At 44.5% G+C, this 57,671-nt stretch carries 61 protein-coding genes and 1 riboswitch (2 of these 62 only partly in view); of the genes, 8 read left to right on the top strand and 53 right to left on the bottom strand.

Annotated elements, in window-relative coordinates:
- From GT589_RS09405 to lepA, 8 genes are all read right to left on the bottom strand, one after another.
- Positions 1 to 676 carry the 5' portion of an RsmE family RNA methyltransferase gene (locus GT589_RS09405; protein ID WP_293398424.1) on the bottom strand. It extends 80 nt beyond the left edge of the window, so 676 of the gene's 756 nt are visible here — the first part of the coding sequence; the start codon lies at positions 674 to 676; the stop codon falls past the left edge of the window.
- Positions 677 to 678: 2 nt separating this feature from the next.
- Positions 679 to 1,620: a 50S ribosomal protein L11 methyltransferase gene (gene prmA, locus GT589_RS09400; protein ID WP_293398423.1), complete on the bottom strand. Its 942-nt coding sequence runs from the start codon at positions 1,618 to 1,620 to the stop codon at positions 679 to 681.
- A 133-nt stretch (positions 1,621 to 1,753) separates the two neighbouring features.
- On the bottom strand, positions 1,754 to 2,902 hold the full coding sequence (dnaJ, locus tag GT589_RS09395; protein WP_330582900.1) for a molecular chaperone DnaJ: 1,149 nt from the start codon (positions 2,900 to 2,902) through the stop codon (positions 1,754 to 1,756).
- Positions 2,903 to 2,958: 56 nt separating this feature from the next.
- A complete protein-coding gene (gene dnaK, locus GT589_RS09390; protein WP_293398421.1) occupies positions 2,959 to 4,812 on the bottom strand; it encodes a molecular chaperone DnaK in 1,854 nt (617 codons plus the stop codon).
- A 79-nt stretch (positions 4,813 to 4,891) separates the two neighbouring features.
- Positions 4,892 to 5,470: a nucleotide exchange factor GrpE gene (grpE, locus tag GT589_RS09385; RefSeq protein ID WP_442952082.1), complete on the bottom strand. Its 579-nt coding sequence runs from the start codon at positions 5,468 to 5,470 to the stop codon at positions 4,892 to 4,894.
- A 3-nt stretch (positions 5,471 to 5,473) separates the two neighbouring features.
- Positions 5,474 to 6,508: a heat-inducible transcriptional repressor HrcA gene (gene hrcA, locus GT589_RS09380; protein WP_293398419.1), complete on the bottom strand. Its 1,035-nt coding sequence runs from the start codon at positions 6,506 to 6,508 to the stop codon at positions 5,474 to 5,476.
- Between the two features lie 118 nt (positions 6,509 to 6,626).
- Complete coding sequence (gene hemW / locus GT589_RS09375; RefSeq protein ID WP_293398418.1) at positions 6,627 to 7,793, bottom strand: radical SAM family heme chaperone HemW; 1,167 nt, start codon at positions 7,791 to 7,793, stop codon at positions 6,627 to 6,629.
- A gap of 75 nt (positions 7,794 to 7,868) precedes the next feature.
- Positions 7,869 to 9,671: a translation elongation factor 4 gene (lepA, locus tag GT589_RS09370; protein ID WP_293398417.1), complete on the bottom strand. Its 1,803-nt coding sequence runs from the start codon at positions 9,669 to 9,671 to the stop codon at positions 7,869 to 7,871.
- A 190-nt stretch (positions 9,672 to 9,861) separates the two neighbouring features.
- Between lepA and rpsT the strand changes: the two genes are divergently transcribed.
- Positions 9,862 to 10,134, top strand: coding sequence for a 30S ribosomal protein S20 (gene rpsT, locus GT589_RS09365; RefSeq protein ID WP_293398416.1), 273 nt, complete (start codon positions 9,862 to 9,864; stop codon positions 10,132 to 10,134).
- A gap of 82 nt (positions 10,135 to 10,216) precedes the next feature.
- On the opposite strand, the gene holA is transcribed toward rpsT, so the two are convergent.
- The 3 genes from holA to GT589_RS09350 are packed head-to-tail and all read right to left on the bottom strand — an operon-like array spanning position 10,217 to position 13,141.
- Complete coding sequence (gene holA, locus GT589_RS09360; RefSeq protein WP_293398415.1) at positions 10,217 to 11,254, bottom strand: DNA polymerase III subunit delta; 1,038 nt, start codon at positions 11,252 to 11,254, stop codon at positions 10,217 to 10,219.
- Positions 11,232 to 12,506: a ComEC/Rec2 family competence protein gene (locus GT589_RS09355; RefSeq protein ID WP_293398414.1), complete on the bottom strand. Its 1,275-nt coding sequence runs from the start codon at positions 12,504 to 12,506 to the stop codon at positions 11,232 to 11,234. The genes holA and GT589_RS09355 overlap by 23 nt, the downstream gene beginning before the upstream one ends.
- Positions 12,507 to 12,526: 20 nt before the next feature.
- Positions 12,527 to 13,141: a hypothetical protein gene (locus tag GT589_RS09350; protein ID WP_293398413.1), complete on the bottom strand. Its 615-nt coding sequence runs from the start codon at positions 13,139 to 13,141 to the stop codon at positions 12,527 to 12,529.
- A gap of 138 nt (positions 13,142 to 13,279) precedes the next feature.
- On the opposite strand from GT589_RS09350, the gene GT589_RS09345 reads away from it, so the two are divergent.
- The gene (locus GT589_RS09345; RefSeq protein WP_293398412.1) at positions 13,280 to 13,990 is read left to right on the top strand and encodes a tRNA threonylcarbamoyladenosine dehydratase; all 711 of its coding nucleotides are present in this window, start codon (positions 13,280 to 13,282) and stop codon (positions 13,988 to 13,990) included.
- 44 nt (positions 13,991 to 14,034) lie between these two features.
- Here the strand turns inward: GT589_RS09345 and GT589_RS09340 are convergent, their stop codons facing one another.
- On the bottom strand, positions 14,035 to 14,250 hold the full coding sequence (locus GT589_RS09340; RefSeq protein WP_293398411.1) for a DUF3006 domain-containing protein: 216 nt from the start codon (positions 14,248 to 14,250) through the stop codon (positions 14,035 to 14,037).
- A complete protein-coding gene (locus tag GT589_RS09335) occupies positions 14,251 to 15,036 on the bottom strand; it encodes a ComEC/Rec2 family competence protein (RefSeq protein ID WP_293398410.1) in 786 nt (261 codons plus the stop codon).
- 353 nt (positions 15,037 to 15,389) lie between these two features.
- Here GT589_RS09335 and GT589_RS09330 point away from each other — a divergent pair, with 353 nt between their 5' ends.
- Complete coding sequence (locus tag GT589_RS09330) at positions 15,390 to 15,905, top strand: ECF transporter S component (protein ID WP_293398409.1); 516 nt, start codon at positions 15,390 to 15,392, stop codon at positions 15,903 to 15,905.
- Between the two features lie 151 nt (positions 15,906 to 16,056).
- Positions 16,057 to 17,343, top strand: coding sequence for a nucleotidyltransferase (locus GT589_RS09325; protein WP_293398408.1), 1,287 nt, complete (start codon positions 16,057 to 16,059; stop codon positions 17,341 to 17,343).
- Between the two features lie 60 nt (positions 17,344 to 17,403).
- Here the strand turns inward: GT589_RS09325 and GT589_RS09320 are convergent, their stop codons facing one another.
- The 8 genes from GT589_RS09320 to GT589_RS09285 form a co-directional block, all read right to left on the bottom strand.
- Positions 17,404 to 17,856, bottom strand: a complete 453-nt coding sequence (locus GT589_RS09320; protein ID WP_293398407.1) for an ATPase — start codon at positions 17,854 to 17,856, stop codon at positions 17,404 to 17,406.
- A gap of 3 nt (positions 17,857 to 17,859) precedes the next feature.
- Positions 17,860 to 18,348 (bottom strand): pantetheine-phosphate adenylyltransferase, encoded by a 489-nt coding sequence (gene coaD, locus GT589_RS09315; protein ID WP_293398406.1) that lies wholly within the window; start codon positions 18,346 to 18,348, stop codon positions 17,860 to 17,862.
- 1 nt (position 18,349) lies between these two features.
- Positions 18,350 to 18,904, bottom strand: a complete 555-nt coding sequence (gene rsmD, locus GT589_RS09310; RefSeq protein WP_293398405.1) for a 16S rRNA (guanine(966)-N(2))-methyltransferase RsmD — start codon at positions 18,902 to 18,904, stop codon at positions 18,350 to 18,352.
- Positions 18,905 to 19,040: 136 nt separating this feature from the next.
- Positions 19,041 to 21,098 carry an ATP-dependent DNA helicase RecG gene (gene recG / locus GT589_RS09305; protein WP_293398404.1) on the bottom strand — a complete coding sequence of 686 codons (2,058 nt, stop codon included), beginning with the start codon at positions 21,096 to 21,098 and terminating at the stop codon, positions 19,041 to 19,043.
- Between the two features lie 98 nt (positions 21,099 to 21,196).
- Positions 21,197 to 21,646, bottom strand: coding sequence for a HEAT repeat domain-containing protein (locus tag GT589_RS09300; protein WP_293398403.1), 450 nt, complete (start codon positions 21,644 to 21,646; stop codon positions 21,197 to 21,199).
- A 63-nt stretch (positions 21,647 to 21,709) separates the two neighbouring features.
- Positions 21,710 to 22,621, bottom strand: coding sequence for a nucleoside hydrolase (locus tag GT589_RS09295; protein WP_293398436.1), 912 nt, complete (start codon positions 22,619 to 22,621; stop codon positions 21,710 to 21,712).
- Positions 22,622 to 22,713: 92 nt separating this feature from the next.
- A complete protein-coding gene (locus GT589_RS09290; protein ID WP_330582899.1) occupies positions 22,714 to 24,327 on the bottom strand; it encodes a DAK2 domain-containing protein in 1,614 nt (537 codons plus the stop codon).
- Between the two features lie 16 nt (positions 24,328 to 24,343).
- Positions 24,344 to 24,700, bottom strand: a complete 357-nt coding sequence (locus GT589_RS09285; protein WP_293398402.1) for an Asp23/Gls24 family envelope stress response protein — start codon at positions 24,698 to 24,700, stop codon at positions 24,344 to 24,346.
- 157 nt (positions 24,701 to 24,857) lie between these two features.
- Here GT589_RS09285 and rpmB point away from each other — a divergent pair, with 157 nt between their 5' ends.
- Complete coding sequence (gene rpmB / locus GT589_RS09280) at positions 24,858 to 25,049, top strand: 50S ribosomal protein L28 (RefSeq protein ID WP_293398401.1); 192 nt, start codon at positions 24,858 to 24,860, stop codon at positions 25,047 to 25,049.
- Positions 25,050 to 25,104: 55 nt separating this feature from the next.
- Here rpmB and GT589_RS09275 read toward each other — a convergent pair whose 3' ends face one another.
- The 18 genes from GT589_RS09275 to dapF are packed head-to-tail and all read right to left on the bottom strand — an operon-like array spanning position 25,105 to position 41,903.
- Positions 25,105 to 25,740, bottom strand: a complete 636-nt coding sequence (locus tag GT589_RS09275; RefSeq protein WP_293398400.1) for a thiamine diphosphokinase — start codon at positions 25,738 to 25,740, stop codon at positions 25,105 to 25,107.
- Positions 25,741 to 25,759: 19 nt separating this feature from the next.
- Positions 25,760 to 26,419 (bottom strand): ribulose-phosphate 3-epimerase, encoded by a 660-nt coding sequence (gene rpe / locus GT589_RS09270; RefSeq protein WP_293398399.1) that lies wholly within the window; start codon positions 26,417 to 26,419, stop codon positions 25,760 to 25,762.
- Complete coding sequence (rsgA, locus tag GT589_RS09265; RefSeq protein WP_293398398.1) at positions 26,419 to 27,306, bottom strand: ribosome small subunit-dependent GTPase A; 888 nt, start codon at positions 27,304 to 27,306, stop codon at positions 26,419 to 26,421. The genes rpe and rsgA overlap by 1 nt, the downstream gene beginning before the upstream one ends.
- Before the next feature lie 12 nt (positions 27,307 to 27,318).
- On the bottom strand, positions 27,319 to 29,271 hold the full coding sequence (gene pknB, locus GT589_RS09260) for a Stk1 family PASTA domain-containing Ser/Thr kinase (protein WP_293398397.1): 1,953 nt from the start codon (positions 29,269 to 29,271) through the stop codon (positions 27,319 to 27,321).
- A 14-nt stretch (positions 29,272 to 29,285) separates the two neighbouring features.
- Positions 29,286 to 30,035: a Stp1/IreP family PP2C-type Ser/Thr phosphatase gene (locus tag GT589_RS09255; protein WP_293398396.1), complete on the bottom strand. Its 750-nt coding sequence runs from the start codon at positions 30,033 to 30,035 to the stop codon at positions 29,286 to 29,288.
- Positions 30,036 to 30,039: 4 nt separating this feature from the next.
- Positions 30,040 to 31,071, bottom strand: a complete 1,032-nt coding sequence (rlmN, locus tag GT589_RS09250; protein WP_293398395.1) for a 23S rRNA (adenine(2503)-C(2))-methyltransferase RlmN — start codon at positions 31,069 to 31,071, stop codon at positions 30,040 to 30,042.
- A 1-nt stretch (position 31,072) separates the two neighbouring features.
- Positions 31,073 to 32,404 (bottom strand): 16S rRNA (cytosine(967)-C(5))-methyltransferase RsmB, encoded by a 1,332-nt coding sequence (gene rsmB, locus GT589_RS09245; protein WP_293398394.1) that lies wholly within the window; start codon positions 32,402 to 32,404, stop codon positions 31,073 to 31,075.
- 45 nt (positions 32,405 to 32,449) lie between these two features.
- The gene (locus tag GT589_RS09240) at positions 32,450 to 33,130 is read right to left on the bottom strand and encodes a zinc metallopeptidase (protein ID WP_293398393.1); all 681 of its coding nucleotides are present in this window, start codon (positions 33,128 to 33,130) and stop codon (positions 32,450 to 32,452) included.
- 2 nt (positions 33,131 to 33,132) lie between these two features.
- On the bottom strand, positions 33,133 to 33,882 hold the full coding sequence (locus GT589_RS09235; protein ID WP_293398392.1) for a DUF116 domain-containing protein: 750 nt from the start codon (positions 33,880 to 33,882) through the stop codon (positions 33,133 to 33,135).
- Position 33,883: 1 nt separating this feature from the next.
- Positions 33,884 to 34,819 carry a methionyl-tRNA formyltransferase gene (fmt, locus tag GT589_RS09230; protein ID WP_293398391.1) on the bottom strand — a complete coding sequence of 312 codons (936 nt, stop codon included), beginning with the start codon at positions 34,817 to 34,819 and terminating at the stop codon, positions 33,884 to 33,886.
- 30 nt (positions 34,820 to 34,849) lie between these two features.
- Positions 34,850 to 35,302 carry a peptide deformylase gene (gene def, locus GT589_RS09225; RefSeq protein ID WP_293398390.1) on the bottom strand — a complete coding sequence of 151 codons (453 nt, stop codon included), beginning with the start codon at positions 35,300 to 35,302 and terminating at the stop codon, positions 34,850 to 34,852.
- A 21-nt stretch (positions 35,303 to 35,323) separates the two neighbouring features.
- A complete protein-coding gene (gene priA, locus GT589_RS09220; RefSeq protein WP_293398389.1) occupies positions 35,324 to 37,789 on the bottom strand; it encodes a primosomal protein N' in 2,466 nt (821 codons plus the stop codon).
- A 48-nt stretch (positions 37,790 to 37,837) separates the two neighbouring features.
- Positions 37,838 to 39,037, bottom strand: coding sequence for a bifunctional phosphopantothenoylcysteine decarboxylase/phosphopantothenate--cysteine ligase CoaBC (coaBC, locus tag GT589_RS09215; RefSeq protein ID WP_293398388.1), 1,200 nt, complete (start codon positions 39,035 to 39,037; stop codon positions 37,838 to 37,840).
- A gap of 18 nt (positions 39,038 to 39,055) precedes the next feature.
- Complete coding sequence (gene rpoZ, locus GT589_RS09210; RefSeq protein WP_293398387.1) at positions 39,056 to 39,274, bottom strand: DNA-directed RNA polymerase subunit omega; 219 nt, start codon at positions 39,272 to 39,274, stop codon at positions 39,056 to 39,058.
- The gene (gene gmk / locus GT589_RS09205) at positions 39,275 to 39,889 is read right to left on the bottom strand and encodes a guanylate kinase (protein ID WP_293398386.1); all 615 of its coding nucleotides are present in this window, start codon (positions 39,887 to 39,889) and stop codon (positions 39,275 to 39,277) included.
- On the bottom strand, positions 39,882 to 40,178 hold the full coding sequence (remA, locus tag GT589_RS09200; RefSeq protein WP_293398385.1) for an extracellular matrix/biofilm regulator RemA: 297 nt from the start codon (positions 40,176 to 40,178) through the stop codon (positions 39,882 to 39,884). Before remA ends, gmk begins: the two co-directional genes overlap by 8 nt.
- A gap of 10 nt (positions 40,179 to 40,188) precedes the next feature.
- The gene (locus tag GT589_RS09195) at positions 40,189 to 41,070 is read right to left on the bottom strand and encodes a YicC/YloC family endoribonuclease (protein ID WP_293398384.1); all 882 of its coding nucleotides are present in this window, start codon (positions 41,068 to 41,070) and stop codon (positions 40,189 to 40,191) included.
- A 2-nt stretch (positions 41,071 to 41,072) separates the two neighbouring features.
- Entirely contained in the window at positions 41,073 to 41,903 is an 831-nt protein-coding gene (gene dapF / locus GT589_RS09190; protein ID WP_330582898.1) for a diaminopimelate epimerase, read from the bottom strand.
- A gap of 200 nt (positions 41,904 to 42,103) precedes the next feature.
- On the opposite strand from dapF, the gene GT589_RS09185 reads away from it, so the two are divergent.
- Positions 42,104 to 43,915, top strand: coding sequence for an Rqc2 family fibronectin-binding protein (locus GT589_RS09185; protein WP_293398383.1), 1,812 nt, complete (start codon positions 42,104 to 42,106; stop codon positions 43,913 to 43,915).
- Between the two features lie 52 nt (positions 43,916 to 43,967).
- On the opposite strand, the gene pyrR is transcribed toward GT589_RS09185, so the two are convergent.
- The 12 genes from pyrR to der all read right to left on the bottom strand — a co-directional run bounded on the left by pyrR (position 43,968) and on the right by der (position 53,231).
- Positions 43,968 to 44,504 (bottom strand): bifunctional pyr operon transcriptional regulator/uracil phosphoribosyltransferase PyrR, encoded by a 537-nt coding sequence (gene pyrR / locus GT589_RS09180; protein WP_293398382.1) that lies wholly within the window; start codon positions 44,502 to 44,504, stop codon positions 43,968 to 43,970.
- A gap of 58 nt (positions 44,505 to 44,562) precedes the next feature.
- Positions 44,563 to 45,468: an RluA family pseudouridine synthase gene (locus GT589_RS09175; protein WP_293398381.1), complete on the bottom strand. Its 906-nt coding sequence runs from the start codon at positions 45,466 to 45,468 to the stop codon at positions 44,563 to 44,565.
- Between the two features lie 3 nt (positions 45,469 to 45,471).
- Positions 45,472 to 45,930, bottom strand: coding sequence for a signal peptidase II (gene lspA / locus GT589_RS09170; protein ID WP_293398380.1), 459 nt, complete (start codon positions 45,928 to 45,930; stop codon positions 45,472 to 45,474).
- A 17-nt stretch (positions 45,931 to 45,947) separates the two neighbouring features.
- Complete coding sequence (locus GT589_RS09165; protein ID WP_293398379.1) at positions 45,948 to 46,652, bottom strand: 5'-methylthioadenosine/adenosylhomocysteine nucleosidase; 705 nt, start codon at positions 46,650 to 46,652, stop codon at positions 45,948 to 45,950.
- Between the two features lie 57 nt (positions 46,653 to 46,709).
- Complete coding sequence (locus GT589_RS09160; RefSeq protein ID WP_293398378.1) at positions 46,710 to 47,177, bottom strand: DivIVA domain-containing protein; 468 nt, start codon at positions 47,175 to 47,177, stop codon at positions 46,710 to 46,712.
- A gap of 33 nt (positions 47,178 to 47,210) precedes the next feature.
- Positions 47,211 to 48,005, bottom strand: coding sequence for a YlmH family RNA-binding protein (locus GT589_RS09155; protein WP_293398377.1), 795 nt, complete (start codon positions 48,003 to 48,005; stop codon positions 47,211 to 47,213).
- A gap of 2 nt (positions 48,006 to 48,007) precedes the next feature.
- Complete coding sequence (locus tag GT589_RS09150) at positions 48,008 to 48,283, bottom strand: YggT family protein (RefSeq protein WP_293398376.1); 276 nt, start codon at positions 48,281 to 48,283, stop codon at positions 48,008 to 48,010.
- Between the two features lie 25 nt (positions 48,284 to 48,308).
- The gene (locus tag GT589_RS09145; RefSeq protein ID WP_293398375.1) at positions 48,309 to 48,746 is read right to left on the bottom strand and encodes a cell division protein SepF; all 438 of its coding nucleotides are present in this window, start codon (positions 48,744 to 48,746) and stop codon (positions 48,309 to 48,311) included.
- A 15-nt stretch (positions 48,747 to 48,761) separates the two neighbouring features.
- Complete coding sequence (locus GT589_RS09140) at positions 48,762 to 49,466, bottom strand: YggS family pyridoxal phosphate-dependent enzyme (protein ID WP_293398374.1); 705 nt, start codon at positions 49,464 to 49,466, stop codon at positions 48,762 to 48,764.
- An 11-nt stretch (positions 49,467 to 49,477) separates the two neighbouring features.
- Positions 49,478 to 50,752, bottom strand: a complete 1,275-nt coding sequence (locus tag GT589_RS09135) for an HlyD family efflux transporter periplasmic adaptor subunit (protein WP_293398433.1) — start codon at positions 50,750 to 50,752, stop codon at positions 49,478 to 49,480.
- 126 nt (positions 50,753 to 50,878) lie between these two features.
- On the bottom strand, positions 50,879 to 51,886 hold the full coding sequence (locus GT589_RS09130) for an NAD(P)H-dependent glycerol-3-phosphate dehydrogenase (RefSeq protein ID WP_293398373.1): 1,008 nt from the start codon (positions 51,884 to 51,886) through the stop codon (positions 50,879 to 50,881).
- 22 nt (positions 51,887 to 51,908) lie between these two features.
- A complete protein-coding gene (der, locus tag GT589_RS09125; RefSeq protein WP_293398372.1) occupies positions 51,909 to 53,231 on the bottom strand; it encodes a ribosome biogenesis GTPase Der in 1,323 nt (440 codons plus the stop codon).
- A gap of 424 nt (positions 53,232 to 53,655) precedes the next feature.
- Positions 53,656 to 53,756, top strand: a riboswitch (glycine riboswitch).
- A gap of 130 nt (positions 53,757 to 53,886) precedes the next feature.
- On the opposite strand from der, the gene GT589_RS09120 reads away from it, so the two are divergent.
- Positions 53,887 to 54,786, top strand: a complete 900-nt coding sequence (locus GT589_RS09120) for a selenium metabolism-associated LysR family transcriptional regulator (RefSeq protein ID WP_293398371.1) — start codon at positions 53,887 to 53,889, stop codon at positions 54,784 to 54,786.
- Positions 54,787 to 54,928: 142 nt separating this feature from the next.
- Here GT589_RS09120 and GT589_RS09115 read toward each other — a convergent pair whose 3' ends face one another.
- Together GT589_RS09115 and GT589_RS09110 are read right to left on the bottom strand one after the other, a co-directional pair.
- Positions 54,929 to 56,311 (bottom strand): aminopeptidase, encoded by a 1,383-nt coding sequence (locus GT589_RS09115; RefSeq protein WP_293398370.1) that lies wholly within the window; start codon positions 56,309 to 56,311, stop codon positions 54,929 to 54,931.
- Positions 56,312 to 56,403: 92 nt separating this feature from the next.
- Positions 56,404 to 57,360, bottom strand: a complete 957-nt coding sequence (locus GT589_RS09110) for a 3'-5' exoribonuclease YhaM family protein (protein ID WP_293398369.1) — start codon at positions 57,358 to 57,360, stop codon at positions 56,404 to 56,406.
- A gap of 246 nt (positions 57,361 to 57,606) precedes the next feature.
- On the opposite strand from GT589_RS09110, the gene GT589_RS09105 reads away from it, so the two are divergent.
- Positions 57,607 to 57,671: the 5' portion of a YceG family protein gene (locus GT589_RS09105; RefSeq protein WP_293398368.1), read on the top strand. The gene runs 898 nt beyond the window's last position; only the first 65 of its 963 coding nucleotides appear in the window; its start codon is at positions 57,607 to 57,609; the stop codon falls past the right edge of the window.

Here is a 57,671-nt window from a genome sequence, read left to right as displayed (position 1 = left end):
TCCTCTTCCCTAGCGTAACAGGAATGACGCCTTTTTCTGATAGCATTTCTATTTCAAACTCTTCAAAGCCGCCTTCGGGGCCTATGAATATCCCTATGCTCCCCGGCTTTTCGACAAGACTTCTTAGAACCTTCCCGATTGGATTTGACTGCTCGTTCTCGTATGGGACTATATTCACATCGTTCCTTTCAGTATCGCATATTGCCTGCGATAGACTCATCGGCTGCTCAAGCCTTGGCAGCATGCCTCTTTTGCTCTGCTTGGCGGCGCCCAGGATTATCTTCTCCCATCTGTCCGCCTTTTTGAGCTCGCTCTTTGAGTCAAGCTTTACAATGCTTCTGGCAGTCTCAAGCGGTACAATCCTCGACACTCCAACCTCAGTTAGTTTTTGGACTATAAGCTCGAATTTTTGCGCCTTGGGCAGCCCCTGATATACGGTAACCTGCAGCTTCGGCTCCCGCTGCACGTTCACTTCTTCAAGCAATTCAAGCAGCACCTCTTTTTTGGATATGCTGCTTATTTTGCATATGAACTCCCTTTGCCTGCCGTCGCAAATCTCGAGTTTTTCCCCTTCTGTGAGCCTTAGCACCCTGGAAATGTGTTTTACCTCTTCTTCATCGCTTATGCTGCAAATTCCCTTTTCGTAATCTATGTTATCAGCAAAGAATCTGTCCAAATCTATTCACCCTTCTTGGAAACTACGGCTGCCCATTCACCCATCTTTTCAACCTTAATTATCTCAAAACCGTTTGACACTAGAGCGTCCTGCACTGAATCCAGCTTTTCGTGTATTATGCCCGAGGATATAAATATTCCACCAGGCTTTATAATCTTAGGCACATCCTTTGAAAGCATAATTATGACGTCTGCTATTATGTTTGCAACTACTATATCTGCACTCCCCTCGACAACCTCAAGTAGGTTTCCAAGCCTTATGTCAACAGTGGCTCCTACTCCATTGAGTGCTACATTTTCGTTTGCCACCTTTACTGCCACCTCGTCGAAGTCCCCGCCTATTACCCTGTGGGCTCCAAGCTTTGCAGCCACTATCGAAAGTATACCGCTGCCGCAGCCTATGTCGAACACAGTCTTATCCGGAGTCACATATTCTTCGAGTGCCCTTATGCACATGCTTGTAGTCTCATGGGTCCCTGTTCCAAATGCCATGCCGGGGTCAAGCTCTATTACAAGCTCTCCTTCTGTCTTTGAATATTCTTCCCATGTGGGCTTTATTACAATTCTGTCTCCTATCTTTGTAGGCTTGTAGTATTTTTTCCAGGAATCCGCCCAGTCGCTATCGTCTACTTCGCTTATTTCAACGCTGCCTTCGCCTATTTCAAGGCCGTATTCAGGAAGCCTCTTTATTTTTTCCCTAATCATCTCCAGCTCGGCTACTATGTTTTTCTCTTCAGCAAGATACGCCTTGATTACAACGCCTTCATAGCCTGTGTCGAATATGGTTTCATCTACATAGTCCCAAGCCTTTTCGTCCTTTTCCTGAAACAAGAAATCATTTGGATCTTCTATAACTATTCCACCTACTTCCGCCTCGTATAATATGCTCGTGACAGCCTCTACCGCTTCTGTTGTAGTTTTGATTGTAATTTCGGTCCATTTCATAGAGATCCCTTCCTTAAAAAAGTATTTTCAGGTATGAATTACTTTAAATATTATATATCATACAGTTTTTTTTTGCCATATCTTATGCCTGCTTAAAACAGACAAAAAATAGAACTTTCTTAAAAAGAAAGCTCTATTTCAGTTTATCTTTCACCTTTTCAAAAAAGCCCTTCTTCTGCTCGTGAACTTCCTCGCCGGTTTCCTTTGCAAAATCCCTGAGTATTTCCTTTTGCTTTTCTGAAAGGCTTCTAGGAACCTCGACTACAACCTTGACATACTGGTCGCCTCTGGCTCCAGTTCTAAGGTGAGGCACGCCTTTGCCCTTCAGCCTGAAGACAGTTCCCGACTGAGTGCCCTCAGCCACCTTGTACTTGACCTTGCCGTCGAGTGTAGGCACCTCTATCTCGTCGCCGAGTGCCGCCTGTACAAATGTTATTGGTATGTCATAGTATATGTCGTAGCCGTCCCTTTTAAATAGCTCATGAGGCTCTACTGATATGGCTACGTAAAGGTCTCCTCTAGGGCCTCCCCGCAGTCCCGGTTCACCCTCTCCCGAAAGCTTTATTACGGAACCGTCATCCACACCAGCAGGGATTTTTATTTCAATCTTCTTTGTCTTTCTTACCCTTCCCCGACCTTGGCAATTCTCACACGGCTGTTCCACGATAGTTCCTTCGCCCCTGCAATTGTGGCATGTAGTCGCACTTACCATCCTGCCGAACATTGTATCCTTGTAAGTTTTTATTTCACCGCTTCCGCCGCAGGTTGGGCATGTCTTCCTCGAAGTTCCAGGCTTTGCGCCGCTTCCGCCGCACACCTCGCACTCTTCCTGCCTGTCTATTTTTATCTCCCGGTCTACGCCAAAAGCTGCCTCTTCAAATTTTATCCGGGCGTCATACCTTATGTCGTTTCCCTTTTGGGGTGCATTTCTCCTTCTTGCGCTTCCTCCGAACCCCCCACCAAACATGTCTCCGAACACATCGCCGAATATGTCCTCAAACCCGCCAAAGCCGCCGCCAAAGCCCTGTCCATATCCGCCCTGTCCAAAGCCGCCTCCGTCCACTCCGGCATGACCGAACTGGTCGTAAGCCCTTCGCTTTTGAGGATCCGAGAGCACTTGGTAGGCCTCGTTTATCTCCTTGAACTTTTCTTCGGACTCCTTGTCGCCAGCATTCTTGTCAGGGTGGTACTTCATGGCAAGCTTTCTGTACGCCTTCTTTATATCCTTATCGTCAGCTTCCTTTGAAACCCCGAGAGTTTCATAGTAATCCCTTTTACTCAATAACAATCACCGCCTTGCCAAAATAATGGCTTGTGGTAAACCACAAGCCATTCAAATTATTTTTCATCGTCAACTACTTCGTAATCCGCGTCTACTACATCCTCGGCCTTTCCTCCTGCATGCTCTCCGCCTGCAGCTCCTGCCTGAGATTCTCCGGCGTGCTTTGATGCTTCTTCATAAAGCTTCTGGGAGATAGGATGCATCTTGTTCATAAGCTCTTCCATCGCCTTTTGTATGTCTTCAGCGCTTGAATCCTGGTTGTCCTTGACTTTTCTTAACGCCTCTATTGCCTCTTCAACCGATTTCTTATCTGCATCAGAAACTTTGCCTTCAACTTCCTTGAGCGTCTTTTCAGTCTGATATATGGTTGACTCTGCATGATTTACAGCTTCAATCTTCTCTTTTCTTTCCTTGTCCTTTGCGGCATTCAATTCAGCCTCTTTAACCTTCTGCTGTATCTGGTCCTCTGTAAGGTTTGTAGAAGATGTTATTGTTATAGCCTGCTGCTTTCCTGTGCCAAGGTCTTTTGCCGTAACGTGAACTATGCCGTTGGCATCTATATCAAATGTAACCTCTATCTGAGGTATTCCTCTTGGAGCCGCAGGTATATCTGTTAGCTGGAATCTTCCAAGTGTCACGTTGTCAGAAGCCATCGATCTTTCACCCTGAAGCACGTGTATATCCACGGCTGTCTGGTTGTCTGCTGCTGTTGAGAACACCTGTGACTTCTTAGTAGGTATTGTAGTGTTTCTTTCAATAATCTTTGTCATTACAGAGCCGAGAGTCTCTATTCCAAGCGAAAGTGGAGTTACATCGAGCAGAAGCAGATCGTGCTTCACTTCGCCGCCAAGTATTCCTCCCTGTATTGCCGCTCCTACTGCAACGCACTCGTCCGGATTTATGCCCTTGTCAGGCTCTATCCCTATTATCTTCTTTATCGCCTCTTGAACCGCAGGAGTACGTGTCGAACCTCCCACAAGCAGCACCTTGTCAAGGTCTGAAGGCTGAAGCCCTGCATCCCTGAGTGCGTTTCTTGTAGGCTCCATGCTTTTTTCAACAAGGTCCGCAGTTAGCTCGTTAAATTTGGCTCTTGTTATATCCATGTTGAGGTGCTTAGGGCCTGTGTGAGTAGCAGTGATGAAAGGCAGGTTTACGTTAGTTGTCATAACGCTCGAGAGTTCCTTCTTTGCCTTTTCTGCAGCCTCTCTTAGTCTTTGAAGGCTCATTCTGTCAGCTCTGAGGTCAACACCTTCAGCCTTTTGGAATTCGTCAGCCATGTAGTCTAGCAGCCTCTGGTCAAAGTCGTCTCCACCAAGATGGTTGTTTCCGCTTGTAGCCAGAACCTCTATTGCGCCGTCACCTATCTCAAGTATTGAAACGTCGAACGTTCCTCCGCCAAGGTCGAAAACGAGTATCTTTTGCTCCTCATGTGCCTTGTCAAGTCCATAAGCAAGAGCTGCAGCAGTAGGCTCGTTTATTATCCTCACTACGTTAAGCCCGGCGATTCTTCCAGCATCCTTAGTCGCCTGTCTTTGTGCGTCAGTAAAGTATGCCGGCACAGTAATTACTGCGTCGTTTACAGGCTCGCCAAGGTAGCTTTCAGCATCAGCCTTAAGCTTTTGAAGTATCATTGCAGATATTTCCTGCGGCGAGAGATCCTTGCCGTCTATGTGAACCTTGTGGTCTCTTCCCATCTCTCTTTTTATTGACATTATAGTTCTTTCTGGGTTTGTAACAGCCTGCCTTTTAGCAGGTTCTCCAACTATCTTTTCTCCATCCTTGCCGAACGCCACTACTGACGGGGTAGTTCTCATGCCCTCCGCATTAGTAATTACTACAGGCTCGCCGCCTTCCACAACTGCTACGCACGAGTTAGTCGTTCCAAGGTCAATTCCTATGATTTTTCCCATGTCACCATTCCTCCTAAAATAATTGATTTCTGAGATTTATGATGTAATCTATATTTTTTTAACTGCTATATACAGTTTTTCACTTTGAAACCTTTACCATCGAAGGCCTTATTACCTTATCTGAGAGCTTGTATCCATGCTGGAACACCTCTACTACTATGCCTGCTTCCACATCTTCCCTTTCTTCATTCATCACTGCGTGGTGAATATTCGGGTCGAACTCGCAGTCTGTCGCATCTATCTTTTCAAGTCCAAATTTACCAAGGGTATCTATCATCTGCCTGAGCACAAGCTCAACACCGCTATATACAGAGCTTTCTTTTTCATGTTCGGCACACGAAATAAGCGCTCTTTCAAGATTGTCAATAACCGGCAGGAGCTCGGTCAATATCTTTTCATTTGCAAAAACTGAAATCTGATCCTTTTCTTTTTCAACTCTTCTTCTGAAGTTGACGAAATCCGCCTGAAGCCTCTGGAGGGAATTTTTCAGTTCCTGAATTTCGATGTCTCTGGGATCGCTCTCCTTAGTTTCTGTTTCTGGTTCAAGTTCTCCCTCAGTCTGCGCAAACTCCTCCTCGAGCATTTCGCATTCAGCAGATTGCTCCTGCTGCTCGTCCATCGCTTGTTCAAACTCTTTTTTGTTCTCCAATTTCCACACCCCTTAAAATTCACTTTTTATAAATCTATCCAGTCTTTGAGAAACATAATTCATTATTGAGAAAACCCTTGAATAATCCATTCTTGTAGGGCCTATGATTCCTATTTTGCCTATGGTCTTGTCGCCCAGCTTGTATGTTGCAGTCAGTATGCTGCAGTCCTTTGATATGTCACACAGATTTTCTGCCCCTATTAGTATGTTTATATTCTCCCTTTGGATTCCTGCTGAATTTAGTATTTGCAGCATAGTATCCTTCTGGCCTAGCATATCAAGAAAAGCTCTCGCTTTTGATATATTGTTGAATTCAGGAAAATCCAGTATGTTCGTCTTTCCTTCTGCGAGTATCTCTATGTCCTCAAGCGCCAGGGAATTCATGCTTATGCCCTCAAGCAGCTGGTCGAGGAATTCGCTGTATTCATAAATTTTCGTCTTCAGATAATTTATGAACCTATGGTCTATCTGCTCTATTGTCTTCCCGGAAAGCCTCTCATTCAGCATCGATGATATTATGTTAAGCTTGTCCTGGCTTATTTCATGACTAGTATTCAGAATCAGGTTCCTGATGAGGCCGCTTTCCATGACGACTATCAGCATTATGTTGCTTGAGCTCACGAAAACAAGCTGCAGATTTCTGATTCTGCTCTCATTGAACTTGGGCGTAAGTGCTACTGCCGTATAGCTTGTGAACTCCGACATCAGCCTGAGCGCGTCGTCGAGAAGCTTTTGAACCTCGCCGTGCCTCCTAAAGAGTGAGTCGTCTATCACCCTCTTCTGCTGACCGTCAAGTATCCCTTCCTGCATCATGCTCTCCACATACAGCCTGTATCCCTTTTCAGTGGGAATCCTTCCAGATGATGTGTGCGGCTGCGCAAGATAACCCAGCTCCTCAAGATCCGACATTTCATTCCTTATAGTCGCTGCGCTTATATTGAGGTCATGATTTTGAGAAACACTCTTAGAACCTATGGGCTCTGCTGAAAATATATAATCATTTATTATGGCCTCGAGTATTTTTAGCTTTCTTCCACTCAAATTCATAATCAATACACCCCTGTATTCGTCAAAAAGGCCGGCTGATCTATTTAGCACTCGGCAAGCAAGAGTGCTAACATCTTCTTTTTTAAAATATCACTATTAGTTTTCTTTGTCAAGGATATTACATAGCATCATCTTCAAGTAAAAATTCAACAAACACGGAATTGCTTAGATCAATTCCCTTGTTAGTCAATGCAATCATTTCACTCCCGTTTTTCACGACTCTTTTTAGGAGCCTTTGCCCCACAAGCTTTTCTATTTTTTTCGAATACATGCCCTTCAAATCCGCTCCAAGCTTTTTTGAAAGCACTTGCAGATCTACGCCCTCGTTCATCCTGAGGCCCATGAACATCGCTTCCTCAATCTTATCTTTGAGAATCAGCTTGTTTGAGCTTTCTATCGGCACTACATCCTTGTCAATGCTTTCGAAATATTCGCGCAGGCCTTCCAAATTGCAGAACCTCTCGCCGCCTATATATGAGTGTGCCCCAGGGCCTAGTCCTAGATAGTCCGAGCATTTCCAGTACATTATGTTGTGCCTCGATTCATATCCTACCCTTGCAAAGTTGGATATTTCGTACTGGGCATACCCTTTTTTGCGCAAAAAACTCCTGCATGCATGGTACATCCTCCTGTCGCTCCTCTCGTCGAGCTCATTGAGGATACCCTGGTCTATAAGGCTTTGCATTTTTGTACCTTCCTCCACTATCAGGGAATAGGCTGAGATATGTTCCGGCTCAAGTCCCGTCACCTTGCAAAGTGTATCCACCCACTCGCCTATAGTCTGTGTGGGAATCGAAAACATGACGTCTATGTTTATGTTTTCAAAGCCAGCTTTGCGGGCCTGCTTATAATTTTCAACAAAATCCTCATACGTGTGTACTCTTCCAAGAAGCTGAAGTATGTGGTTTTGGGCCGCCTGGAGCCCCATGCTGAGTCTGTTTATCCCAAGGCTCCTCATGTCCCTTAGCTTGGCTTCGCTTAGGGTCTTTGGATTTGCCTCCATTGTTATTTCTGCCCCTGCTTCAACTTTGAAATTCGCGTGTATGGCATCCATCAGCTGGTGCATTTCCTGTGACTGGAGCAGGCTGGGTGTTCCCCCGCCTATGAATATGCTGCTCAAGGATTTGTCTCTTAGCCTTAGTGTCTGCATTCGCAGCTCTCTAATCAGATAATCCAGAAAAACTTCTCTTTCACCTAGCATGCTTTCAACGCAAAACGAGTTGAAGTCGCAATAGCTGCATTTTTTTACGCAAAACGGAATGTGCACATATAGTCCTGCTCCCATATTAAATACCTCTTTATTATTTTTCTCTTGAAGCAAAAAGCCAAGAGAACCGTCCCCTTGGCTTTTTGTAAGAATTTATTTTTCAACCTTAAGCACAGACATGAATGCCTTCTGAGGAACCTCGACAGAACCAACCTGCCTCATCCTCTTCTTGCCCTCTTTTTGCTTTTCTAGAAGCTTTCTCTTACGCGATATGTCTCCGCCGTAGCATTTTGCAAGCACGTCTTTTCTGTAGGCGCTTATAGTCTCCCTCGCGATAATCTTGTTGCCTATTGAAGCCTGTATTGGAATTATGAACTGGTGCTTTGGTATCTCTTCCTTTAGCTTTTCACACATGGCCTTGCCCCTCTTGTAGGCTCTGCTCTCGTGCACTATGAAAGAAAGCGCATCCACCTTTTCCTTGTTTATCATTATATCCAGCTTCACAAGGTCAGATTCCCTGTATTCCTTGAACTCGTAGTCGAACGAGCCGTATCCTCTTGTTCTGGTCTTTAGTGCGTCAAAGAAATCGTATATGACCTCATTGAGAGGCAGCTCGTAATGGAGCATTACCCTCTTTGTGTCTATATACTCCATGTCTATCATGTTGCCCCTTCTCTCCTGGGAGAGTTCCATAACCGCCCCCACATAATCGGAAGGAACTATTATGTCGGCCTTAACGATAGGCTCGTCTATGTGAGACAGCTCTGTTGCCGGCGGAAGATCCGAAGGATTTTGTATCATTATTATCTCGCCGCTGTTCATGTATACCTTGTACAGAACCGACGGCGCAGTTGTTATTATGTTAAGGTCGAATTCTCTCTCGAGCCTTTCCTGCATTATCTCCATGTGCAGAAGTCCCAAAAATCCGCATCTGAAGCCAAAGCCCAGTGCAGCAGAAGTCTCAGGCTCGTATTCGAGCGCCGCATCGTTTACCTGGAGCTTTTCGAGCGCGTCCCTGAGGTTTTCATACTTTTCGCCCTCTCCAGGATAGATTCCGCAGTAAACCATCGGAATGGCCTTCTTGTAGCCTGCAAGAGGATCTGATGTAGGATTATCGGCGTCAGTTATCGTATCTCCAACGCGGCAGCTTCTTATTTCCTTTATGCTTGCAGCCACGTAGCCAACCTCTCCCGCTCTCAGCTCGTCAACGGGTGTCTGACCGGGAGCCATTACGCCCACCTCGGTGACCTCAAACATTTTGCCTGTGGCCATCATTTTTATCTTCATGCCTTTTTTGAGCTTGCCCTCGAACACTCTTATATAGCCCACTACGCCCTTGTAGCTGTCGTAGTACGAGTCGAATATGAGAGCCTTGAGCGGCTTGTCATAGTCGCCGCTTGGCGAAGGTATCTTTGTTACAATCGCTTCGAGCACATCCTTGATGTTGAGACCTTCCTTTGCTGAAATCAGAGGCGCATCCTGAGCCTCCAGGCCTATTATTTCCTCTATTTCAGTCTTTATTTCCTCCGGCCTTGCGCTTGGCAGGTCTATCTTGTTTATAACCGGTACAATCTCAAGATCCTGGTCAAGTGCAAGATATACGTTAGCCAGAGTCTGTGCCTCAACGCCCTGCGCCGCGTCTACAATTAGCAGGGCTCCTTCGCAGGCAGCAAGGCTCCTTGAAACCTCGTAGTTGAAATCCACGTGCCCCGGAGTGTCTATGAGGTTGAGCACATAGTCCTCGCCGTCATTTGCCCTGTAATTCAGCCTCACGTTCTGAAGCTTTATTGTTATTCCTCTTTCCCTTTCAAGATCCATGTTATCAAGAAGCTGGGCCTTCATCTCTCTTTGCGACAAGAGTCCGGTATATTCTATGAGCCTGTCGGCAAGAGTTGATTTTCCGTGATCTATGTGAGCAATAATACTGAAGTTGCGTATCCTGCTTTGGTTGTACATTAAATGATAATCTCCCTTCATGAGTGTTTTTCGACTAATTTTTATTATACATATAGGGCCGCGTATTATCAAGTAAACTGTTATTTAAGCACAATTTTAGATATATAATTTCCCTTGATTTTTTACCGCTTATTTGATAAAATTGTCTTTGTTGAAATTTATTAAGTAAATCAAGTAGGGGGTGAACAATTTGGCTAATATTAAATCAGCTAAGAAGAGAATAAAGGTTATAGCAAAGAAAACTCTGGCTAACAAGATAAGAAAGTCTGAGGTTAAAACTGCTATAAGAAGATTTGAAGAAGCTCTAACTGCTGGCAACATAGATGAGGCTACTTCAAGATTCAGATTCGCTGAAAAGAAACTCTATCAAACAGCTGCAAAAGGAACAATACACAAAAATGCAGCAGCAAGAAAGGTTTCTCAGCTTGCAGACAAGCTTAACGCGGCTGTATCTGGAAAGTAGTAAGTCTATTTTATCTGGATAAAGTCTCAACACCCCATTTCGATATTCCCCGAAAAAAATCCCCAGTAATCCTGGGGTTTTTCTATTTTTTGAGGCAAAGCTCGGCTATGAGAAGCTCTATTCCAAGACGCTCGCCTATAAGCCCGCTTTTTATTCTAAAGTCGGTCTGTGCGCACTCGTCTATGGCTCTTGATACCTGGTTTCCCGAAAAGGCAGCCCCCTCTGAAAGGGCCTTGCCTGCCACAAACGGATGTATCTCGAGCTTTTGAGCTATCTGCTTGGGCGAGTAGCCCGACTCCTTGAGCTCCCTTGTCTGAAGCATAAGCCTCAGCTGCCTGGCTATCATCGACAGCACCATCATGGCAGAGCTTCCCTGAACCGTCATCTCGTCAAATATCCTTATGGCTTCAGCCGCCTGTTTTCTTCCTATGCAGTCTATAAGCTTGAATATGTCATTTTCAAGCGAAACTGCCGCAAGCCTTTCAATTGCTGATTTTGTAATTTCATCAGCTGGTGAAACGTACGAACAGAGCTTTATTATCTCGTTTTCAATATCCTGCAGAGTCTTCTCTGAATTCTTGCTCTCGTAATCTGAAAGCTTCAGGAAGTAGACTATGTCTGAAAGGCTGATTTTCAAGCCCCTGCTTTCGAACTGAGACTTCACCCAGTTTATAAGCTCGTTTCCGCGAAGCTTGTCGCAGTTTAGCGATGTGCCTAGCTTCACAAATGCCTTTGCCAGCTTTCTTCTGCCGTCGATTTCGCCATGCACGGAGAACACAAGCACCGTCGTTTCAGGAACGCTGGCTAGATATTCTATGAGCTCTGCTTCCTGCTCCTCCGAAAAATTTCTGCGTTTTCCCTTAAGCAGCTCTGTTTCCTTGACAATCACAAGCCTCCTCTGGTCCATGAAAGGCAGCGTTTCGCATGCCTCCTTTATTTTGGCCAGGCCTGTTTCCGCCCCGTCAAGTATGGAGAGGTTGAACTCTGCAAAATCCTTTATTAGCATGCCTGTCAGCTTGTGCATTATCTCTTCTATTATATAGACCTCCCTGCCATGCAGCAGGTATGCCGTTTTAAGCTTGTTTTCTTCTATTTGTCTATTGATATCCTTTAGCTGCATTCCTTTGCTCCTTTACCCTGTACGATTCATAATATATGACAAATGCCACTACCGCCGCATAATACATGATTACAAGGCCCTTTGACGGCTCGCTTGCCTGCATGCTGGCAAAACTCATGTCCGAAAGCTTCATTGCCACTATAGAGCTGTAGTCTACAATTAATATTACAATTTTCGCTACAAAAAAAGAAGCCTTAATACTAACAAAAGATAAAAAAATGCTCGCAAGCGAGCCCGCCATGAGCAAAGGCACAAGCGGAACCACAAGTACATTTGTTATCGGCGATACCAACGAGACGTTCTTGAACACCGCATAAGTTATGGGCCATGTCATCAGGTTTGCACTCAGAGTCATGGAAAGCGGGGCAAATCCGACATTTTTCTGCAGCAATCCGTAAAAGGCACATATTGAAAATACTGCTGAAAACGAGAGCAAAAATCCAACATCGTATACGACATACGGATTTTTGAGCATCAGCACTATTGCAGCGGCATAAAGCGCGCACTTTAAATCATACTCACGCCCTATAAAAAAGGCAATCTCGCCTATTATGAAAAAAAGAGCGGCCCTTGTGACCGAAGGCGTGAATCCCGTCATAAAGGCGTATATTGCCAGAAAGCCTGTTACCACAATCACTCTGGATGTATTCCCCGTATTTTTGAGCAGGAGGGATATTATTGCACATATAATACCCACATGGAGCCCCGAGACGGCAAATATGTGGGTTATTCCGGTGTCTGAAAAAGCCTCCAGAAGCTCGCTATCCATTGCTGCTTTGTCGCCGAACAGAATCCCCTTTACAAAAGGTGAGTGGGAGCCGAATATGATTTCTATCTTTTTGTAGGCTGTGGCCTTTATTAGGCCCGAGTAGTAGTAAAGGCTTCTTTCTGTGCCTATGGATTCTATGTCGCTTGCATATAATACGTCTGTGTAGCCCTTGGCCCTGAGCACCCTTCCATAATCGAAGCCGTCCAGGCTTATTTCGCGGAAATTCTTGAGCCTTCCGCCCACCTCAAGCACTTGCCCCATATTATATTCACCCTGTTTGGCGTAGTCCACGACAAGATATGGGCCTATTTTATATTCGTTGCACCTCGCCTTGCGGGCGACATTTTCAACCGTGCCGCGTATAAGCACCCTTTTGGGCTCTGAGTCGACAGCTTTTCTGCTGTCTATGCCGGTATATATGAGGCAAAACAGTATGCACGCCACAAACATTGCGGCTATTGGCCTTCTTGTAAAATAGCTCATTATATCACCCGTAAAGTATGCTATAGTTTTTTGTCAAACAGCCCTCCGCTGCCGTGCATGAAGTTGATAATGTCTGCTTTCGCATTTTCGAGTATGTTGAATATTTTCTTCAAAAGTCCGGAATCCGGGTCAAACACTATATCGGCAGACATGCTGCCGCTAATCAAGGACTCCTTTAGCAGCCTTTCTTCTATTACAAATCTTGAATCCTCAAATTTTATTCCCAGGTTTCCAATGTGCCTGTAGGCTGCGGCAAGCGTGACCACTTTCTTAAAGCCGTATCCGCCTGCAAACGAGTCCATGACCTTTATGGATTTTATAGCATTGTTAATACTGGCAACGGCCTCAACTATCTTCTCGTACACATCGTCGCATTCGTTTGAACTTCTCTTAATCTGGTTTTTGAGGTTGTATTCGTTTACAGAAAACTCCGCCATGCTCTCTTTTGCCTTTTTCAGATGTTCATAGAATGAATCGCTTTCAAATATGTAGTTATGGCTCGAATAAGCCGTTTCATTCCTGATTTTCTCAACGCGTCTGATTGCATCTACATCCCTTACCCCGCTGTTTACCGTCTTCCTCTCCACATCGAATATCTTTATCCTGTCGCCGCTCACTCCTGAAATCCTGCCCATGCCGCACCCCCACTCTGAAATAGTAGCATGCTTTATATATAAGTACCATTTTTAGTGCACAATAATCCCGATTGCAATTTTTGTAATCCAAATGATAAAATATAAATAGACACATATGAATTTGACTGGAGGAATATCATGACAGATTCTGTTTTCCAGAGAACAGAAATGCTAATAGGCAGTGACAATTTGAACAAACTCAGAAATTCCAGCGTGCTTGTGCTTGGCATAGGGGGCGTAGGCGGATTTGCTGCAGAAGCTCTTGCAAGAGCTGGCGTAGGCCATCTTACACTCGTCGACAAGGATTCCGTTGACATTACAAACATAAACAGGCAGATAATTGCGCTTCAAAGCACGGTAGGAAAAAACAAGGTGGATGTTATGAAGCAAAGGATATATGACATAAATCCGTCAACCCGCGTTGATGCATTAGCAGCAAAATACGACAGCGAAACTTCAGAGACCATACTAAGTGGCAGCTATGACTATGTTGTGGATGCTATTGACATGGTTTCCTCAAAGCTGGACCTGATTGAAAAATGCTATTTCAGCGGCATCAACATAATAAGCTCCATGGGCATGGGCAACAAGCTGGACCCTACAAAGATAAGCGTATGCGACATCTACAAGACTTCTATGTGCCCACTTGCGAGGGTCATGAGAAAGGAGCTCAAGGCCAGGGGGGTCAAAAATCTTGAGGTTGTCTACTCCACCGAAAAGCCTCAGGAGGTGCCTGCCTTCATACCTGAAGGCTCCAAGAAGCCCGCTCCCGGAAGCATATCGTTTGTCCCTTCCGCAGCAGGCCTTGTAATGGCTTCTGTAGTTGTAAACAACATTATGAATAAATAGAATGGCTGCTTCGGCCATTCTATTTTTTTGCTCGAAATGTTCGTTTATTCGAAAAGTTCGTTCATTAACTTCTCAGCCTTCTCTTTTCTGTTTTTCGTATCATCCTCGTCTATAGACACAATTTCGCCGTCGATTATAAGCACGTCGCCTTCCAGTGCATGCTCGGGCAGCAGCTTCCTTTGTATTTCGACAACACTCCTGTCTTCGAGCTCCACAACTGCAACATCGCCTTCAAACCTGTCAATTACTCCTCTTGTCATCTAATTCCCCTCCTTATAATAGTTGTAGGTGCCCGGTTTTTTGTCTGTCCATATTTTTTTGCCGTCACAGTAGAACACTATGCTCCCTTGCTCATCTGTCCGATAGAGCAGAATAGACTGTTCCTTCAACAGCTCCAACGTTTCCTTGTGTGGGTGCCCATAGCTGTTGTTTTGTTTTGAAGATATTACTGCTACGTCGGGCGAAACCGACTTTATAAAGTCTTCGCTAGTGGACGTCGAGCTGCCATGATGGCCAAGCTTTATAAGGTCACTGTCTATTTTTTCCGCGGCGCCCATTATTTCAAGCTCGTTTTGAACCACGGCGTCTCCCATAAACAGGAAGCTTTTGTCTGCATATTCGAGTCTCACAACTGCTGACCAGAGATTGTTGTCATCTGAATACGAGCTTCTTGGATTTAAAAATCTGCCCTTGACATCGTTGCCTATGCTGATTAATACTCCCGCCTTGGCCTCCTTAATACTGAGGCCTTTTCGTTTGGCGGCACTAAGCACATCCATAAATGTATTTGTAGTGTGCGACTTTCTCGGCATGTAAAACTCGGCTGTTTCAAAGCTGTCTATAACGGTGTCCAGGCCGCCTATGTGGTCGGAGTCCGGATGTGTTCCTACCAGTATGTCTATGCTCTTTATTCCATGTCTTCTCAAATAGCTCACAACTGTGTCTCCCGCCGAATTGTCGCCCGCATCTATGAGCATTGTTTTCCCATCCGGAGATACTATCAGCGTCGCGTCTCCCTGCCCGACATCTATAAAATGTACCTGCATCAGACCTTCATTTTCCTGCGGGGAACACGAGGACAACATTGCCGCAGCCGCTATGACAATTAGAATAAATTTAAATCTATGTATTAATAAAAATCTCATTTTGCATCCCCTTTTATCATTTCTTATTTTTGCAATTATTTGATGGCATTCTGCCGCTAAGTCCATTATATCCAATTTCCCCCATGCTTTAACACTGTTTCTGGCTTTATCCGCACGGCTGCGCCTTAAATCATCAAAACAATATAAATTGTATGGGTACGGATTCTATTGAATGAGAGCAGCCGCATATGTATAATTATCATGTAATAGAACATAATTTATCATTCTAATTTATAAATCGAGGTGGAATCATAATGAATATGAATGTAAGACAAATTACACTACTCGGACTCATGACTGCCGCAGTCTGCATTGGAACCATGGCCATAGTAATTCCAATACCTGCTACAAACGGATATATAAACATAGGTGACAGCGTAGTCTTCCTTACTTCAATACTGTTTGGTCCTCTTGCCGGAATGGTTGCCGGAGGAGTCGGCTCTGCTCTTGCGGATCTCTTGAGCGGATATGCTCACTGGGCTCCTTTCACTCTTCTTATAAAAGGACTCGAAGGACTGCTCGTTGGACTTCTGATGAAGGGCGGCCTTTCAAAACTTAGAATGGGTGTTTCCACATTTGCAGGAGCATGTCTTATGGTCACAGGATACCTGCTTGCAGGTGCAGTTCTTGAAGGCAGCATACTAGTATCGCTAAGGTCAGTGCCTGCCAATATAGTCCAGGGTGTTGCCAGCATGCTGATAGCCGTTCCGGTTTCAATAGCAATATCCAAGACATCATATGTCAGAAAAAATAATCTTATGAAAAACTAACTCTTCAATAATACAACAATATACCCTCCGGATATCCGCCTCTCGCAGGCGGATATTCTTTTATTGTCCTTTATTCGAATGCTGATGTAAAATATCATTATTACAACATCTAATGGTTCAAGGAAATATCTGCTGCTAAGGAGGCAACAACATGAAGGTTCTAGGCCTTATAACGGAATATAATCCTTTTCACAACGGACACGCATACCATCTGGAGGCTTCAAAAAAAGAGACCGGTGCTACGCATACTGTCGCAGTCATGAGCGGTCATTTTCTTCAAAGAGGAGAGCCCGCCATATTCGACAAGTGGACAAGAGCCAAGATGGCTGTCATGGCAGGTGTTGACCTTGTGCTTGAGCTTCCTGCCGCCTACTCGTCACAGAGCGCGGAGCTTTTTGCTTTCGGCTCAGTACTCACACTTGATTCCATCAGGGTTGTCGACAGCATTTGCTTTGGGAGCGAATCAGGCGACATTACCAGGCTAAGTGCCATAGCCAAAATACTCGAAAATGAGCCCGCCAAATTCCAGGCGCTCCTTAAAGAACAGCTCGATTCCGGACTGACATTTCCAAGGGCCAGGCAAGCAGCTCTTGGCCTTTTCATTGACGGCGCCTCCAGCTCATACGGCCTTTCCTCCCGTGATGCTCTAGCCGTTCTCAAAAGTCCAAACAACATACTGTCGATAGAATATTTGAAGAACCTTTTGCGCCTTGGAAGCGATATAGCACCCGCCACAGTGCGTCGAATCGCCGCCGACTATAACAGCACTCAGATTTCCGGCAGCATATGTAGCGCCACGGCAATAAGAGAATGCCTCAGACAGGGAGCCTCTCTCGAATCAATATCCTCCGTTGTGCCGCCTGCCTCGTATGCTCTCATGTGCTCGGCGGTGGCTGCCGGGCTTACGCCGGTAACTGAAGATTCTCTTCTTGATATTCTCTCGTACGCTGTCATATCAAAATCGGACAGGCTATCCCGATTTTGGGAAGTAAGGGAGGGCATGGACAACAAGATAAGAGCCGAAATAAGGCGCGCTTCATCCTATGAGGAACTGCTCGCAAATCTCAAGTCTAAACGCTATACGATGACAGCTATCAAGAGGATGCTTATGAATATAGTTCTTGGAATCGAGAAAGAGGATGTCGAGGCATTTAGGAGCCTTGATTCGATTCCGTATATTAGAATACTCGCTTTTAACGACAATGGCGCTAAGCTCCTGAAGCAAATAAAGCAGAGCTCGGATGTTGCCATAATCAACAAAATGCCGCAGCTCGATTCAATCAGCGATGACATTATGCGCAGAATGCTCCGGTATGACATTGATTCCACGGACATATTCAACATAGTCTATTATGCAGGGTGCAAAACCATGCTCAGAGGCTCCATGGACTACATGATCTCGCCTGCGTATATTACAAAAAAAAACAGGGAATCCTAATCTTATGATTAGTGTCCCTGTTTTTTTGTATTACATTGATTTTTAGGTATGCGTATGTAATTATTCCTTTGCGATTCTTCCCAGTTCTACTCTATTTTGAGACACAGTACTGATCAGCTTTTCCAGATTGTCCTGTACGCCTTTTAGCAAATCATCTGCATATTCATTGGCGCCAAGTCTGATGTCTTTTGACAGCTTCTGGGCCTCGAGTATCATTTCATCCGCATGCTTCTTGGCCTCTTTTATTATTTCACTGGCCTCAACTTTTTCCTGAACATAAGATTTTGCATTTTCAATTATCGAATCCGCCTCATGCTGCGCCTCCAGGAGCAGCCTTTGCCTTTCCCTGTTTATCCATTCGGCTTGCTTGATTTCGTCAGGCAGCTGAATCCTGACCTCCTTTATAATCTCAAGCGCTTCCTTCTTATCCAGAAGTACCTTGCCTCCAAATGGTATAGATGAACTTTCGTCTATCAGATCTTCAAGTTCCTCCAGCAGCTTTAGAACCTCCATATCTTAAACATCCCCTTTTAGCTTTTTGTTTAATTCGGTTAAAACAATATCAGGAACAAACTCGCTTATGTCTCCATTTAGGCTTGCAACCTCTTTTACAAGACTCGAACTCAGGAATGAATATTGAGTGCTCGTCGTAAGGAATATGGTTTCAACCTCCTGGTTAAGCTGCCTATTCATCTGAGCCATCTGAAGCTCATACTCAAAATCAGATATTGCCCTCAATCCCCTTATGATTGCATTTACTTTCCTGTCCTTGCAGTAATCAACAAGCAGCCCAGAAAACATGTCCACTTCAACATTCGGTATGTCTCTTGCTATCTGCTTTAGCATGTCTACTCGTTCATCTATAGAAAACATGCTTTTTTTGCTCTGGTTTTTCAGTACAGCCACAATAAGTCTGTCAAACAGCTTTGAACCCCTCATTATTATATCTAGATGCCCCTTTGTTATAGGGTCGAAACTTCCGGGATATACTGCTATTTTGCCCATTCTACTCCTCCAGTTCAAAAAATGAAACTGCTGTGCCTCCGTATTGTCTTGTCTTGAACATTGCAAGGCTTCCATATCTATCTAGAATAGCATCATCCTTATCATGCTCTACAACTACAACAGCTTCGCTTGAAAGTATTCCGCTGCTGATAATTTCATCAATTATCCTTGGAACTATATCCTTGCTGTAAGGCGGGTCAAGAAATACAACATCGAATTTCTCTCCCCTTAACCTGGAAACTGCCGCGACTGCTTCTAGCATATATATGTCGGCTTTATCGGTAAGTCTCGTCTTTTCGAGATTCTCTTTGACAACTTTGATACTTGCAGCATTCTTGTCTACAAATACACACTTTGATGCTCCCCTTGAAAGAGCCTCTATTCCCAGTGCTCCGCTTCCTGCAAACAGGTCTAGTACACTGCTTCCGCGTATTTCAATGTCTGAATTCAGTATGTTGAAAACGGATTCCTTCACCCTGTCAAGAGTCGGTCTCGTGCTTAAGCCTTCAACCGATTTTAGTTTTGTACCTCTTGCCGTACCTGAAATAACTCTCATGCCTTTGCTCCTTATATTTTAACATATATTGCTTACAAATTAACATGATTATTGCCCAATAATAGTCCTTTGTATATTATATCCAAAATTCGATTAATTGAATTGAAACTTTATTACTATTTTTTACGCCATTCAGTTATTCAACTGCTTCGGCTTCATAATCCGCCTCAAGAGAAGCCTTCAGTTTTGCATTTTTCTCTTCACTGAGTTCAGGGTCAGACTCAAACAATTCCTTTGCACACGCTCTGGCTGATTCTAGAATTTTAACATGTTTGCTTATATCCGCAAGTCTGAATCTGAAATGGCCATGCTGCCTTAGACCCGCAATTTCGCCCGGTCCCCTCAGCTGCAGGTCTTTTTCGGCTATTTCAAAGCCCGAATCGCTGCTTACGAGCACATTCAGGCGCTCACTCCGGCTTATTTCTCCACGCTGTATGAGCATGCAGTATGAATTGTGTTCGCCTCTGCCCACTCGGCCTCTAAGCTGATGCAGCTGCGATAGGCCAAACTGCTCGGCGCCTTCTATTATTATGACGCTTGCATTCTTGACATCTATGCCCACTTCTATCACTGTTGTGGCAACGAGCACATCCACGGCTCCGCTTTCGAAATCAGTCATTATGGCCTGTTTTTGCTCCTGTGGCAGCCTTCCGTGAAGAAGGGAGACTTTCTTCCCCTTGAAAATCCCCGATTTGAGCTCTTCGAATACCTGTAGCGCCGAAATGGCACTGCCCTTTTCATCTGTAGCTTCTATGAGGGGGCATACTACATAAGCCTGCCTTCCTGCCTCTAGTTGCTCCAGTGCAAATGTATATGCCTTTTTTCTGTCAGTATTTTTGAAAACTCTGGTTTCTATTGATTTTCGCCCCTTGGGCAACTCATCGATTATGCTTATGTCCATGTCTGCATATGCAGCTAGTGCCAGGCTTCTTGGTATTGGCGTTGCAGACATGGATATGAAGTGAGGGCTTTCGCCTTTTTCGGAGAGCGTAAGCCTTTGACGCACGCCGAATCTGTGCTGCTCGTCTGCAACAGCAAGCCCAAGCTTCTTAAGCTTGACTCCAGGCTGAATTAGCGCATGTGTGCCAACTAGAATGTCAACCTTCCCGCTTTCAAGCTCCTCGTATATGTTCACCTTTTCAGCAGGGCTTGTACTGCCAGTTAGCAGCCTTATTTTCATATCTTCATGGACTAGCATCTTTTTCAAGGAGCTGTAATGCTGCCTTGCAAGTACCTCCGTTGGCGCCATCATAATACTTTGGAATCCGTTAAGCACGCAGTTTGCCATGGCCATGCCCGCCACGACTGTTTTTCCCGAACCCACGTCCCCCTGTATAAGTCTGTTCATGACATTGCACCCCTGCATGTCTTTAAATATTTCATCCAACGTCCTCTCCTGCGCATGCGTAAGTCCAAACGGCAGCCTTTCGATTATTCCGTATATCGCAGGCGACACTGCCAACTTTACGGCATTTTTGCTCATTAGCCTGCTGCCATTGTACATAGCCCTGCAGACCGTCAAAAATAGCTCTTCAAATATCAGTCTGTAGAGAGCTATCTTTAGAGCTTCTCTGCTGCTTGGAGCATGTATATTCTCGATTGCATATCCTATGCTGCAAAGCTTTTGCCTCATCATTATGTCTTTAGGGATTGAATCCTCAATGTTGTCAAGTTCACCCTGCTCTTTAATGTCGCCCAGAGCCGTGTTGGCAATTTTTCCGATTTCATTGCTGCTGAGCCCTTCGGATGATGGATATACCGGAACTATCCTGCCGAGCGCGGACTTTTTTTCATTTGAAAATTCAAGCACAGAGCCCTCGATTTCGGTGAATTTTCCCGTTTTTTTCACAGTTCCATAGGCCCGGATTTCTTGCCCTGTCTTGTAGATTTTTGTCAGGTGATCTCTGTTGAAGAAAATCAAAGCGGCTAGGGCTCCATTGTCATCTACATCAATCCTTGTTATGCTCAAATTTTTCCTGAGCCTCCTGTTTTCAACCCCAGCAATTCTGCCCTTTATGCAGGCCTTCTCTCCGGCTTTGAGCTGCGGAACATGTGTAAAGCAGCTCCTGTCTTCATACGCCCTTGGAAAATAATACAGCAAGTCGTATATTGTTGATATTCCCATACTATTCAACTTCTTTAATTTTTGAGGTCCCACACCGTTTACCGCTTGCACGCTGTCAGATAGCTTCAATCGAATACACCTCGGCTAATTCTTCTTAGGCAATAATTATAACACGAAAAATCACAAGAGCCTACATCAGCGCTCCATCAATTTGCCTGTCACTTTTTTTACCTCTTCCTGATATCGCTGCATATCTGGCTTGCCCACTCTTCTAGCTGATCACCTTTATAATAATCCATTATGTCGTAAAGTTCCGGGTCGTAGTCCCTAAGGAGTTCTACGGCCTTGGAAGGTTCAATGCCTGCATCTGCGGCGCATATCCTTTTGAAAACCTTGTTAGCCCTGTGATTGTATGCTTGCACATCCGGCACGCTTGAACCTTTGTGGCCTACAGCTTCTCCAAAGACCTCTAGAGCCCGCATCGCCTGGATTCTTACTTCGGCTATGGCGTCTGATTCTGCAAGCCTCGACAGCACATCCCGTGATCTCTTGCAATTCCATTTTCTAAGCTCGTCAACTGCGAGTATTCTCACACGCCAGCTGCTCCTGTCTCTTGCCATGTTTTCCAACTCATCAATGTTTGGAGGAGTTGCCCTAATCGTTTCATATCTGCTCACAGTGCACCTCCTGTAGTTTTTTAATAATTATTCCCTAAAAGCCAGAGGCTATTCATTTTTTCGCTATTCAAGTCTGCCCACTGCAGATATTATCATATCAATGAGCCTTTCCCGGTCCAAATCAAGCACAACTCTCGCATTCGGCTGCTTGCCGAGCCTTCCCTCCATGTCGGCCACGGTCTGACCATCAGTATGAATACCTTTAGTCTCTACGTCGACATGACATTCCAGTGATGTGAACATTTCTGGAGCTATGGCATAAGCCACTGCGCATGCGTCATGTATGGGTGCCCCGGCAATCGAGGTCTTCCCGTAGTAGAATTCCGAATACTTTTTCAGTATTTGGCAAGCTATTTTTGCGCTCCTATTCCCCATATCCCCTATGCGCCTAATATCGTCGGCGTATACTAGCGCTTTTCTGGTCACATCCAACCCGCACATAACGATAGGAATGCCTGAAGAGAATACTATTTCCGCCGCCTCAGGATCCGTTTTTATATTGAACTCCGCAACGGGTGTTACATTGCCTCCCCGGCAGGCTCCGCCCATCATTATTATGCTGTCTACAGAAGCCTTCAATTCCGGATACATGCTCACAAATAGAGCTATGTTAGTTAGAGGCCCTATAGGCACTAGCGTTACTTTTTCCCTACTGGACCTTACTATATCAGCAATTACTTCAACGGCATGACTCTCACTTGGCTTTATTGTAGTTTCTTCGAGCTCTACTCCGTCAAGCCCGCTTTCTCCGTGAACACTGCCGGCGGTGCTAAGCTCTCTCATAAGGGGCCTATTTGCGCCTCGCGCAACTATGGCCGACACCCCAATGCCGCTTAGAAGCCTCAACGCATTTCTGTGCACCTTTTCCTGTGTCTGATTGCCCGCACATGTAGTCACAGCCTCAACCTCAAGCTCGCCGCTTCCAAAAGCGAGCATCAGGGCTATGGCATCATCATAGCCGGGATCGCAGTCGATTATAACCTTTTTTCTTCATCTGGTCCTCCTAATATGTATAGCCTGAATAATGAAAAAGAGCCCAGAAGGCTCTTTTTAAATTTAGCTGAAATCTATTCAGCGGACATTATATAGTAGTAGACCGGCTGGCCTCCATAATAAATTTCCACTTCGGCATTCGGAAATCTTTTTTGAGCAGTCTGTTTAAGTTCATTTGCAGTTTCTTCACTCAGGTCTTCTCCGTAGAATATGCTCACAATCTCATCGTTCTCTGTCACTATGGATTCGAGCACCTCCATTGCCACGCTGTTTATGTCATCTCCTGCGCTCCTGAGCTCTCCTTGGGATATCCCTATGATGTCGCCTTCCTTTATCGCGCGCCCACCGATAGATGTGTCTCTGACCGAAAAAGTGACATCGCCCACCCTGACTCTTTCTATGGCGCTGTTCATATGTTCCTCGTTTTTCCGAGCTTCCTCGTCCGGATTAATGGCAATTATGGCAGCAATTGCCTGCGGAATGTTTTTAGTAGGCACCACTGTTACATTCTTCCGGCTCAGCTCCTTGGCTTGATTCGCGGCCATTATTATGTTTTTGTTGTTTGGAAATACTATTATCGATTCCGCTTCTACCTTGTCTATTGCTTCAATAAAATCGTTAGTGCTGGGATTCATTGTCTGGCCGCCCTCGATAATTAAGTCTGCTCCGATATCCTTGAAAATAGAGGCTATACCTTCACCTGCTGCCACCGCAATTATTCCATACCTTTTAGACTCCTGTTTTTCTTCTGCCTGCTCGCCCAGCAGCCTGTTTTCGTGCTGCAGCTTCATGTTCTCTATCTTTATGCTGATGAGGTCGCCGTAGTCAAGAGCCCTTTGAATCACGTATCCCGGCTCATTCGTGTGTATATGTATCTTTATGAGGTCTTCATCCCCTACGGACATTATGCTGTCTCCCTTGTCCTCTATGAGCCTTAGCATTCCCTCGCTGTCTATCTTGTCAGTTTTGAGTATGAACTCAGTGCAGTATGTGAATTTGATTTCCTCCTGCACGCCGTGGAGCTCCACCATTGCCTCTTCGCCCTCTTCTTCCTTGTGCTTCTCAATGGGAGTGCCCGACAAGGCCTTATACATCCCCTCGAATATGAGCACCAGGCCCTTTCCGCCTGCATCTACAACGTTTGCTTCCTTTAGTGTTGCCAGCAGATTCGGCGTATTATCAAGTGAACTCTGGGCCTTCTGTACAATATTACCAAAGAACTCCAGCATGGTAGTCTTTGTCTTGAGCAGCTCCAGAGACCATTCTCCCGTCTCTCTGGAAACCGTCAGCATTGTGCCTTCAACAGGCTTTATAACTGCCTTATATGCCATCTGGGTAGCCTGGTTTAGCGCCTGTGCAAAGTCGAATATGCCAAGATTCTCCTTGCCCTCAATTGAATTGGCAAACCCCCGCAGAAGCTGCGAAAGTATAACACCCGAGTTGCCTCTTGCCCCCATTAAAGAGCCTTTCGATACAGCTCTTGCAATTTCGCTTATTGTCAACGAATCCGCTGAAAGCAGTTCTTCTACAGCAGCATTCATAGTAAGCGACATGTTGGTTCCGGTATCTCCATCCGGCACCGGAAATACGTTTAGCCTGTCAACGAGCTCCTTGTGATTTTCGAGGTTGTTGGCTCCGGATATTATCATTTCAGAAAGCTGTTTTGCATCCACTAATTCTTGGCTCAACTTGACTACCTCCAGCTTATTTTCCAACCCTTATTCCCTGGACCTTCACATCTATTCTTGTGACATACAGGCCCGTCTGATTTTCAACTGAATATTTGACTCTGTCCATTATGTTGTGGGCCACCTCAGATATCTTTGTCCCGTACTGTATTATCACATAAAGCTCTATGGCAAGACTGTCCTCTGTCAATTCTACCGTGACTCCCTTGCTCATGTTTTCAAACTTCAAAAGCTCTACGATGCCGTTTTTTACAGACTTTGACGCAAGCCCTACAAGTCCGTAGCACTCCACTGCCGCCCTGCCCGCTATTTTTGCCACTACCTCCGGCTCTATGTATATACTTCCGTATTTGTTTTCGATTTTCCCAGCCATGTACAATCCCTCCCTTGGATTCCTATATATCTCATATTCTATATTATGGATGGCCTTTGTTCAATACATTTATATTTATATTGCAAAAAGTGGCCTAATGTGATAATATATTTATGTTTCAAGCGGCAATTAATGAAGTAAAAGGGGGTGTTTTTACGTGGCAAGGGTATGCGAAGTTTGCGGAAAAGGAAGAGTTTCAGGTAATCAGGTAAGTCACTCTAACCGTCATAATAAAAGAAGCTGGATGCCAAACCTTAGAAGCGTAAAGGCTGTTGTGAACGGTTCTCCAAGTAAAATAAGAGTATGTTCTAGATGTCTTCGTTCTGGAAAAGTTGAAAGACCTATGTAATTATTATATTTGGATAAAAGAAAAGAGTCTAACGACTCTTTTTTTTAATTCCAAATCAGTCTTTTGATTTTATGACAAGAAGGTAACCCTCCCTCAGGCTCACTCTGCAGCTTCTTCCCGTCATCACATTCGAAACGCCTATTGATCTTCCAAAGTCTATGTCATAGTTATCAAGAGGATATTCAAGCCCCTCAAGCGTCACTCCCTTGGCATCTCCCGCAAGCGGGATTACAGATACCAGATCGCCCTTTTCTCCTGAAAGCTCGATTTCTCTGTCTATGAGAAATACCTCGTTGCTCTCATTTACAAGTCTGGGCTTTATACCACTTTTAAATATGAGATACATAAGTCCTATATTGGCAAGCGAATGGTCTATACGGCTGCCTGTAGCTCCGTACAGCACTATCTCGGTTGCACCTTTTGACTTGGCATGCTCCACGCAAAGCTCCGTATCGGTGAAATCCTTTCGAGAAGGAAAACCTTCGAATGCAACTCCCCTGTCTTCAAAAAAAACTCTGGCGTCGCTGCTTATTGAATCCATATCGCCCATTATGACATCCGGAACTATTCCGGCAGCGTAGGCAAAGTTCGAGGCTCCGTCTGCACTTATTATGTAATCGCAGCCATACAGCTGCATTTTGTAAAATTCCCTGTCTACAAGTGTCCCGTTTACTAGTATTCCTGCCTTCATGATATCCTATGTTCCCTTCTTAAAGCTGGCTGTTTTTTCTGAACTCGGCAACAGTAGCCGCAATATCTTCGCTGTTGAATATGGCCGAGCCTGCAACTATTATGTTTGCCCCTGCTTCTACAACCATCCTTACGTTAGAAGGCTTTATGCCTCCGTCCACTTGTATGTCAAGCTCGAGTGACATCTCTCTTGCCATATCCCTGACCTGGCTTATTTTTGGCAGTACGCTTTCTATGAATGACTGTCCGCCAAAGCCGGGATTGACGCTCATAAGCAGCACCATATCGATATCCCCTATGACATGCTTTATGGTGTCCACAGGCGTCGCAGGGTTGAGCGCTATGCCAGCCTTTACCCCATGCGATTTGATATTCTGTATGGTCCTGTGAAGATGCCTGCAGGCTTCCTGGTGTACGACTATAATATCTGCCCCCGCCTTTGCAAAGTCAGCTACGTAGTTGTCAGGATTTTCAATCATCAGATGGACATCAAAAATCATGCCTATATCCTTTTTCTTAAGGCTCTCCACTATTAGCGGGCCTATCGTTATATTCGGCACAAAATGCCCATCCATTACATCTATGTGCAGATATTCACAGCCTGCCCTTTCAACTTTTCTAACGTCCTGCTCGAGATTTGCAAAGTCAGCCGACAGTATAGACGGTGCTAATTTTATCATTACTTGTACCTCCTGTTTGAGTCCCTTATTTCATTTATAAGCTGAATATAACTCTCGTATCTTATTTGTGATATTTCGCCGTTTTCAACAGCATCCTTGACCGCACAGCCAGGTTCACTTTCATGAATGCAGTCTGTGAAAAACCTGCATTCTTCTTCGTATTTTGTAAACTCTATGAAATACTCCTTAAGTTCCCTCTCCGCTATGTGGTTGACGGTAAGCGAGCTAAAGCCCGGCGTGTCAGCCACAGTCGTATGCTCATCAAGTCTTAGCAGCTCAGCGTGCCTGGTAGTGTGCTTGCCCCTGCCAAGTTTTTTGCTTATGTCTCCAGTCTTGAGCTGCAGATTTTTATCTATAGAGTTTAGTATGCTTGACTTACCAACACCAGAAGGGCCTGAAAACACTACAGTCCTGCCCTCTATTGCCTCCCTCAGCTCTCCAAGGCCCTCCCCAGTTAATGTGCTTATGGCAATTATCGGATAGCCGCATTTTTCGTATATCTCCTTCACTTGTTCAAATGCTTTGCCCTCATCCGCATCTACTTTGTTTATGCATATTATTATGTCTAGATTTTCCTTCTCGGCAAGCACTATAAATCTGTCCAGCAGGGAGAAGCTGGGGTCGGGATCCTTTGCCGCAAATACTATGACGGCCGTGTCTACATTCGCTATGCTTGGCCTTATGAGTTCGCTTTTGCGGTCGAATATCTTCTCTATGACTCCTTTTTTCGATTCCTCGTCAAGGACCTGGATTTCGACGTCATCCCCCACAAGCGGGGTTACCTTATCTTTTCTGAATATCCCCCTCGCCTTGCATTCGTAAAGTCCGTTTTCCGTATCGATGTAGTAAAAACCCCCGATCCCCTTCATTATCCTCCCTTTAAGCATATTTCCCTCCTCTTAGAATTTCACTTTCCCGTTGTAATATGATTCTCCGTCGACATAAATCTGATAGTCCTTGCTTGTTCCGCTTTTTCCCTCTATAGGCACGTTCAATACTCCGCCCAGATCCTTTGGATTAACAGTCTTGTCATATACAACTCCAGACGAATCCTTTACAGTCACTTTTATGCTGTCCCTGTCCTCCGGCAGCTTGATTGAAAGCTGCTTTTTTACAGTGGAATCTGCCTGGCTGCCATTTGAACCCTGAGACTGCGAATCGCCGGAGATCTTGTTGACTACAATACTAATCGTGCTGCCGCTCTCCACCTTTTCGCCTGCAGCAGGACTCTGTTTCATTATTATCCCGTCTTCCTTGTCTGGATCCTCAGTATAATCTATGCCGCTTATGGTTATGCCGCTAAGTTTTGCCCTTGCCTCGCTGATTGTATTTCCTATAAGGTTAGGTACGGTCACAATAACAGACTCCTTGCCCTTGCTTATGACAAAATTTATCTCGCTGCCTTCCTCGGCCTTTGCATACGGGCTTGGGCTTTGCGATATTATAGTTCCTTCAGGCTCTTCGCTGAATACAGGATCAACCATTCCTTCCTTGAAATTCTTTGACGCAAGCATACCGGCTATGGAATCTATGTTCTCCCCTGTAAAATCCGGAACTGATACAAGCTTTCCGCCCTTGCTGACTACTACAGTAACTTCATAGTTTTTCTTGACCTGCGTACCTTCTGCAGGATTCTGGCTGATAATATGATCCTTGCTGACGTCGCTGCTGTAGATCTCCTTTTCCACTACAAGCTTGAGCCCCATATCCTCCAGCGCCTTACGGGCATCCTCAACGCTCATATTCTCGATATTAATCATGCTCGTCTGCTTTGGCTTTACCAGATCCTTTATATAGAAGCCTCCTGCAGTGGCTCCAATCGATGCAATTAAAGCCAAAATAACAGCCAGCGTCGTCAGGAATTTTTTATGCTTTATTTTTGGTTTTTTGGTCATGGAGTTTTCTTCCTCTTTTACTTCTTTGATTTCAGCCGGTTTTTCAGCTTTCTTTGCTGATTGTATCTTGTCGAGCTCTGCGCCAAGATTTTCAAGCTTCTGGGTCTTGCAGGAATTGTAGTCTATGCCCGAAAAATCCGGACTGACATTCTTCTGTATGAGCTCTATGTCCTTTATAAGATCATCCGCGCGGGCATATCTTTCTGCCTGGTTCTTCTGCGTAAGCTTTAATACAAGCTTCTTGACGTCTTCCGACACCGGGCTGTCTTCAGGGAAGCAAATGTCTTCGCTTATATGCTGGAGTGCTATGTTCACAGGAGTATCGCCTTTGAAAGGCACTCTTCCAGAGAGCATTTCATAAAGCACTATTCCCAGCGAATAAAGATCAGATCTTGGGTCCACGAATCTGCCCTTGGCCTGCTCCGGCGAAAAATAATGCACAGAGCCTATTACGTTTCCTATGGCAGTAGTAGTTGAGCTGGTCACAGCCTTGGCTATGCCAAAATCGACAACCTTTACTATTCCTTCGTTGGTCACAAGTATATTGTGCGGTTTTATGTCTCTGTGTATTATGTTTTTTCTGTGTGCCATCGAGAGAGCCTTTGCTATCTGTTTTGTAATCTCAAGCGCTGACGCCTGATCAAGCGAGCCGTTTTCTTTTATTATATCCTTCAGTACTCGCCCTTCTACATACTCCATGACTATATAGTGTACGCCGCTGTCTTCCCCTACGTCGTATATGTTTACTATGTTCGGGTGCGCCAGACTTGCTGCAGACTGTGCTTCATTCTTGAACTTCTCAAGGAATTCCTCGTCATCCACAAACTCCTGCCTTAGCACTTTTACTGCAACTATTCTATTGAGCAGCCTGCATCTGGCCTTATATACATAAGCCATGCCGCCCTCTCCGACCTTTTCAAGTATTTCATATCTGTTTCCCAGAATTTTGCCTAACACAATACCACCAACTCCTAAATTAAAATGTTGATAACTGAAATATTATCGCTGCCCCCGTTAGTCTTGGCCTTTTCAACAAGTACCGTGCAATTTTTCGTTATGCTTTCCGAGCTTGTAAGCACGCTTTGTATGTCCTCGCTTGAAATCATGCTTGTAAGCCCGTCTGTTGTGAGCAGAATCTGATCGCCCTTAGCGACTTCCTTTTCATATATGTCAACCTTTAAGACCTCATCAAGTCCTACAGCCCTTGTTATCAGATTCCTTTGAGGATGCACTCTCGCCTCATCCTCAGTTATCAGCCCCTTGAATACAAGCTCCTGCACAAGAGAATTATCGTTTGTCAGCCGTTCCAGCCTGTTCCCTCTGAAAATGTAGCATCTGCTGTCCCCGACATTACCGATGTAGAGCCTGTTATGGAGTATTACCGCTGTAGTCAGAGTTGTGCCCATTCCTTTATATTCTTCATTGCTGCTTGCCATTTTTATTATTTTGCTGTTGGAATCTTCATACGATTTTATTATGGATTCAATTATAAAGGCCGGATTGTCATCACTATAGCCTTGCTTGATTTTTTCCTTGAGCAAGTTTATTGTGTTTTCAACTGCTATTTTGCTGGCCAATTCACCCTTGTTGTGGCCTCCCATGCCATCAGCGATTACAAATATCCCTGTGGGTCTGCCGCTTACATCTAGCAGCTCCGCCCCCAGAAAATCCTCGTTCACTTTCCGCACATTGCCAATATCCGATAATGCTTCATATCTCATCTAATCACCCCGATATGCTGCTCTTTCTTAGCTGCCCGCAGGCGCCGTTAATATCGCTTCCCATTTCCCTTCTGACTGTAGAGCTTATCCCAGCTCTTGTAAGAATTTTCATGAAAGCCTCAATCTCATCCTTTGAAGGCTTCTTGTAGTCCCGTTCCTCTATGCTGTTTACAGGAATCAGATTCACATGTGCCAGCATGCCCTTCAAAAGGCCAGCCAGCTCTCTGGCGTCGGCCGTTGAATCATTGAATCCCTTTATCAGCGAATATTCAAATGTAATCCTTCTGTTGGTCTGATCAACAAAATACCTGCAGGCCTTTATTATTTCATCTATTGAATAGGCATTTGCTATTGGCATTATGGTCCTTCGTTTTTCGTCATTAGCAGCATGAAGCGATATTGCAAGATTTATAGGCATTCCCATATCTGCAATTTCGTATATCTTCGGGACTATGCCGCAGGTTGATAGCGTTATGTGCCTGTACCCTATGCACAGACCGTTTTTTTCATTAGCCACATGGAGGAAGCTTATAACCTCGTCAAAATTATCAAATGGCTCGCCGCTCCCCATGAGCACTACATTGGAGACTCTTGTGCCTGCATCCTCTTGTATTTTCATTATCTGATCCAGCATCTCGCCTGCAGTCAAGTTCCTCTCCAGGCCGCCTATGGTCGATGCGCAGAAGCTGCATCCCATTCTGCAGCCCGCCTGCGTCGAAATACACACTGAGACACCGTGCTTGTAACGCATCATGACGCTTTCAATCGCATTTCCGTCATGAAGCATGAAGAGATATTTTCTTGTGCCGTCAATGGCTGACACAAGCTTCTTGTCCATCTTCAAATCACGTAATACAAACTTTTCTTCAAGCTTTTCCCTCAGTTCCGCAGGTATGTTTTTCATTTCCTTGAAGCTTCTTGCCCCTTTATATATCCATTGGAATATCTGAGTGCCTCTGAACGCCTTTTCCCCGATTGGGGCCATTTCATTCCTGAGCTGTTCTTCCGTAAGGGATTTGATATCGATTTTATTCATTCTATCTGACCTTTCTAAGTTTTGCAATAAAAAAACCGTCCATTCCGTGCACGTTGGGATAAGTCTGAATATATCCCGACTTCTGGCTTTTTTCATCCACATGTATGCCTTCTATTGGCTCGAGCCTGAACTCATCGCTTTTTTTCATGAAGGCCCTTACAATTTCAATGTTTTCTTCATCTTCTATTGTACAGGTACTATATATGAGTAGTCCACCCTTTTTTACGTACCTCGCTGCGTTCTCGAGTATGGAGCTTTGAAGCTCCGGAAGACACTCCACATCTTTTCTCTGCTTGTATTTTATCTCCGGCTTTCTCCTTATAATCCCAAAGCCAGAACACGGCACATCCGTCAGTACTATATCGAAATCTTCTATGCTCTCCTCGTCTAGAAGCAGGGCATCCTTTAGCTGCACCTTTAAGTTTGAGATGCCCAGCCTCTTGGCATTGTCTTTTATGAGCTTTAGCTTGTGCCTGTGTACGTCCCTGGCAATGACCTCTCCTGTGTTTTCCATGAGCGCGGCCATATGAGTAGCTTTTCCTCCGGGAGCGCTGCAAACATCGAGCACCTTCATGCCAATGCCAGGCGATGCCACATGCCCAATAAGCATTGAGCTTATGTCCTGTATGAAAAATTGGCCCTTCCTGAAAAGCTCATTTCGCTCTATGTTCTTTATGCCGCTTACTCTTATGGCCTCGGGTACTATATCGCAAGCTTCGCACCCTATCCCCATTTTTGCGAGCTCTGCCATGAGATTTTCCCTGCTTGTCTTTAGCGTGTTAGTCCTTATATACAGCTTCGGTTTTTGGGCGTTTGCTTCAAGCAAGTCCTCAAGAAAATCCTCTCCGTATTTTTTAAGCCATTTATCAACCAGCCAGGGCTCATACGAATATTTGACGCTGTAGTATTCCACAGCCCCATTTTCTTTTGAAGGCGGCTCTATGGAGCCCTTGCTTCTTACCACATTTCTGAGTATGGCGTTTACAAATCCGCTTGATTTTTTCGATATCCGTTTGCACAGCTCTACGCTCTCGTTGACTGCCGCAAAATCCTTAACACCTTCAAGCATTAAAATCTGGTATATGCCCATCTTGAGTAGGAGCTTGACGCTTGGCGATATTTTTGCAAGCTTTATGCTTGAAAACTGTTTTATAACATACTCCAGAAAATATCTGTTTTCAATAACTCCGTATACTATTTCAGTGGCAAGCCCCCTGTCTGAATCCGAAAGTCCGCTGTCTCTGAGGCTGTTTCCAAGAGCTATGTTTGAGTACTGTCCCCTTACTTCTATGTCATACAGCGCATTATACGCTATCATCCTGCTGTTTTCCAAATCATGGCCTCCCAACAAAAAATAAGCCCTAGCTGGGCTAGGACATTAATCTCTTTGATTCCTCAAAACTAAAAGCCTTATAAGCTGCATAACTGCCGCCGCTGCCGCCGCCACATACGTCAGTGCCGCCGCATTAAGAACCCTCTTGCTGTATCTTATCTCATCCGGATAGACTATGCTTCCGCTTTCAAGACCTGCCAGGGCTCTTGAGCTTGCATTGAATTCAACCGGAAGCGTCACAATCTGAAACAGTACGGCCCCCAGGAACAGCAATATGCCTATGTCAAGAAAAGCAGGGCTTATAATAAAGCCTGCCATTATGAATATCCATGCGAGCGACGAGCCCAGATTAGCCACAGGCACAAGCATACTTCTTATCTGCAGTGGAGCGTAGCCGTGAGCATGCTGTATGGCGTGTCCCACCTCGTGCGCCGCTACAGATACAGACGCAATAGATGTTCCGGCATATACGTCCCTTGAAAGCCTAAGCACCTTGCTCCTTGGATCGTAGTGGTCAGACAGATGCCCCTGCACCATTTCTATCCTTACATTGTCTATTCCATTGCTGTGCAGCATATATTCAGCAACCTGGGCACCAGTGTAGCCTCTCTTTGACTGTACCCTCAAATATTTTTCAAAAGTTGTCTTAACCTTCATCTGCGCATATAAAGTCAGTATAATCGCAGGTATCATCAATATGAATGTCGGATCAAATCCATAGTACATTCTTAGTTCCCTCCCATAAAAAACAGAACAGCTTCCTCTATTTTACTTATATTTACACTAGTATTGAAGCACGGGCCGCATGGCCTTTCATTATACACCCCAAGCACAGGTATGCCCGAAACTTCCTGTATGCCGCTTGTGAGATCCCTCTCGCACGCAACAGCTATTATGGCCTTTGGTCTGTTTTCTTTGATTATCTTTCTGGCTAGGGTGCCGCCCGTAGCCACAAAGACATTAATACCGTATTTATCCTTGAGTGTCAGGAATTCTGCCACCCTGCAGAGTCCACACCTTTTGCAGTTGTCTACATTCCCTGTGATTTTTATTGTACAGGAGCTGTTTTGTATGCAGTGCGGCGTGAGCAGCATTATGTCTCTGCCCTCCAGCTTGTAGCTTCCCGAGTATACATACTCGTTGTTGAGCCTGATAAGCACCCGGCGCACATCGTCTCTTCCGACCTTGAGAATTTGCGCCATGTATATTAGTACCGGAAAAAGAGCTCCCGCCAACTTTAGCGTAAGACTAAGCGAAAGCCTGCCGCACTTTCCCCCGCTGTAAAGTCTGTGGATTATCCATGCGCAGTAAAGCGCAAGCGCCAAAACGGCTGCTGCAACACTGTTGAAAGCAATTGCAAGCGCAAGTTCCGCGCTTTTACTGCCCCCAAGCATTACAAAATTTATTCCAAGCCCTGTTAGCATTACAATTGCTGCAAATATAAAAATTAAAAGAATGAATCTGTTTTCCTGCCTCATATCAAGCTCCTAGCACTGCACCCTTTTGTATGCTGTTGCCTCTTAGATATTCTTCGATGCTCATCTTCTTTTTGCCCGGCATCTGAATTTCCTCTATTGCAAGAACTCCTTCTGAGGCCTTTACCCTTATGCCCGACTTTGAAACTTCCAGTATTTCTCCGGCTCTGCCTTCATCATCTGCCTCAGCTTCGCATCTGGCTTTCATAACCTTCATGGTCATCCCGTCTAGCGTTGTGAATGCGCCAGGCCATGGTGAAGTTCCCCTCACAAGATTGAATATGTCCTTGGCGCTTTTGCCCCAGTCGATTTCTCCGAGCGTCTTCTTCATAATAGGTGCATACGAGGATTCGCTGTCATTTTGTTTTTCTCTTGTCAGTGTTCCATCCTCGAGCCTGCTCAGCGTGGTTCTAAGAACCGCAGCTCCCAGACTGCTAAGCCTGTCATGGAGCTCGTTGGCCGTTTCACTTTCTTCTATCTGTATGCTCTCTTTGATGAGCATGTCCCCGGTGTCCAGACCCTCGTCCATCAGCATGGTCGTGATGCCAGTCTGCTTTTCACCGTTGATTATAACCCAGTTTATTGGCGCTGCCCCTCTGTATTTAGGAAGCAACGATGCATGCACATTTATGCAGCCGTGTCTTGGTATATCAAGTATTTCCTTTGACAATATCTGTCCGAATGCCACAACAACTATTACATCAGGAGCAATATCCCTTAGCTTTTTTACAAACTCCGGACTCTTTACATTCTCCGGCTGTAATACCTCTATGCCGTTTTTCAAGGCCGCTTGCTTTACTGGAGGCATTGCCAATTGCTTGCCTCTGCCCTTTGGCCTGTCGGGCTGAGTCACAACCGCTTTTATATCATGTCCCTGCTCAAGCATTGCCTCAAGGCATGGAACTGCAAATTCAGGTGTTCCCATGAAAACTGCATTCATTATCATCACTCTCCAAGCTGCAAAATATGCTTACTCCTCAAGTTCGCCTTCAACCTTGTCTATAAAAAGCACGCCATCAAGATGGTCTACTTCATGGAATACTGCCCTTGCAAACAGTTCTGTGCCCTCCATTTCAACCTTGTCTCCCTGTCTGTTTAAAAAGCTAACCTTCACGCTGTTAGGCCTTCTTACCTTTCCAAATTTCCCCGGAACGCTAAGGCAGCCCTCGTCTCCAAATTGCTCTCCGTCGTATTCGAGTATCTGAGGGTTAATCATTTCAATTACGCCTTCACCCACATCTATTGTCACTACTCTTTTCAGGACTCCAACCTGTGGAGCTGCAAGCCCCACGCCGTCAGCCTTTATCATTGTCTCAGCCATATCATCAAGCAGCTGAAATATTCTTTCGTCGATTATTTCAACTTCCCTTGATTTCTTTCTTAAAACAGGATCTTCCTGCGTCTTTATGATCCTAACTGCCATTTGAAAAACTCCTCCTATTTATTAAATCAAGCTTTCAGGGTTAATGTCGATGCTTATGTTAACATCGCTGTCTAGTATGTCACTTCTTTTCCGTATGCAGACAAACTCCACTATCTTTTTTAGTATTGAGATTTCAATGCAGGTGTCCTTGAGCAGGATGTTCCACCTGTAGTTGAGGTTCACAAACTGGACCATTCCGGGATTGGGTCCCATCATGAAACTGCAGTCAGTGTAGCCCCTTTTCGCCATTATATATATAATCGAATCATATATTTTTTTTGCATTATTTGCAACTGTCTGCTCATTTTTTCCGGATACGACTATTTCAACTATATTGCTGAAAGGCTCGTAATTAAACGCTCTTCTAAGCTTTATTTCCGTCTCATAAAAACCTTCGTAATCATGCTCTCTTGCAAACGTTATGGCGTAATGCTCCGGATCGTATGCCTGAAGCACTGCAACTCCCGGGGAGGAATCTCTACCTGCCCGCCCGGCCACCTGCGTTATGAGCTGGAATGTCTTCTCGGCACTCTTGTAGTCAGGAAAATTAAGAATCATGTCGGCGCTGACAACTCCGACAAATGTGACATTCGGAAAGTCAAGCCCCTTGCTTATCATCTGTGTGCCTATCATTATATCTGACTTGCCAGTTTTGAAGTTTTCAAAAATTTCCTCGTATGAGCCTTTTGCGCCCGTTGTATCGCGATCAACCCGGACAACGTTGGCACCCGGAAAAGCCAACCTTATTTCATCCTCTATTCTTTGTGTGCCAGCCCCCACAGGTCCTATTTCAATGCCGGAGCACTCCGGACAGTTTCTTTGAATGCGTTCTTCATAGCCACAGTAATGGCATCTGCCTACATTTCCCTTTTTGTGATAAGTCAGGGAAACATCGCACCTTTTACACTTGTAGACGTAGCCGCATTCCCTGCAGGATATGCAGCTTGCATAGCCTCTTCTGTTGAGAAGTATTATTGCCTGCTTGCCGTCTTCAATCGTCTTTTCAAGCAGCTGCATGAACCTTCTGCTGAATATGCCCTTGTTGCCCGTCTGAAGCTCAGCTTTCATGTCCACGACCTCGACGCGTGGAAGTGCCGAATCGTTGGCTCTTGCCCTCAACCTTATTATATCATATTCCCCTTTTTTACATCTATAGTAGTCTTTTACCGGGGGAGTTGCCGAACCAAGGACAAGCGTTGCATTGTCAAGCTCGCATATCTTTTTTGCAACATCTATGGCGTTATACTTTGGAGTCATAGAGGATTTGTAGGAACCCTCATGGAACTCGTCTATGACTACAAGCCCCAGGTCTTCCACGGGTGCAAATATGGCCGACCGCGCACCTATTACTATGTCGGCCTCTTTGTTTTTTATCTTTCTCCACTGGTCGTATTTTTCGCCCATTGAGAGCCTGCTGTGCAATACGGCTATTCTGCCGGGAAACCTGCTGTTGAACCTGGATACCGTCTGGGGCGTGAGTGCTATTTCTGGAACTATTACAATACAGCCCTTTCCCATTTCCAGCGCCTTTTCAATGGCGCAAATATATACCTCGGTCTTTCCGCTGCCCGTCACCCCGTGCAGTACTATAGGCCTTACGAAACCTTCCTGCAGCCTGCCGCTGATAAACTCCAACGCCTCTGACTGCTCATAGTTTAGCTCAACAGTTTTGGCTTCCTCTGCCGGAGAGGCTTCAAACGGCTCCCTGTAAAACTCCCTTTTGACAAGCACCGCACGCTTGCTGTTTATGAGAGCTTTTATGGTGGCTTCCGAGGCTCCCAAAAGTTCCTTGAGATCTCCCTTTTGCACCTCTTCGTTCATGCTTAGGAACTCAAGCACCTGTGCCTGCTTATAGGCCCTTTTCCTTTTGAGCTCGTCTATTGCGGCATCTATGTCTTCGTAGTCTGCAAGGGCAATGTAGTCAATGCTCTTTTTATTTTCCGAGCTTTTATATTCCCATGATATCTCGACAAGGCCTTCCCTCTCGAGCGCTTTCAGGTGTTCCTGGACGCTGTATCCGAGTTTTTTTTCAAGCGCACTTATCTTTACAGCGCCTCTTGACCTCTCAAGCTCGCTGAGAACCTGCCCAATTCTTCCCGAAATATTTCTGTCTCCATGTTGCCCACCTGAATATTTTGCCACTTTGTAGTTTTCAAATTTTATCCCCTTGGGATACATAAGACTTATGCAGTCCATGTATGTGCAAAGGTAATTCTCCTTCATCCACTTTACAAGCTCCACACGTGAATGGCTAAACATGGGGTTTTCATCATCCATTATACCCGCGAGCTTTTTTATTTCAAATTCCGAATTGAATGTGTCCTCAATGCTGAATACAAAACCCTCCACCGGCTTGTTGGACTTGCCAAAAGGCACAAGCACCCTTTGCCCCACTTCAAGATTTGCCTTCTCGTCAAACTCATATGTGAAAAGTCTGTCTGTGTAATATGAATTGTTATCCACGACTATTTGCGCGTATTTGCCCATCCAGTAAGCACCTCTTGAGAATAAAAATAAGCATCTAATTCAAGATGCCTATTTGCCAGATAGTTCAGCTACTTTTTGAAGTATTATTTCCGACAGCTCGTCCTTGCTCATCTTTTCAAGCTCGATGACCTTGCCGTCTCTATATAGAAGCTTGGCTATGTTTGTGTCTACGCCAAAACCCGCTCCCTCTGCTGTTATATCATTTGCCACTATGAAGTCTAGATTCTTTTTCTCAATCTTCTTGGCGGCATTCTCCATAATATCGTCAGTCTCCGCCGCAAACCCCACAAGAATCCTGTCGCCTTTCATCTTGCCTATTTCAAGGAGTATATCTGGGTTTCTTTCCAATTCAAGAACAAGATCTCCTTCTGTCTTTTTGATTTTCTTGTCAGATCTGGTTTTGGGCCTGTAGTCAGCAACTGCCGCCGATTTTATTATTATATCACACCCGTCGAGATTCTCAACTACAGCGTTATACATGTCAATTGTGGATTCGACAGATACGAATTTTTCAAGTCCCAGTGGCGGCTTCACATTTGTCTTGCCCGACACCAATATAACATTTGCTCCCTTTCTCATTGCAGCCTTTGCAATGGCGTATCCCATTTTACCTGTAGAGTGGTTTGTTATATATCTTACAGGGTCTATGGCCTCTCTGGTTGGTCCAGCTGTAACAAGCACAGTCTTGCCTGATAGCTCGCCTGTATGCAGAAGCTGCTGCTGTACTATTTCTACAATATCCTCAGGCTGTGCAAGCTTGCCTTTGCCTATGTCTCCGCACGCCAGCATTCCGCTTTCCGGCTCCACAAATGCGCAGCCTAGCCCCTTTAACGTCTCGATATTCCTTTGGAGCACGGGATTCTCATACATGGCGCTGTTCATGGCAGGTGCTATTAAAATCTTGGCCTTTGTAGCCATAACTGTCGTCGACAGCATGTCGTCAGCTATGCCATTTGCCATCTTGCCGATTATATTTGCTGTTGCAGGGGCTATCAGGAAAACATCCGCTTTCTTGGCAAGCGATATATGCCTTACATCCCAGGCGCTCACCTCTTCGAACATATCCTGCACTACAGGATTCTGGCTGAGTGTCTGGAATGTAAGAGGTGTTACAAATTTTGAAGCCGAATCGGTCATTATAACATCGACATTGGCGCCCAGCTTTTTGAGCCTGCTTACAATATCACATGCCTTGTAAGCTGCAATTCCTCCGCATACCCCTAAAACCACATTTTTACCGCTGAGCATATTGCATTCTCCTTACGTTTAAGATTCCACAGCCTCTTCAGACAACTGATGCTTTGATAGCACTATTTCTCCAGCGAAAACTTCGTTAGTGGCAATATTGACCGGCTTGTCGTCCGTTGGCATTAGCCCTTCCCTCTGCTCATCTATTATCTGCCTTGCGCGCTTTGATACCGCAATTACAAGAGTGTATCTGTTTTCCATTATATCAAGCAAATCAATTATTGATGGATATAACATTTATATTTCCTCCTTAAAATTCTCAAGTATATTTTCTTTGTTTCTCAGAACTCGGCTTTTTTCAGCCATCATTATACAGTCGAGCTGTCTGACTGCTTTTTCGATATCGTCATTTACAACAAAGTAGTCAAAGTTTTCTATTTTGCAGATTTCATCGTATGCACTGCCAAAGCGCAGCTTCAAAGACTCTTCTGTCTCAGAGCCCCTTTTTACAATCCTGTCCCTCAGCTCTCCCAGCGAAGGCGGCAGTATGAATACGAAAACAGCGTCAGGATAGCTTGATTTAACCTGCATTGCACCCTGTATGTCTATCTCCAGAAGCACATCCTCGCCATTATGCAAGTTTTTTAGCACCTCTGCTTTGGGAGTTCCATAGTAATTCTCGTATACTCGTGCATACTCTATAAACTCTCCATTTTCAACCATTTTTTCAAATTGCCCGGTCTCGAGGAAATGGTAGCTCACCCCATCGACTTCCCCGATTCTCGGACTCCTTGTAGTTGCAGATACCGAGAGTTTTATATTCCTGTTTTTGCCGAGGAATTCCTTGCATACTGTTCCCTTGCCCACTCCGGACGGCCCGCATATGACTATCAGGATGCCTTCTTTATTCATTTACTTCTTCCTTTCTATAATCGCTGTGGCTCTCAACATGGTGTTCTTCCTTGTTTTCAAGCCTGTGGGCAACCGTCTCCGGCTGTACTGCCGACAATATCACATAGTCGCTGTCGGTGAATATTACAGCCCTTGTCCTCCTGCCGTATGTAGCGTCAATGAGAGTTCCCTTTTTTCTGGATTCCTGTATTATCCTCTTTATAGGAGCTGATTCTGGACTTACAATAGACACTATCCTGTTCGCCGACACTATGTTTCCGAATCCTATGTTAACTAACTTTAGAGCCATTGCAGGCCTCCTATTCTATATTTTGAACTTGTTCTCTTATTTTTTCAAGCTCGCTTTTTATGTCTACAATAAGCTGCGTTATCCTAAGGTTTGAAGATTTAGAGCCTATGGTATTGGCCTCCCTGTTCATCTCCTGTATAAGGAAGTCAATTTTCCTTCCTACAGAATCATCCTCTTTGAGTGTAGCTCCAAGCTGGATAATGTGGCTTCTGAATCTTACTATTTCTTCTGTTATGCTGCACCGGTCTGCAAACATTGCGGCCTCCTGCGCTATCCTGGCTTCGTCTATAGCCGCGCCCGCTCCGAGCAGGTCCTTTATTCTCCCAGTCAGCTTGTCCTTGTATTCCACAACCACAGTGTCAGAGAGCTTCTCAACCTCGCTGAGGTATTCCTCCATGAGAGCGCATCTCATTATTATGTCAGCCGATATCTTATCGCCCTCAACCTTTCTCATGTCTCTGACTGTTCTAAATGCCTCCTCAAGCGCCGGTGCAAGGCTTTTCCATATGAGCTCCTCGTCTTCTTCCTTCTCGAGCAGCTTTACGACCTCAGGGAATCTGGCTATTGATGAAATCGTTATATCGTTTTTGACGTCAATCTCGCCTGCTATCTTTTTGAGAACCTCGTGGTAGCCCTTTGCAAGCTTCAGATCAAGCTTAAGCTCCGATTCGCTCTCTCCAGTCAGCTCCATTCCGACAAAAATATCAACTCTTCCCCTTTTGAGGTATTGTTTAGCCTGGCTTCTTATTCTCTCTTCAAAAAAAGCAATCTTTCTTGGAACCCTTATGTTTATATCCAAATACCTGTGGTTGATGCTTTTGCACTCTACAGTAAAATGATAGTTCTCGTCTCTGTACTCTCCTCTGCCAAATCCAGTCATGCTTACCGACATAGCTATACCTCCATAACACCTTCGCAAATTTTCACAGCAGGTCCATCCATATATATAAGTCCGTCTATTATGTCTATCTTAAGCTTGCCGCCTTCCGACTCAACGTTAACGCTCTCCGACGAGAGTCCGAGAACATTCGATATATAGGCAGAAGCGCATATTCCTGTGCCGCACGCAAGTGTGTAGCCGCAGCCTCTCTCCCACGTCGCTACCTTTAGGTTGTTTTTGTCGACCACCTCTACAAAGTTGACATTCGTCCTCTCCGGGAAAATTCTATGATTTTCAATTCGTGGTCCAAGTCGCTTTACGGTTTCCATATCTATAGTATCCACATATACAACCGCATGAGGCACGCCTACAAGCACAGCCGATATGTTTATATTATCTCCGTCTACTTCAATCGACTTGTTCAGGAAGTCTCCATCTGATGAATTCACAGGAATCTTTTCAGGAGAAAGCTCAGCCCTGCCCATGTCTGCCTTTACACTTATCACATTTCCGTCTTGAACCTTGGCCTGAACCCTTATTGTTCCGGCCAGCGTCTCCACATCGAATTCCGCTTTGTCCACTAGTCCTGTGTCATGCACATATTTCACAAAACACCTAAGTCCGTTGCCGCACATTTTGGCCCTACTGCCGTCAGAATTGTAATATACCATACAGCAATCCGCAACGCTTGAATGCTTAGCTACAAGAAGGCCATCCGCGCCTATTCCAAATCTTCTGTGGCACATCTTTCTGGCAATTTCAGAATAGTCTTCGTATATGTATTTTTCTCCATCTATGGCAATGAAGTCATTTCCCGCTCCGTGAAGCTTTACAAATTCAATCACAAAATCGCCTCCCATACTGATATATTATACATAAAATAATATATTAAATCAAAACAAATTGGTAGCAGAAACCACCATTTGAATATTTTTTATGAACTGCATAAATGTTGATTTCACAAAGTATGCCGATTGTTGTGATTGTTAAAAGAGCCCGCTTGGATTATACTGTTAGTTATAACTATTTTGTTTGGAGGTAACCAATGGCATTAGACGGAATATTTGTCCATTCGCTTGTCAAGGAACTCTCCTTGGTTCTTGCAGGCGGAAGGATAGAAAAGATATATCAGCCTGAGGGCGATGAGATGATAATAACAATAAGGAGCAAAGGGGAATCCGTAAGGCTCCTTTTAAGCGCCAGCTCCTCGAATCCCAGAGCACACATTGTAAAAAGCGCGGCCAAGGAAAATCCCGAAACCCCTCCGATGTTCTGCATGCTCTCGAGGAAAAATCTTCTGGGCGGCCGCATACTTTCAGTTACGCAGCCAGATTTTGAGAGAATAATAAAGATATCCGTAGAGACTCTCGACGAGCTAAAGCAAAAAAGAAATATCGACATACTCATAGAGATAATGGGCAAGCACAGCAATATTATACTAGTTGATTCGGGCACAAACAGAATTTTGGATTCCATTAAGAGAATCCCTCTGAGCGTCAGCAGCTACAGGCAGATTCTGCCTGGCAACAGCTACATGGCTCCTCCGCCCCAGGACAAGCTGAATCCACTAGAGCTTGTGGACAAGGAGGAGTTCACAAGCAGAATTTCAAGCTCAAATTCGCCGGTATTCAGGGCCATATACGAGTCATTCAAGGGCATAAGCCCCATAGTGGCCAAGGAGATAGTCCACAGGAGCTCGCTCCCTTTCGACATACACTCCTCTCAGCTAGAAAGCAGACAGCTTGATATGCTCTTTGAGTCATTCGACCGATTCTTCAGGCAGATAAAAAACGATATTTTCTCGCCTTCGATAGTAATAGACAAGACGACTGATACTCTTGTTGACTTTTGCTTTACAAGACTCACACTTTACAGCTCGTTTTCATACATCGAAAGCGAAAGCCCCAGCGAAATACTTGAAACCTTCTACATGCAAAGGGATCTCAAGGAGCGGATGAAGCAAAAAACCATCAACCTGAGAAAAAGCATGTCAAACAAGCTTGAGAGGCTTCAAAACAAGGTCCAAAAACAGCGCGAGGAGCTGCTCGAATCAGAAAACGCAGCCGTATACAAGCTCTATGGAGATCTCATAACCTCATACATTTACATGATACAGCCCGGTATGGAAAGCATAAGCGTGTCCAACTTTTTCGATGAGGAGGCTCCCCTTGTGGAAATACCGCTCGAAAAAAACCGAACGCCGTCTCAAAACGCCCAGAAATATTTCAAGAAGTACACCAAGCTCAAAACCGCAGCCCTTGAGCTGGAAAAGCAAATAGCTATAACCCTCAAAGAAATTGACTACCTTGAAAACATAATATACAGCATAGAAAACTGCGAAAGCGCATTCGAGCTAGACGAGATAATTGAAGAGCTTGTAAAGGAAGGACTTGTGAAAAGCAGACTCAAGGGCAAACCTAAAAAGAAGGAATCCGAAAAATCCAAAGTGTCAAAACCGCTTTCCTTCTATTCATCTGACGGTCTTGAGATACTTGTTGGCAAAAACAACAAGCAAAACGACATACTCACTCTCAAGACTGCAGCTCCTTCTGATATATGGCTCCACACAAAGGACATACCCGGCTCACACGTCATAATCAGAACCGGCGGGAAAAAAGCGAGCGATACTGCAATAGCCGAAGCTGCAAAGCTGGCCGCATACCACAGCAAGGCCAGGATGTCAGCCAACGTCCCTGTGGACTACACGGAGCGCAAAAACGTCAAAAAACCAAGCGGCGCCAAGCCCGGCATGGTCATATACGAATCGAACCGCACGATATATGTTACGCCGTCGGAAGAAGACCTGGTTGCCATAAAGAAAAATTCTCCTTCCTCTGACGAGAACAGCACAAACTAAAGCTGGCGGCCAGAACGAACTTGATTCGTTCCGGCCGCCAGCTTTTTTTATTCTATATTTCTATTATTGACACATTCTCTTCCGAATCGATTTCCAGAAATTTTACGCTTATTATCTCGTTTCTCGATGTCGGCACATTTTTGCCGACATAGTCAGGCCTTATAGGCAATTCCCTGTGTCCTCTGTCTACAAGCACCGCAAGCTGTATGGCCTTGGGTCTGCCTGCATCCATGACGGCGTCCATTGCCGCCCTTACCGTCCTGCCTGTAAACAGGACATCGTCAACAAGAATTACAACCTTGTCATTTATGTCGAACTCTATTCTGGAACCGTGTATTACAGGATCCATCTCCTCTTTGCTCAGGTCGTCCCTGTAGAGAGTTATATCTACCTCCCCAGTCTGTACCTGTATGCCTTCAATCTCGTATATTTTGTTTCTTATTCTGTTGGCCAGAGGCACTCCCCTGGTCTTTATTCCTATTATAACTACGTCCTCGACGCCTTTGTTTTTTTCTATTATCTCATGGCTTATCCTGGTAATCGCCCTGGCTATGCCCTTTTCATCCATTATGCTTGCCTTTTCTCTCATGAAAATACCTCCCGAAACAAAAGATTCCTGAGATAGCCAGGAACGCGTATGATTATCCTTAAAGCACCTTCAGAAGCTTCGAAAAATAGTCAGGAAGCTCTGATGTGAACTCCATATATTCTCCATTTGCAGGATGCATAAAACCCAGGCTTCGCGCATGCAGCGTTTGTCCGATTAACTTGAAGGGACACTTTTTAGGTCCGTAAACCGGGTCGCCCAGTATCGGATGGTTCATGTGCGATATGTGCACCCTTATCTGATGCGTTCTGCCCGTTTCAAGCTTCGCTCTCATGTGGGTGTAGCCCTCGAATCTTTGTATAACCTCAAAGTGCGTTACAGCGCTTTTCCCGTCCTTGACCACGGCCATTTTAAGGCGGTTTGAAGGATTCCTGCCTATTGGCATGTCGACAGTAAAGCTGTCTTCCTTGACATTACCAATGCACACCATTTCGTATGTTCTTTCTATTGAGTGGATCTTGAACTGGGCCGCAAGCTCTTCGTGCGCTCTGTCAGTCTTTGCTGCTACAAGCAGTCCCGATGTATCCTTGTCTATCCTGTGTACTATGCCCGGCCTGGTCACGCCGTTTATGGTTGAAAGTCTGCCTTCGCAGTGGTAGAGCAAGGCATTTACAAGCGTTCCAGTGCTGTTGCCCGGCGCAGGGTGCACAACCATGCCCTGAGGCTTGTTGACTACAATTACATGTTCATCCTCGTACACTATGTCGAGCTTAATGTTCTCAGGCTCAGGCGCAGGCTCGCTTCTGTCCGGAAGGCTCATATTTATCATGTCGTTTTCACGGACAATGTATTTCGCCTTTTCCTGGCTGCCGTTCACGCTTACAAGCCCTTCCTTTATAAGCTTTTGGAGGTACGATCTGGATATATCCTCAAACTGTTCGGAGAGGAACAAATCGAGCCTTACGCCCTCCTCGTCCTCCATCACATAAAAATTTTTCTGCTCCATGAGTTAACGCTTTCCCTCCTGAATTTCAAGCATCTCGCTTTTGAAAAGCAGAATATACGCAAGCGCCATTCCGCCCACCACAACGCAGATATCGGCAATGTTGAATACAGGCCATATCCTGAAGTCTAAAAAATCCACCACAAAGCCCAGCCTCACCCTGTCAATCAGATTCCCTATTGCCCCTGCAACCACAAGATCAAGCGAAAGCTTAAGATATGTGTTCATGCCCTTGTTTTTGTACATGAAATACATAACACCCGAGACTATGACTACCGTAAGCACTATGAAAAACCATCTTTTGTTCTGAAGGACACCAAAGGCCGCTCCCCTGTTTTCCACGTATGTAAGGTGGAATATGTCCCTTATTACCGGTATGCTTCCAACTGAGGCCAGGAACCTCAGCGCCCAGAGCTTTACCGCCTGATCCAGCGCTACAAGAAGCGCTATTATTAAAATATTCACCTTTTCACCTCTATGATTTATATGGATTTGAGCATGCTCAGCACCATGTCTTTTGAATTTTCTGCTGCCGCTTCGACAAACTCACTGTAATTGATATGAGCAGATCCGTCAGCCTTGTCTGACATGGCTCTAATTATTACAAACGGAATTTTGTTCAGATTGCATACGTGGGCTACAGATGCTCCCTCCATCTCCGTACAAACTCCCGAGAATAAATCGACCAGCCTGTCTTTTAGTTCCTTGCTGCTCACAAAGACATCCCCCGTTACAACCCTTCCCATCATAACCTTGTGGCCGGAGGCATTTTCAAGGCCGGCCCTGTACGCTGCATCAGCAAGAGTTGCGTCTGCTTCAAATATCGAGGTCTCCATTCTCGGTATCTCGCCCGGCTTGTAACCAAAGCCGGTTGCGTCAAAATCATGTTCAAGCGCATCTGTAGATACTACTACATCAAGCACATCCAGCTCATCGTGGAGCGCTCCCGCAACGCCCGTATTTATTACAGCCTCGGCTCCAAAAACGCTAATTAGCATCTGAGTACACATTGCGGCATTGACCTTGCCTATCCCGCACCTTACAAGAACTATTTCTTTTTTTCCAATTTTGCCAAGGCTAAATTCAAGCCCGGCCATCAGCCTGATTTCGTCTATATCCATGTGATGCTTTAATATATCAACCTCTTCGTCCATAGCTCCAATTATTCCAATTTTCTTAACCATCATTTCCCTCCACCATGCATACATATTGTTTATATATAGTCTTGCAAAAAAAAGAGTGCTTTATTCAGCACTTGAATCTGGCATTTCTTCGAATATTTCATCAATAGTCTTTATCTGCTCTCCAAGCATCGATTTGAATCTGCTCTTGAACAGCTTGAACTCTTTTCTTACCTCTTCGTATTCCTTCATTATGTTTATCACCTGATTGTTGGCTTGCTCTATTATCTTCCTGGCCTTGAGCTCCGAATCCTCTATTATAAGCTGAGACTTTTTCGATGCGTTCATGCTCACTTCCTCTGCAGTGCTCTGGGCTACCACAAGGGTATTCTTAAGAGTTTCCTCTATGCCTTTGTATTTGGAAATCTGGTCGGAGAGCATGTTTATCTTGTCTCTGAGCTCTATATTCTCTTTATATATCTTTTCGAAGTCCTCCTTTATTTCATCAAGGAAGTCGTCAACCTCATCTTCTTTGTATCCTCTAATGCCCCTCTTAAATTCCTTATTTTCAATATCCAATGGAGTTATCATATTATGTGCCCTCCTACTATTATAAGTGTATATTTATATCAAGATATTGGCAATCATGAACATCCTGCCTTTCTTTGTCACGTCTCCAAATTCCTCAATTCTGAATCTTCCCTTGCCTCTTACAGAAACAACGCAGCCTTCGCACACAGCTTTAGACGGCGAACTCACAGGTTCAAAGTCTACCTTGACATGCTCTCCCTCTATGAGCCTTGCCGCATCGCCTCTTGATATGTTGTATACTCCGGCAAGTATGCAGTCCAGTCTATTTGATGCCACTGTGAACTTCTTCTGTCTTGATTCGAGCTGTGGGATTATTATGGAATCGATCTCAATTACCCTGCAACTCACCTTGTATTTTGCAACCTCAGTGAAGCTTGATACTACGTAGTCGCATATTTCTTTTTTTACAACTATGTGGCATTTATTTTCGTGCACCAGAATATCACCGATTTTTTCACGCTTTATACCAAGACCCATAAGAGCCCCCAGGTAATCCCTGTGTGAAATTTCGCTGAATTTGAAGCTTCCATTAACTTCTATGCATCTGATGGGCATTTCACCGATAGATTCTTGGTGTGCATACCAGGGAATTATACTTATGCAATTGCGCTCAGCGCCCTCGTAACCGCCGTATGTAATGTATGAAATCTCCCCTCTGAGGGAGTTAAGTACACCCACAGAGCTTTTTAACTCGTATGGATTAAGAAAGTCCGTAGTCTTAGTGTCGTGGGTCTTAATGACAGCTTGCGCCTTGTCTATCACATTGAAAACAACACGGCGCAGCTCATCGTCCTTTATGTGCGCTGTGAGCCTTGTCCTGTCAATCAATTCTAAAATCCTATTCTAAAAAGTATGCCCACAAGCATATTGTATATAAGCCTTATAGCAAGCAATGCTACAATAGGTGAAAAATCAATCGGGCCTGTATTTATAAGCCTGTTCATACCCTCTCTGAAAGGTCCTAATATAGGCTCTGTGACTCTGAAAACAAAAGAATAAAAAGACGAATACGGGTTGACTCTGACCCAAGACATTATAATTCTTATGAAAATCATAAACTCCAAAAATTGTACAAAATAACCTAATGCCTTAACAATAACATACATTTTTTATGCTCCCCGCTACTATTATTTATTTTTGCCAAGGAAAAAGCACCTTGTTTTCAAGTTCCTTTTTTATATTTGCATCTATGTCTATATTTGTTGGAGCGAGTATGAAAATGCCGCTTGAAACCTTTTGTATAGTGCCTTCAAGCGCATAAACAGCTCCATTTAAGAAGTCGAATATTGTCTTTGCTATATCGTTGTCCTGAATGCTTTGCAGATTAACAATTACAGCCTTCCTCGCCTTGAGGTTGTCCACTATGCCAGGCACCTCTTCATAGCTAAGCGGCTCATAGAGCATTACTTTCATCTGCGTAGTTGCATGGATGTTCACAACCTTGCTGGTTCTTGGAATCTCCTTAGCCGCAACCTCATCAAGCTCTTCCTCTTCCTCGAAGACATCGTTTTCAAAATCCTCTTCAAAACCCATTAGTCTCTTCATTTTTTCAACCATTTTTCCAGACATTATTATCTAAGCCTCCTAAACAGCATAATTTCTCTTTCCAAATATTGCAGTCCCAATTCTGACCATGTTGGAGCCCTCCTGCAAAGCGATCTCGTAATCGTTGCTCATACCCATAGACAGATAGTCCATATATACCCCTTGCATATTAAGATTCTCAATTTTCAATGAAATTTCCTTTATTTTTTTGAAATAAATCCTTGATTCCTCCGGATTTTCCACGAACGGGGCCATGCCCATAAGACCTCTTATCCTTATGTTTGGGCAGGTACTCGATACCATTCTCATGAAATTTTCGACTTCAGATTCGTCAAGGCCATGTTTGGTGTCCTCATGAGATATATTTATCTGGACAAGGCAGTCCATGACCTTTCCTGCAGCTTTCGCTCTCTTGTCTATTTCCTTGGCCAAGCCTTCTCTATCAAGCGAGTGTATTAAATCCACTTTATCAATTATATATTTTACCTTGTTTGTCTGTAAAGACCCTATAAGGTGCCATCTCACATTTCCACGTATGTGTTCAAATTTTCTTACGATTTCCTGAGGCTTGTTTTCGCCTATGTCCGTAACCCCGCATTCTATTGCTTCGTTGATTTTGTCCTCGTCCACTGTCTTTGTCACGGCTATTAGCACTATATCGCTCAATTCTCTTCCAGACCTGTTTGCATTGACCTTTATGTTTTGATTAATGTCTTTCAAGTTCTCTGCTATATATGAGCTCATCTATTCCACCCCTATCTTATCTTTTGGCCTTCCCTTACCCTCTTAGGATTCATTATTATTTCATCGTACAGCTTAGCTGTGTCTATTTTTTCCGCCTCTATTTGCCTGTAGTTGAGAATCAGATATTCTTCATTCTCCCCAATCTGGCATTGAATTTCCTTGAAATCGGCCTGCCCCGTTTCTGAAATCACGTATACTCCCTGTTTTCCATCCTGGGTTACAAGCGCAGTCTTTGGAATTTTTATGCCTGATATGTTTTTTGTAACAATGCTGCAGCTAAGAACCCTCTTTTCAAGAAAGTCCGCAGGTGCCGATGCTGTTTTGAACACCATTATGCTTTTGCCGTGGGAATCCTTGTACATGTCCTTTATTACGCAGTACACCATATCCTTACCGCTTTTTACGTACAGCCCCTGTCCTACCTTAAGCTCTTTTTTTTCTTTTTCATCCACGATAAAAAGCAGGTATATGAAGTGGTTGTTGACAATCTTGAATGCAGGATCACCCTTTTCGAAAGCAGCGTCCTTTTTGATGACATTGCTGTTGCTCAGCGACTTCAAGAATTCCGAATCAAGCTTTCCGATTTCCTCGGGCGCCATCCTGCCTTCGAAGCCGTCAGCCTGAAAGCTCAGCACCCCTGATATATTAGTGGGGATTACTCTAGAGGAGCTTTGGATTTTCGACTGTATGGCTGCGGCCTTGTTTTGAAGCGCTCCTATATCCTGGCCAGCAAGACTGCCGTAAATTATGCTCTTTTCATCTATAAGGTACAGAAGCTCCTTTTTCAGCCTCCCTACCGAATCAAAATCACCCATTACTATACTGTTTTTTATTTCCTGGCGCTTAACCTCTATGCCTCTGTCGAGTTTTTCCGGTGTAATACCTGCAAGAGCTCCTGTGCCGCCCGAAGACATGACCTCCAGCCTTCTGGCTACAGTGTCCGCCTCCTGCCTAAGCTTCTGGTCAGCCTCACTCGTTTGTATCTCACAAACGTAATCATTTATGCTTATTCTGTCACCTTCATTGTGAAGATACTTGGGAGTCCCTGCAATGCTCGTATAAAACACCGCTTCCTGCCTTACAGCATATGCGTCCTTTTTTATCTCTTCTACAATCTGGCCCTTTTTTACAGTGTGCGTTTGTATACTTGAATTTATTATGCCCATCACGAGATTGAATACTATATAACTGAATATTCCCATAAAAAGTGCATAGTTTAATATTTTCCTCTGCGCTCTGCGTTTTTTTCTGCCCAAGCCCAACACTCCAAGATGCTTATTTTGCATTCGCAATTCATTAATGTCCATAGTCCATATATTTAATATATAGTAATGCAGTTTTTATTTCAATTATTATAAGCGAAAAAAAACCGCAAATATGCATTTAAGGCATATTTGCGGCATTTATTGTTTTTATATGCTCAAATCTTCCATTTCGTGCGTCCTGCTCCTTAGCATAAGATCAATTACAGATTTTTTGACATCCTTGCCTTCATAAAGGACCCCGAAAATTTCTCTAGTTATAGGCATGTCAATCCCGTACTGGTTTGAAAGTCCATATGCCACCTCAGTTGCGACTACACCCTCGACTACCATTTTAACCTCGGCAAGAGCTTCGGCAAGAGTCTTGCCCTGTCCCACCAGTATTCCAGCCCTTCTGTTCCTGCTGTGCATGCTCGTGCAGGTGACTATCAGGTCTCCTATCCCTGAAAGCCCCGAGAAGGTTGTAGCTTTGGCTCCCATTGCGACTCCCAGTCTGACTATTTCACGTATTCCCCTAGTCATAAGCGCAGCCTTTGTATTGTCGCCATATCCGAGACCGTCGGAAATCCCCGCTCCAAATGCTATTATGTTCTTGAGCGTTCCGCCCAGCTCTACTCCTATAAGATCCTCATTTGTGTAAACCCTGAACTTTGGAGATATGAATATATCCTGTACAAGCTCAGCCACATTTATGTCCTCAGCTGCAACCACTACTGTAGTTGGCATATCCCTTCCGACTTCTTCCGCATGCGAAGGCCCGGAAAGAACTGCAAAATCATTTTCCGGGAGCTCCTGCTTGCACACTTGGGATATTCTCAGGTTTGTCTGCTTTTCAAATCCCTTTGCCACATTAACTATAACCTGCTCCTTGGCTATGAACGGCTTTGCCGATTTAAGCACGCTTCTTACAGCCTGCGAAGGCACAGCCAGCACTACCGCTTTTGCTCCCTGCACGGACAGGCTAAGATCATTACTGAGATTTATGTTGTTTGGAAATACCACGCCAGGAAGAAAATCCACGTTTTCCCTCGTCCTGTTGACGCTTTCGCACTGTTCCTTGTCTAATGTCCACATGTCAACATCGTAACCCTTTTTAGCCAAGAGTATTCCCAGCGCGCTTCCCCAGCTGCCTGCACCCAATATGCATATCTTTTCCATGATATCAGCCTCCCGTATGATTCTAGTCTCTATTTTTTTTCTCCTTGTAGTTGAACCTTATAGGGGTGCCTTCAAATCCAAAATTCTCTCTTATCCTGTTTTCAAGATATCTCTGGTAAGAAAAATGCATAAGCTCCTTGTCGTTTATGAAGGCAGTAAAGTTAGGAGGCCTTATGCCTGTCTGTGACACATAGTATATCTTGAGTCTCTTTCCCTTGTCCGAAGGAGGCTGCTTTAGCATCATGGCCTCTCCTATGACTTCGTTCAGCACCCCGGTAGGTATTCTCATCGAATGCTGGTTTGCCACGAACTTTATCTTTTCAATCACGTTCGAAAGCCTTTGTCCTGTCTTTGCAGATATGAATACAAGCGGTGCATACGTCATGAACGCGAGCTTATTTTTTATTTCCTTGGTGAATGCATTCATTGTATGAGTGTCTTTTTCAATAAGATCCCACTTATTTACTACTATTATACATGCCCTGCCCTCTTCGTGGGCTATGCCGGCAACCTTCGTGTCCTGCTCCGTAACGCCTTCGGTTGCGTCTATTACAAGGAGTACCACGTTCGACCTGTCTATGGCTGCTACCGATCTTAGCACGCTGTATTTTTCAATATCATCTTCAACTTTCTTTTTCTTTCTTATTCCTGCCGTGTCTATAAACAGGAACTTGTCGCCGCCGTGCTCGAAGTAGGTGTCTATGGAATCCCTTGTGGTTCCCGCTATCGGACTTACTATAACTCTCTCTTCTCCGAGTATGGCGTTGAGTATGGATGACTTGCCTGCATTAGGTTTGCCCGCAATGGCCACCTTAATGAGGTCCTCCTCCTCTTCAAGATCCAGGTCCTCAGGGAAGTTTTCAACCACCTTGTCAAGCAGATCGCCTATTCCAAGACCTATTGAGGCCGATATCTCTATTGGGTCTCCAAAACCAAGCTCGTAGAAGTCGTAGAAACTCTCAGACATCTTGCTGTTGTCCACCTTGTTTACAACCAACACCACTGGCTTGCTGCTCTTTCTTAGTATCTGGGCAATCTCCCTGTCTCCGAGCGTCACGCCGTCCTTGGCATCAACCACGAACATTATAACGTGAGCAGTCTCTATTGCCAGCTGGGCCTGCTTTTTTATAAGCGAGGGAATCAGCTCCTCGCTGCCCACCTCAATGCCGCCCGTGTCTATGAGCGTAAAGTGCTTGTTTAGCCACTCTGCATGCGTGTAGTTCCTGTCCCTGGTAACCCCGGGGCTGTCTTCTACAATAGCTATTTTTCTGCCTGCAAGTTTGTTAAACAGGGTGGATTTACCCACATTAGGCCTTCCAACTATTGCAACAAAAGCATTGGACATTTATATCTCTCCTTCATTATATCTCAAATATAATTCTTTAATTTTCCACATCACATTATGTTATCACGTTAAATGCAAATGAGTCAAGTCAGCAAACCCCCACATTCTATTAATACGACTCTGCCGTCCCTGCGAAACAATTTCCATATTGTATTTGTTTAAATGCGTTTATAAATCGCTTTTCGCATATATGGTCAGATTGAATTTTATATTTCCCGCATCAGCAATTTCCTTTAAATACCATTCGCCATCGCCTTTGTATATATTCTCTGCTTTCATTGATATTCTGAATCAGTATTATAACTGGCTTTAGGCCGAATTACAGAATCGGATATGCATATGTTTTATAAAATATATTGAAAAAGTCGATAATAAACTTTATAATGAATCTATACGTTAATAACATTTACAATTCAGCAATTGGACGAAGGGTATAGGAGAGAGCCGTATGGCCGCCGAAGGGACAAGCATAGCCATCTGCACAGGGCATGTGAAATTCTCAGGCAAAAGGATTGTACCTGGACAACCTCTGGATAAAGAAATTAGACAGAGTATCAATAATAGTGTATTGGTTCTCTGTTTTTTTGTTTGAGCATATAAAAAACGGGGAATTAATATAATTTTGCTTCTCAAAAAAAATGAAAGAGGTGTCGAAATGGATTTCAAACAACTTGAGAGCTTCATCTCAATAGCCAAGTACAAAAGCTTTTCAAAGGCCGCCAAAGAACTATTCCTCACACAGCCAACAATAACCAACCACATCCAGAACCTTGAAAAAGAGCTTGGCACAATACTAATAAACAGATCAAACAGAACCATATCTCTTACAAAGGCAGGGGACATACTGTACGACTATGCCCTGGACATGATCAACACAAAGAAGAAGACAATGTTTACACTCGGCGAATACAAGGGTAAGATAGAGGGCCTGATAGAAATCGCATCGAGCACAATACCTGAAGAATTCATAGTGCCAGAGATAATAAAATCGTTCAGCAAGGAATTCCCCCATGTGAAATACACGTTAAAGCACTTCGATTCAAGCGATGTGATAGATGAGATACTAAACCAGAAGGCTAACTTCGGTTTTGTAGGTGCCAGGATAAGCAACTCTCAAATCGAATACGTCAACATAGCAGATGACGAGCTCATACTAATAGCACCCTGCGATATCGAGATTAAAAATGACGACGGCGTTATCGATATAAAGGACATCAAAAGCATCCCTCTTATAATGAGAGAAACCGGTTCCGGCACAAGGGATTTGTTCATGAAGGAGCTTGAGAAAAACAAACTTGCGCTCGATAATTTCAACGTAATTGCCCATATCGAGAATACTGAATCCATAAAGCAGATGGTAAGAAAGGGAATGGGAGTTTCAATCATCTCAAGAGCCGCTGTTAAGGACGAGGAAGCCTTCGGACTTTTGAAAATATACAAGATAAAGAGCCTCAAGCTAAAAAGGAACTTCTATTTTGCTTATCCCAAGAAGAGAACTCTTGCACCTCTTGAAGAGAAATTCAAAGAACATGTTATCGAATCTATAAATCTTTGATTGCTGAATTTTGGAGGAATTTCAGATGAATTCCTGAGGGCGCTCAATTTTGACGCATACGGCAAAGAGCCTCTGCTGAGCTTGTTTTTCATGAAGCTTCAAACAACCGCAGCAGAGGCTCTTTGTCATTTTTATTCCATTTCTATGCTTCCTTCAAAAATGCTTCGTATCCCTTGCTTGCCATATATGCATCAACTTTGCTGGCAAGCTCGTAAGGTGCGTGCATTCCAAACAGAGCGACTCCGCAGTCTACAACCTCGGCTCCGTAATTCGCCAGTATGTATGCTATGGTTCCGCCGCCGCCCTGGTCTACCTTGCCCAGCTCCCCGGTCTGCCACACCACAGAATTTTCATTGAATATTCTTCTTAGGAGTGCAACAAACTCGGCATTGGCATCGTTGCAGCCTGACTTGCCCCTTGACCCTGTATATTTCGATATGACAAGGCCTTTACCGATGTATGCACTGTTCATTTTGTCCATCACCTCAGGAAAATTCGGGTCAAAACCTGCTGTGACGTCCGCAGATATAGCCTTCGAACGTGCAAAAGCCCTTTTAAGCTTGATTTCACTGTAGTCTCCCTCCAGGCATATCAGCTCGGCGACTGCATTTTCAAAGAATCTGGATTCCATCCCCGTGTTTCCAACTGAGCCGATCTCTTCCTTGTCTACAAAAAGTGCGACGGCCGTTTTCTCTGGCGACTCCATTTTCATTATGGCACTCAACGCAGCGTATGAGCATACCCTGTCGTCATGCCCGTATGCTGCAATCATCGACCTGTCAAAACCCACATCCCTTGCCCTGCCTGCAGGCACCACCTGTATCTCCGCGCTCACAAAATCCTCTTCTGTTATTCCGTACTTTTCGTTTAGCAGCCTGAGAACGTTCAGCTTAACCGAACTCTTGTCATTTTCATCCTTTATCGGGATGCTTCCCGCAAGAACGTTGAGCCCTTCTCCCGTTATTACTTCCGAAGCTTTTTTTGACAACTGGTCTTTTGAAAGATGTATAAGAAGATCCGATATATAAAACACAGGGTCGCTTTCGTCTTCTCCTATTGCTATGTCAACCTTGCTTCCATCAGCCATTACAACGACTCCGTGAAGGCTAAGCGGCAAACAAGTCCACTGATATTTTTTTACGCCGCCATAGTAGTGCGTCTTAAAAAGCGCAACATCCGAATCCTCATAAAGCGGCATAGGCTTAAGGTCCAGCCTTGGCGCGTCTATGTGAGCCCCCACAATATTCATACCCTTTTCGAGCGGTTCGCTTCCTATCACAAAAAGTGCTGCGCCCTTTCCCTTATTCTCAAAATATATCTTGTCGCCCGGCTTTATTCCTGCAGCCTCGTCAAAGGGCACAAAGCCATTTTTTCTCGCTTCCTGCAGCACAAAACTTGTGCAGGCTCTTTCTGTTTTGCCCTTGTCCAGGAATTTTTTGTAGCCTTCGCAATAGTTCATGACCTCTTCTTTCTCGCTCCCACTAATCATTTCCCATGCGTTTTTATATTCGTTTCGCAAGCTCAAATCCTTTCCCCCTCAACATAATATTTATATATAAAATTTATTTTAATTATACACCCCACCAGTCTAAAAATAAAGCAAAAACACTTTCAAATCTAAAGCACCGGCTTGTATACAGCCCTGTTTTCAAGGCTCCACACTCTTTGCGAAAAATCTCCTTCATTCACATCGGCAAGGGCGTTTTTAAAGTCATACATCCTTGCATCTATCATGTCCAGGTGATGAAGCATTTCCGCCTCGGGTATCAACGGCTTTTTGGGGCTTCCAAAATCCGCCTCATAGTGATGCGAGAGTATCATGTGCTGCAGCACAAGAATGACCTCTTTGCTTGTTCCAAGAGCAGCTCCTGCAACTTCAAGCTCTTTTATTCCCTGTATTATATGCCCCAGAAGCTTGCCTTCGACAGTATAGTCCGAGACTATCCCGAGTTCGTTCGCATCCATCTCATCGAGCTTCGATATGTCATGAAGTATTATGCCAGCGTAAAGTAAGTCAGAATCCAAAAAATCATATATGCCAAGCAGCAGCTCTGCGGATGACAGCATGGTGGTTACATGATAGAGCAGACCAGCTCTTATGGCATGGTGGTTTGATTTTGCGGCCGGGTAATAAATCAGCCTGTCTTTCTTGCTTTCTGAAATATGCGTGACTATTTTTCTGATGTCTTCGGATTCTATCTTTGAAATATAGTCCAGCATCATACTGTACATCTTCTCGCCTTCAATTGGAGCAGACCTGACAAAATCCTCTACATTCACTCCATCTTCATCTGTTATGTTGCGTATCCTCTCTATTTTGAGCTGTACCGAATCCTTCCACTTGTTAACTACGCCCCTGACCTTGACTATGGAATTCGAGGCAAAGCCTCTCTCGTCATCGGGCGTACTTTCCCAAAGCTTCCCGACAACATCTCCGCTCTTGTCTGAAAGCACAAAATCTATATAGTTTTTACCGTTGCTGGCCGTTTTGGTCTCAACAGATTTTAGAAGAAAAAAACCGTCAGCCCTGCTTCCAGGCTCAAGCAGCAACAGGCCTTTTACATCATAATTCATCGTAGGACACCTTCCTTACACTATATGTTGAATATTTCCAAAATCGAATTTTTATAAATAAGCAGACAGTTTGCCATGCAAGCTGTTTTTCGTTCATGTTTAATCATATATTCAATATAAATATACCACAAATATTTGTCATTTTCATTGCAATTATTAAATATGCTTGCAATAATGCTATGAAAGCGCCATGCGAGGGTATAAATACTTTGTCAATAAATAATCGCAAGTAGAGGAGGTGTGGTTATGGACCTTGGCAAAGGAGATAAACCTGCAGGGTCTTCAAGACTTGAGACATCAGCCTATAAGGC

Source organism: Peptoclostridium sp. (genome assembly GCF_009881055.1).
Classification (GTDB): domain Bacteria; phylum Bacillota; class Clostridia; order Peptostreptococcales; family Peptostreptococcaceae; genus Peptoclostridium_A.
The sequence above is the reverse complement of the archived record's forward strand: the minus strand, read 5'-3'. Positions and strand labels throughout refer to the sequence as shown.

Coding starts and splice junctions, on each gene's coding strand:
- prmA (WP_293398423.1), bottom strand. CDS start 1,620: ATGAAATGGACCGAAATTACAATCAAAACTACAACAGAAGCGGTAGAG.
- dnaK (WP_293398421.1), bottom strand. CDS start 4,812: ATGGGAAAAATCATAGGAATTGACCTTGGAACGACTAACTCGTGCGTA.
- hrcA (WP_293398419.1), bottom strand. CDS start 6,508: ATGAATTTGAGTGGAAGAAAGCTAAAAATACTCGAGGCCATAATAAAT.
- hemW (WP_293398418.1), bottom strand. CDS start 7,793: ATGGGAGCAGGACTATATGTGCACATTCCGTTTTGCGTAAAAAAATGC.
- lepA (WP_293398417.1), bottom strand. CDS start 9,671: ATGTACAACCAAAGCAGGATACGCAACTTCAGTATTATTGCTCACATA.
- holA (WP_293398415.1), bottom strand. CDS start 11,254: ATGCAGCTAAAGGATATCAATAGACAAATAGAAGAAAACAAGCTTAAA.
- GT589_RS09355 (WP_293398414.1), bottom strand. CDS start 12,506: ATGAGCTATTTTACAAGAAGGCCAATAGCCGCAATGTTTGTGGCGTGC.
- GT589_RS09350 (WP_293398413.1), bottom strand. CDS start 13,141: ATGGGCAGGATTTCAGGAGTGAGCGGCGACAGGATAAAGATATTCGAT.
- GT589_RS09345 (WP_293398412.1), top strand. CDS start 13,280: ATGACAGATTCTGTTTTCCAGAGAACAGAAATGCTAATAGGCAGTGAC.
- GT589_RS09340 (WP_293398411.1), bottom strand. CDS start 14,250: ATGACAAGAGGAGTAATTGACAGGTTTGAAGGCGATGTTGCAGTTGTG.
- GT589_RS09335 (WP_293398410.1), bottom strand. CDS start 15,036: ATGCAGGTACATTTTATAGATGTCGGGCAGGGAGACGCGACGCTGATA.
- GT589_RS09330 (WP_293398409.1), top strand. CDS start 15,390: ATGAATATGAATGTAAGACAAATTACACTACTCGGACTCATGACTGCC.
- GT589_RS09325 (WP_293398408.1), top strand. CDS start 16,057: ATGAAGGTTCTAGGCCTTATAACGGAATATAATCCTTTTCACAACGGA.
- GT589_RS09320 (WP_293398407.1), bottom strand. CDS start 17,856: ATGGAGGTTCTAAAGCTGCTGGAGGAACTTGAAGATCTGATAGACGAA.
- coaD (WP_293398406.1), bottom strand. CDS start 18,348: ATGGGCAAAATAGCAGTATATCCCGGAAGTTTCGACCCTATAACAAAG.
- rsmD (WP_293398405.1), bottom strand. CDS start 18,904: ATGAGAGTTATTTCAGGTACGGCAAGAGGTACAAAACTAAAATCGGTT.
- GT589_RS09285 (WP_293398402.1), bottom strand. CDS start 24,700: ATGGCTGGGAAAATCGAAAACAAATACGGAAGTATATACATAGAGCCG.
- GT589_RS09275 (WP_293398400.1), bottom strand. CDS start 25,740: ATGAAGGCAGGAATACTAGTAAACGGGACACTTGTAGACAGGGAATTT.
- rpe (WP_293398399.1), bottom strand. CDS start 26,419: ATGATAAAATTAGCACCGTCTATACTGTCGGCTGACTTTGCAAATCTC.
- rsgA (WP_293398398.1), bottom strand. CDS start 27,306: ATGCTTAAAGGGAGGATAATGAAGGGGATCGGGGGTTTTTACTACATC.
- GT589_RS09255 (WP_293398396.1), bottom strand. CDS start 30,035: ATGAGATATGAAGCATTATCGGATATTGGCAATGTGCGGAAAGTGAAC.
- rlmN (WP_293398395.1), bottom strand. CDS start 31,071: ATGAATAAAATCGATATCAAATCCCTTACGGAAGAACAGCTCAGGAAT.
- GT589_RS09240 (WP_293398393.1), bottom strand. CDS start 33,130: ATGTACTATGGATTTGATCCGACATTCATATTGATGATACCTGCGATT.
- GT589_RS09235 (WP_293398392.1), bottom strand. CDS start 33,882: ATGAGGCAGGAAAACAGATTCATTCTTTTAATTTTTATATTTGCAGCA.
- fmt (WP_293398391.1), bottom strand. CDS start 34,819: ATGAATGCAGTTTTCATGGGAACACCTGAATTTGCAGTTCCATGCCTT.
- def (WP_293398390.1), bottom strand. CDS start 35,302: ATGGCAGTTAGGATCATAAAGACGCAGGAAGATCCTGTTTTAAGAAAG.
- priA (WP_293398389.1), bottom strand. CDS start 37,789: ATGGGCAAATACGCGCAAATAGTCGTGGATAACAATTCATATTACACA.
- coaBC (WP_293398388.1), bottom strand. CDS start 39,037: ATGCTCAGCGGTAAAAATGTGGTTTTAGGGGTATGCGGAGGAATTGCA.
- rpoZ (WP_293398387.1), bottom strand. CDS start 39,274: ATGTTATATCCATCAATAATTGATTTGCTTGATATAATGGAAAACAGA.
- gmk (WP_293398386.1), bottom strand. CDS start 39,889: ATGAATAAAGAAGGCATCCTGATAGTCATATGCGGGCCGTCCGGAGTG.
- remA (WP_293398385.1), bottom strand. CDS start 40,178: ATGGCTCTAAAGTTAGTTAACATAGGATTCGGAAACATAGTGTCGGCG.
- GT589_RS09195 (WP_293398384.1), bottom strand. CDS start 41,070: ATGTCGGTAAGCATGACTGGATTTGGCAGAGGAGAGTACAGAGACGAG.
- GT589_RS09185 (WP_293398383.1), top strand. CDS start 42,104: ATGGCATTAGACGGAATATTTGTCCATTCGCTTGTCAAGGAACTCTCC.
- pyrR (WP_293398382.1), bottom strand. CDS start 44,504: ATGAGAGAAAAGGCAAGCATAATGGATGAAAAGGGCATAGCCAGGGCG.
- GT589_RS09175 (WP_293398381.1), bottom strand. CDS start 45,468: ATGGAGCAGAAAAATTTTTATGTGATGGAGGACGAGGAGGGCGTAAGG.
- GT589_RS09165 (WP_293398379.1), bottom strand. CDS start 46,652: ATGATGGTTAAGAAAATTGGAATAATTGGAGCTATGGACGAAGAGGTT.
- GT589_RS09160 (WP_293398378.1), bottom strand. CDS start 47,177: ATGATAACTCCATTGGATATTGAAAATAAGGAATTTAAGAGGGGCATT.
- GT589_RS09150 (WP_293398376.1), bottom strand. CDS start 48,283: ATGTATGTTATTGTTAAGGCATTAGGTTATTTTGTACAATTTTTGGAG.
- GT589_RS09145 (WP_293398375.1), bottom strand. CDS start 48,746: ATGTCTGGAAAAATGGTTGAAAAAATGAAGAGACTAATGGGTTTTGAA.
- GT589_RS09140 (WP_293398374.1), bottom strand. CDS start 49,466: ATGAGCTCATATATAGCAGAGAACTTGAAAGACATTAATCAAAACATA.
- GT589_RS09135 (WP_293398433.1), bottom strand. CDS start 50,752: ATGCAAAATAAGCATCTTGGAGTGTTGGGCTTGGGCAGAAAAAAACGC.
- GT589_RS09130 (WP_293398373.1), bottom strand. CDS start 51,886: ATGGAAAAGATATGCATATTGGGTGCAGGCAGCTGGGGAAGCGCGCTG.
- der (WP_293398372.1), bottom strand. CDS start 53,231: ATGTCCAATGCTTTTGTTGCAATAGTTGGAAGGCCTAATGTGGGTAAA.
- GT589_RS09120 (WP_293398371.1), top strand. CDS start 53,887: ATGGATTTCAAACAACTTGAGAGCTTCATCTCAATAGCCAAGTACAAA.
- GT589_RS09110 (WP_293398369.1), bottom strand. CDS start 57,360: ATGAATTATGATGTAAAAGGCCTGTTGCTGCTTGAGCCTGGAAGCAGG.